The sequence below is a fragment of the Maricaulis alexandrii genome (assembly GCF_005871165.1).
GTDB classification, from domain to species: Bacteria; Pseudomonadota; Alphaproteobacteria; order Caulobacterales; family Maricaulaceae; genus Maricaulis; species Maricaulis alexandrii.
Genome location: NZ_SWKP01000006.1, coordinates 56,402 through 114,072, shown reverse-complemented (window position 1 = coordinate 114,072; position 57,671 = coordinate 56,402). Strand labels below are relative to the sequence as shown.

Sequence of the window (57,671 nt, the reverse complement as noted above, 5' to 3'; positions counted from 1 at the left end):
CCAGGTCAGCCAGGGTCAGGTGATCGCCGAGGCCGGCGATACCGGCTCCGTGGACCGTCCCCAGGTCCATTTCGAGATCCGCAATGGCGTCAATCCGGTCGATCCGATGAGCTATTTGCGCTGAGCCGCTGCGGCTTTCGAACAGTCAGGCCTTGTTGCATGACGGGGTGACCCCGATATAGTCCCGCGCAATTTCAAATTCGGCTCCGCGCATGTCAGCATGCCGCCGGGCCCAGCCATTGTGGGGAAAGACTGACATGGAAGCGATTTTCGGCCCTCAGGTTCTCATGCTCGTCCTGATGTTCGGCGTGCTCTATTTCCTGATGATCCGTCCGCAGCAAAAGCGGATGAAAGAACACAAGGAAATGGTGGAAGGCCTCAAGCGCGGCGATGAAGTCATCACCCAGGGCGGCCTGATCGGCAAGGTCTCCAAGGTCGGTGACGAGGAAGTCACGGTCGAGCTGTCCGAAGGCGTCAAGGTGCGCGTTGTGCGTCAGACGATCGCTTCGGTGAAGGGCCGGACCGAGCCCAAGCCGGCGAACGACGCCAAGGACGACTGACCCTTTCCTCGACGACCAACTGAAAAGGCCGCGCTGCCATGCTGTATTTCGGGCGCTGGAAACTGCTCACCATCTTCCTTGTAGTCCTGGCCGGTATCCTGTTCACGGTGCCGAACCTGGTCCCGGAGGAGGAGCGGTACACGATTAGTGAGATCGATGGCAGCCGCGAGCCTCGCGGCATCTGGCGCTTCATTCCCAGCGCAACCATCAATCTGGGTCTCGACCTGCAGGGCGGTTCGCACATCGTTTTTGCGGTCGACATGGACGAAGTCCGCACCGCCCAGATGGAAGGTCTGGCTGCCGATGCCCGCCAGACCCTGCGCAATGAGCAATTGCTGCCGCGCTCGGTCTCGCTGGTCGGTGATGAAGTTGTCGTCCTGATGATCCGTCCGGACGAGCGCCAGCAGGCCTTCGAGCAGTTGCAGACCCTGAATGGTCCGGTGACCACGGAGTTCGGCGGTCCCAGCCTGGCGCAGATGTACGAAATGCGCCTGGATCCTGACGATCCCAGTGCCATCCGCATCTCGGTCACCGATGAGCAGTTCGCGGCCATCAAGACCCGCACGCTCAGCCAGGCCATCACCGTTATCCGTCGTCGTATCGATGGTCTTGGGACAACCGACCCGACGATTGCCCGGGCGGGTGAGGACCGTGTCCTTGTCCAGGTGCCGGGCGCGGAAGACCCGCAGGAAATCATCGACCTCGTCGGCACCCAGGCCGCGCTGAGCTTCCACATGGTCGACAGCACGATCGATCCGGGTCCGAATGGCCAGGCGCGCACGCCGCCGGGGCGGACCATCTACCCGGTCGCCAACACCCAGCCGATCCAGTATCTCGCCGTCGAGACCCGTCAGCTCCTGACCGGTGAGAACCTGACGAATTCCAACGTCACGACCCACCCCAATTACACGGGTCCGGTCGTCGGCTTCCGCTTTGATACCCAGGGCGCGCTCGTCTTCGGGGATGTGACCACGAACAATCGTGGTCGCCAGTTCGCCATTGTGCTGGACGGCGAGATCATCTCGGCCCCGCGCATCAATGAGCCGATCCTGGGCGGGTCGGGCATCATTGGCGGCGGCTACACCTACGAGACGGCCTCCCAGCTGGTCATTCTGCTGAATGCCGGTGCCCTGCCGGCTTCGCTGACGCCGGTCGAGGAACGCACCGTTTCACCCAGCCTGGGGCACGACCAGATCGAGAGCGGCAAGCTGGCCATCATCATCGGTTTTGCCCTGGTGATCGTCTTCATGCTGGCCGCCTATGGCGTGTTCGGCGTGTTTTCCATCATGGCCCTGATGGTCAATGTGGTGCTGATCCTGGGCAGCCTGTCCGGCCTCGGCATGACCCTGACCCTGCCGGGTATTGCGGGGATCATTCTTACGATCGGTATGGCGGTGGATGCCAATGTCCTCATCTTCGAACGTATCCGCGAGGAGGGGCTGAAGGGGCGCACGCCGGCCAATGCCATCCAGGCCGGTTACGAGCAGGCCTTGGCGGCCATTCTCGACGCCAATGTGACCACATTCATTGCGGCCTCCGTCCTTTATCTGCTGGGCGCCGGTCCGGTCCGCGGCTTTGCTGTGACCCTGGGCGTCGGCATCATCACCTCGGTCTTCACGGCCTTTGTTTTCTCCCGTCTTCTCGCCGTGCTCTGGTTGCGCGGCTTCAAGCCGAAACAGCTGCCGATCTAAGGGGGCCGGATCATGAAGCTCGCACTCATCAACCTTCTTCCGACCACCGCCAAGGTGCCGTTCATCCGGGTCCGTTTCGTGGCCCTGGCCCTGTCCGCCCTGGTCCTTCTGTTCTCGCTTTTCGAGTTCGCCAATGTCGGCATCAATTTCGGCATCGACTTCCGCGGCGGTATCCAGACCGAAGTGGAAACCGGCAGCACCACGACGACCGAGGAATTGCGGGACCTGACCGCCGCCCTGGAATTGGGCGAGCCGCGGGTCCAGGAGGCCGGCAATACCGACCCGGAACGGCGCACCTTCCTCGTTGCCCTGCCGCTGCAGCCGGGTGAAGGAACGGTCGGCGAGGAAGCCAACCAGACCGCTCGCCAGACCATGGAAACGGCCCTGACCTCAGTGGAAGGGCTGGAAATCCGGGGCACGACCGTGATCGGTGGCGCCGTGTCACGCGAACTTGTCGTCACCGGCTTCGTCGCGATCGGCGTCGCGCTCTTCCTGATGCTGGTCTACATCTGGTTCCGCTTCCAGTGGCAGTATTCGCTGGGTGCGGTCCTGGCCCTGGTCCACGATGTCATCGCGACCGTCGGCATGTTCTCCGTGACCCAGATGACCTTCGACCTCGCGACCGTGGCGGCCATCCTGACGATTGTCGGTTACTCGATGAACGATACCGTCGTCGTTTACGACCGGATCCGTGAGAATTTGCGCAAGTACAAGAAAATGCCGCTGGCGGATGTGCTCAACCTGTCGATCAATGACACGCTGTCGCGCACCATCCTGACCTCGGCGACCACGCTTGTGGCCCTGGTCTCGCTCTACCTGATCGGTGGGGCCTCGCTGCAAGGCTTTGCCTTCGCGATGATCTGGGGCGTGCTGATCGGGACCTATTCCTCGATCTTCGTGGCGGCACCGCTCCTCCTGTTCACGGATGTTGAACGGGAAAGCACCCAGGGCGGCGTCTGACCGCTTCGACCACTCTTCCGGCATGACCCTGAAACACGTGCAGGGCCCGCTTCGGCGGGCCCTGCGTCATGTCAGGGGGGACATGCAGGCCAGACGGGCTCATGAACAGGGAGGGGACCCGTCTGCCTTCCTTCCACGCACGAGACCGATCAGTCCGTCGCGTCCGCTGCAGAAAAAGTCCTCCGGTCAATCAAACGCCATCGCCTGATAGGCCAGGGGGCGGACCACGGCGCTGGTACGCGGAGAAGGACGGTTCGGTCCCGGCTGGATCTGCGTGGTCGTGATGACCGCGACACCGGTCGCCGGGCTGACGAAGAAGTCCGTATCGAACATGCCGCCCCAGGAATAATCACCCGGAATGCCGCGAGCGGTTTCACCGTCGGCGGGCGGGATGACCACATCACCGCCATAGGCAAAGCGCCGCGCCTCCCAGCCATTGCCCAGCTGGTCCGGCGTGGTGTGCGGGCGCATCATCAGCGCTGCGGTTTCCGGGGCCAGGATCTGTACGTCGCCCAGCGTGCCGCCATTGGCGAGCATCATGGCGAAGCGGGCATAATCCGTCGCCGTGGACACCAGGCCGCCGCCGCCTGACGGCCAGTCTGGCATGAAGGCTTCTGAATAAAGGACCAGTTCTCCGTTCTCGTCATGGACATAGAGGGGCGCCAGGTCTTCTTCCTCAAAGTCCACGTCGTCGAAGAAGAAGCCGGTCGAGTTCATGCCCAGGGGCGTGAAGATCTCTGTTTCCAGATAGTCTTCGAAGGGCTGCCCCGACGCGACCTGGACGATCGCCCCCAGAACATCGATCGAATAGGAGTAGATCCAGCGATCACCGGGATCCGTGTAAAGCGGCAGTTCAGCCAGCTGGTCCATGCGGGCCATAAGGTCGCCATCGCCGGCATAAAGGGAATTGTCGAGATAGAGCTGGCCCAGATCTGTCTCACCCTCGAAAATATAACCGAGGCCGGAGGTGTGGGTCAGCAGATGCTCGACCGTCATCTCGGTGTCCGGGGCCCGGGTGGCGATGACACCGTCGGCGCCAGCCATCGGGGTGACGGCAACCTGCACATCGGCGAAGGCGGGCAGATACTCGCTGACCGGCGCGTCCAGCCGGACACGGCCATCCTCGACCAATTGCATGATGGCCACGGCCGTCACAGGTTTGGACATGGAGGCGATGCGCACCGGGGTATCGATCGTGAAGACGTCGCCGGTTTCGAGATTCGCGGTGCCGGCTTCGGCGACAAAGGCGACCTGTTCACCGCGCGTGATGATCACGGCATAGCCCGGGCGGGCCTGTTCGGCGGAAAGGGCTTCAATCGTGGCGTCAATGGTGGCGAGGCCGGCCGGGTCAAAGCCCAGCGCACGCGGATCCTCGACCGGATTCATGTCCTGCGCAAGGGCTGGAAACGTGCTGACGCTGATCAGGAGCGCGGCAGCGAAACTGCGGATGGGCATGAGGTTCTCCCCAAGGTTTTTTATCGACCGGGGAGAAGGGTAGGTCGGGGCCGCCGATTAGGCGACCCCAAATTCGCGTGATCAGGCGGCAGCCAGATTTTCGGCCGCGAATTCCCAATTGATCAGGTGATCCAGGAAGGTGGAGATGTAGTCCGGACGACGGTTCTGGAAGTCCAGATAATAGGCGTGCTCCCACACATCCATGGTCAGCAGCGGCGTGACGCCGGCTTCGGTCAGAGGCGTTTCCGCGTTCAGCGTCTTGCGCACTTCCAGCTTGCCGTCCTTCAGGACCAGCCAGGCCCAGCCGGAGCCGAACTGTGTGGCGCCGGCCTTGGCGAAGGCATCCTTGAAACCGTCCAGGGAACCGAAGTCGCGGTCGATCATCTCGGCCAGCTGACTAGACGGGGCACCGCCGCCATTCGGGCGCATGGACTGCCAGTAGAAGGTATGGTTCCAGATCTGGGCGGCATTGTTGAACACGCCGACCTTGTCAGCCACACCGGCCGTGGCGCGGATCACGTCTTCCAGCGACTTGGACGCCAGATCGGTGCCGTCGACCAGGCCGTTGAGATTGTTCACATAGGCGTTGTGGTGTTTCCCGTGGTGGAAATCCAGCGTCTCAGACGAGATATGAGGGGCCAGCGCATCTTTGGCGTAGGGAAGATCGGGCAGAGTGAAAGCCATGGAAACCTCTCAATGGGTTGGTGGTGGGATGTGTAGGCACCCTTACGGGCATTCTTCTGTTGTCCGACATATGGTGTGGGCTAGGTCCATGTCCACCGGTTAGGCACATGCAAGACGAAGATTTCGACATTCTGCTTCAAAAAGCAGACCCGGACCGCCGCCTCGCGGCCCTGTTCGCCACCCCGCAGGTGCGCGACCGGCTGTTTGCGCTCTACGCCTTCAATCACGAGCTCGGCAAGATCGCGGATGCGTCCAGTGAAAGCATGATCGGCGAGATGAAGCTGACCTGGTGGCGTGATGCCGTCAGCGATCTCTATGCGGAGACGCCCAAAGTGCGCCGCCATGCCATCACGGAAGGGCTCGCACCGCTTACGGACATGATCCCGCAGGCGGAATGGATGGGGCTGATCGAGGCGCGCTTCGATGACATCTCCGCGCGCCCCTTCACCTCGCTGGACGCGGTGGTGGACTATGTTGACGAGACGGCCGGGCGCCTGGTCCGGCTGGCCTCAACCCTGTGCGAGGCCGAACTCGATGCGGACCGTATCCGCGCGGCCGGCAGGGCCTGGGGACTGACCGGCCTGTTGCGGGCCTTTCCTCTGCGCGCCCGGATCGGACGGGCACCCGTGGGCGGCGATGATCTGGCCCGCGTCGAGGCGACGCCCGCCATGCTGGCCCAGGGACTGGGTGAAGCGAAAGTCGCAGAGGCCATCCGTCCGGTCCGTGAGGCCGCGGCGCGTGCCATCCGTGACTTCCGGTCCGGTGGGGCCCTGCCGCCGGAGGCCGTTCCGGCAGTGGGCTATGCGGTCCTGGTGCCAGCCTATCTCAAGGCTCTGCCAGCCTCACCCTACGCCCTGGCCCCGGAGCGCCCGCTTTTGTTGCGCCAGATGAGGCTGACCTGGTTGTCCCTGACGGGGCGGTGACTTTTGCGCCTGTACGGATAGAGTTGCAGGCAGACACGGACTGGGCCATCACGGGTGCCTGGTTTTGAATCAAAGACACAACAGACGATCCTCGGGAGACTTGGACATGCATCACGCGCTCATCACCGGTGCCAATCGCGGCCTCGGCCTGGAACACACCCGCCAATTGCTCGAGCGCGGCTGGCATGTCACGGCTGCCGTCCGCAATCCGGACGCCGCCGATGACCTGAAAGCCCTGCCGGTGGGCGAGGGCAAGCTGGACATTGTCGCCTATGACGCCACCGACCTGTCCAGCCCGGCTGAACTGGCCAAGACGGTGACGGCACCGATCGATCTGCTCTTCGCCAATGCCGGCATGGCCGCCCCTTCCACGCGCAGCTTCGGCAGTGCCGCCAATGCCGACATGCTGACCGAGTTCACCGTGAACTCGATCGCCCCGCTGGCCCTGGTGGAGGCCTTTGCCGACCAGGTCGCTGCTTCGGAAATGAAGGTCGTTGCCCTGCAATCTTCCCGCATGGGCTCGATTGCCGACAATGACAGCGGGCATGGCTATGGCTATCGCGGGTCCAAGGCCGCGCTCAACGCGATCGGCAAATCTCTCAGCCTCGACCTCAAGGACAAGGGTATCGTCGTCCTCATCCTGCATCCGGGCTGGGTCCGTACGGACATGGGCGGCCCCAATGGCCAGCTGACCGTCACCGAGAGCGTCGAAGGCCAGCTGGACCTGATCGCACGCGCCTACAAACAGCCGGCCATGTCCGGCCGCTTTTTCCACGTCTCCGGCCAGGACCTGCCCTGGTAGGTCAGTCGACGGGCAAATGCTCGCTGAGGAAGTCTTCGATCAGGGTCAGGACTTCGCGGCGGGCTTCGACCGTGTCGAAATGGTGATCGGCGCTCTCCATCCACACCATGGTGAAGGGGATGCCGGCTGCTGAGAGCGCGTCTTCCATGAATTCCGACTGTTCGACGGGGACCACGCTGTCCTCGAGACCGTGAGCGATCAGAAGCGGAATGCGGACCTGATCGGCATGGGCCATGGGTGAAATGTGGCGAGCCTCGCGGCGTGAGGATTGCTCCATTGACCCGGTCAGCATGCGGGCAAAATCGCGCGACCGGGTGGAGGTCAGGCCACAACAGGCGCCGTCATCGACGATCGTCCACAAATCGCTGACCGGTGCGATGGCCATGGCGCACTGGAACAGGTCGGGCGTGAAGGTCGCTGCCGACAAGGCGACATAGCCACCATAACTGGCTCCGAGAATGCAGGCGCTGTCCGCTCGCGCATAACCGGAGCGGACCAAGGCGGACACAGAATCGGACACATCGTGCTGCATGACCCCGCGACCCCAGCCGCCCCAGCCGGCGCGTTCCCATTCGCCACCCAATCCGGATGATCCCCGGAAGTTGGGCTGTACGACCAGATAGCCGCGGTCGGCGATAAAGTGGGCGAACATGTCATAGCCGCCAACATCCCGGCTGGCGGGGCCACCATGCGGCAGGACTACCAGCGGCCAGGGACCTTCGCCCGCGGAAAGCGTGAGATAGGCCGGAATCGCGGTGCCGTCCCGGGCCGGAAAGGTGATGGCAACACGGCTTGTCAGGCCCGAAGCCTGCAATTCCGGCAAGGCCGAGCCGAGCCGTCCGAGCGAGCCGTCGTTTGAATCGTAGAAGTAATACTCGACCGGCTGGTCCATCCGCCAGGCGGCCAGGGTGAACTCGCTCCGGTCCTGCGACCAGGATTCAAGGGTAATGCTGGCATCGGGAATGGCGGCCTCGAGCGAGGCCTGAATCGCGGCCAGGTCGGGATCGAACCATTCCGTGCGACGCAGGTCCTCCAGAATTTGGACCCCGACCACCAGATTGGTGAAAGGGTCGACTTCAACGGAGCGGAAGTCGAAGTCAGGATGCTGGTAGAGCGTGCGCAGGGGCTCGCCAGTGGTCGCCGAAATTGTGAAGAGGCGGCGGGTCCCGGAAAACGGGCGTTCCGATGCCACGATTTCGTCATCGGTCCCCGTCAGTAGGCCATAGACGGCCTGTCGAATGACCGACTCCTCACGGTCAATCACGGTCTCCCAGTATTCATCCGTTCTCACTTCAAGCCAGTAGCGCCGTTCGAACTGCGAGTAGTTGGCCCGCGTCAGGGCCTGCCCGTCCGGACCCAGCGTGTAGCTGAAGACCGGCTGCATGGTCCGGTCCATGGACCGGTAGCGGCCATTGTTCGGGTCAATGGAGTAAAGTCGGTCGGCCATCTGGACCGCCAGGCGGCCGGTTTCCGGATCGCGTCCCCGAACATTGGCGGCATTGCCGTTGGACCGTGGCGCATCCGCTCCCAGATCGAAGAGTTCGCGCAACTCGCCATTCTGCAGGTCGAAGGCGAACATTGTGGTCTCTGTAAAAAAGTCGTCGTCGTAATTCCGGTCCCGCTCCATGCTCGCGCGGATGACCAGAACATCATCATTGGCCCAGAACAGGGATTCCGGATTGACGGCATCGGCGTTGACAGCGCGGGGCGCTTCGCCATCGCGCGAGAGAACCAGAACGATGCGCAAACCGTCCGCTTCCGACACCATCGCGATACGTCGTCCATTCGGGCTGACGACCGGCGTGTCGACCTTGTTGTAGCGGACAAAATGCTCGATGGGGGTCGGCTGGGCCTGGGCCGCACCAAGAACCACCAGTGCGCCAAGAGCGCACAGGGCCAAAGACAAGAAACGCAACAGAACCCCCCAATGAAAACGGAGGCATTGAAGCTAAGTCTGCCCGCGGTTGCAATACGGCCCGGCCGTCAGCCTGTGTCTTAAGCCTTTGCCAGCACCATGACGCGGCTTTTGGAGACGTGCTCGGCCTCCAGGTGCGGACCTTCCTCGCTGAATTCCAACGTGATGTCCGGACGGGCCACCACCTGGTCCAGCGTGTCCATATAGGCCTTGTCCTTCAGCGTCAGCGCGTTGAACGACACGGCCAGGCGGCCACCGGAGGGCAGGCCGTCCAAAATGGCGGGCAGGCATTCTGGTGGCGCGGCGCCCACGGACACGGCGCCCACAGCGGTCACAACGTCATAATCGGAAAACATGGACGGATCCGGCACGCCCAGCGGCGTGGTGAAGAGCTTGTTGTAGAGCTTCTTCTCGCGCGCATGCACCAGCATGCCTTCGGAAATGTCGCAGCCGTCCATCCGGGTGAAGCCGGCTTCGCTCAATGCGGCCCCGGACAGGCCGGTCCCGCAGGCCCAGTCCAGAATGCGCGGATTGGCCTGATCGCTCGGCAGGCATTGTTTCAACGCTTCGGCGATGCGGCCGGGCGTCTTGTAGGAATTCGCGTCCAGATCATCATCATAGCTGTCCGCCCAGTCATCATAGGCGTCGCGCTGACCATCCTGATCCGTGACGGTGTAGATCTTGTCGAGGTAGGTCTCGCTCATGATTGCCCTCTTTGTTGCGCTACAGCATAAGGCAAGCACATTCCCCGGACAGGAGTCCAGCCAGCTCGAAAAATATTCGCTATCCCTTTGAAAGTTGATGAATTTGCGAGCACCAATTTTCGAGCATGCAATTTCTTGCGACCGTTTCGTGAAATTGAAGTTCATATTTCATCAAAGGGCAATCAATGCTTTTATTGTTCTGGCTTCAATTTCTGTATCTCAGAATTGGCCTGGCTTTACACTGAGGCGCGTAAGCTCAGGCATGCGCACATGTGGCGTGTCCGGACTGCGCTTGAGCTGTCCGGTTTCCAGAGCTGGAAATTGAGGCCGGCGGTGGGCTTCAGCCGGCCCATCTGGCCAGGTCTTCCAGGGCCCGGGCGCTCATCAGCTTTTTCTTGGCGACGCTCTTGGCCTTGCCGCGGATGCGGTTGCCCTCTTCATCGCGGGATGGGGCCTGCATCATCGGGAAGAGGCCGAAATTGACATTCATCGGCTGGAAACTGCCCTTGCCGGCATCCAGATGACCGCCAGTGACATGGGCGATCAGGGCGCCCAAAGCCGTGGTCGGCGGCGGGGCAGAGATCGGCTGTCCCAGGCGCTCAGCGGCGGCATAGCGGCCGGCCAGAAGCCCCATGGATGCGCTTTCCACGTAACCCTCAACGCCGATCAGCTGGCCGGCAAAGCGCAGGCGTGGCTGGGATTTCAGGCGCAACTGGTCGTCCAGCAGGCGCGGCGAGTTGAGGAAGGTGTTGCGGTGAATGCCGCCCAGGCGGGCAAACTGCGCGTCCTCCAGGCCCGGGATCATGCGGAAAATATCGGTCTGCGCGCCGTATTTCATCTTGGTCTGGAAGCCGACCATGTTGAACAGCGTGCCCAGCGCATTGTCCTGGCGCAGCTGGACAATCGCCCAGGGCTTCACGGTCGGATTGTGCGGATTGGTCAGGCCCACCGGCTTCATCGGGCCGTGACGCAGGGTTTCGCGGCCCCGTTCCGCCATCACTTCAATCGGCAGGCAGCCGTCGAAATAGGGCGTGTTCTCTTCCCATTCCTTGAATTCGGTCTTGGGCGCAGCCAGCAGAGCGTCGATGAACGCTTCATACTGGTCCTTGTCCATCGGACAGTTGAGATAGGCCTTCTGTTCGGCCTCCGTCTCGCCCTTGTCATAGCGCGACTGGAACCAGGCCTTGTCCAGATTGATGCTCTCGCGATGGATCACCGGGGCGATGGCGTCGAAGAAGGCCAACTCGCCTTCGCCGGTCGCGTCCAGGATCGCCTTGGACAGGCTTTCCGAGGTCAGCGGACCGGTGGCGATGATGACACTGTCCCAGTCTTCCGGCGGCAGGGCCGGGATCTCGCCGCGCTCGATCGTGACCAGCGGATGCTCGCTCAGGCGCTTCGTGACGGCATCGGAAAACGCGTCCCGGTCCACGGCCAGCGCACCGCCGGCCGGCAGGCGGTGATTATCGCCTTCCTGCATGATGATCGAGTTCAGGCGCCGCATTTCCTCGTGCAGCAGGCCCACTGCATTGGTCTGGTGGTCGTCCGAACGGAAGGAGTTGGAGCAGACCAGCTCGGCCAGCCCGTCCGTCTTGTGGGCATCGGTGCCCACGACGCCGCGCATCTCGTGGAGGATAACGGGCACGCCTCGGGAAACGAGCTGCCAGGTGGCCTCGGAGCCGGCCATGCCGCCGCCGATGACGTGTACGGGTTTCATCGCTTGATCAGTCATGCGCGGCATATCGAGCCGCAGCCGATTGAAGTCAAGCGAGCGGGGTCAGTGCGCCCAGGAGGTTCAGGGCTGTTCCGGTTCGGAGGCGGGCTGAATCCCGGCCTCAATGGCCTCGTCCAGCCGGTTCTGCACGGCTTCGATCTCCTCCGGTGACCGGGTGTCGGCCACTTCCGGGGCGATGATCGTGTCAGGATCGTTGACCGCTTCGGCCTGCGTCCCGACCTCGGCGCCATCTTCGCTCTTGTTGGACGCGCTCAGCACATCCGCAATCCGGTCGGCCGCCCGTTCCATCGCCGTGTCATTGGTGCGGACGCCGGTCTCGCAGACCACACCGAGCGCAGCCCAGTCCTCATCGTTCAGGGCCGGTGTGCCGGACCAGTCCAGACCGGCTGCGGCCGCCCGGGACTCTTCAGCGCGGCGTGTCGTGTCCGGGTGAGTGCGCAGCGTGGAGCGCAGCCAGGCTTCCGCCCGTTCCTGCCGGGTTTCAGAACGTTCAGTCCCGTCCTCGGCTTCCGCCGCCTCGATGTCTGCCTCCATGTCCTCGAATACGGACTGCATCCGGTCGAAGAAGTCGGCGAGAGCCTCCGGGTTCATGTCGGCCGCGTCCAGATAGGCCAGCGCGTATTCGTCCGCTTCAGCTTCGGCGGCACGGGAATGGCGCAGGCTTTCCAGCGTGGCTCCCGTCCGGGCGATCTCCTGTCCGGCCCCGGTCCCGCCACCGATCAGGAATTCCAGCAGCACTCCGAAGCCCATTTCCCGCAATTGCGCGGCCATGACATGGCGCTGCGCGACATGGGCGGCCTCGTGGGCCAGGACACCGGCCAGCTCATCGGGGCTTTCCATTTCGTCGATCAGCTCATCCGTGATCACGATCCAGCCGCCGGGCAGGGCAAAGGCATTGGGGAAGGGCGCATCGACAATGCGCAATTTCAGCTCGAATGGGCTCTGCGATACGGTTTCCAGTCGGTCCCCCAGACCGTCCAAGACCGCCTGTGTGGCCTCCGGCGTTTCGCATTCATCCGTGAACCAGGCCACGAACTGGTTGGACCGCTCGCCCAGCCGGGATTCCACATCCAGCGGAACGGTCTGGGCCAGCGGCGTGGCCAGGAGCGGCAGGCCATAGACCATGAAAGCCGCCAGGCTGGCCGCGGTGGCGGTCAGCGCGCCGCCCAGCATCCAGGTGCCGCGGCGCACCTTGCGATCATCGAGCAGTTTGGGAAGCAGGGGGCGCAGGCGTGCGGCATTCTCCGGTGTCAGGCTGAGCCGGGCATCGGATTCGGCCTCGCTCAGCACCACGGACCCGTCCGGCCGGTCAGGCAGGCGGCGCAGGCGCTTGATCCGCCAGAAAAGGCGCAGACTGTCGCCGGTCAGCGACAGGCGCTCCCCTTCGACCGCGACAACAACCTGATGGATGCGGGCACTGTCGCCATCGGCAAACTCGCCGGTGATCGGGCGGGGATCAGATGACATTGCCAATATCGAAGGCATCGGCGAGACCCTCGCCGGACTTCGGTCCCTTGTCGGCATTCTGGCGGATGCTGGCGATGTCGATCTCGCCCTCCGCCTCCAGACGCTTGAAGATATACCGCCACAGCCGCATCTGCGCGATGGGCAGGCCAAGGCCGAGGGTGAAGGCGATGATCAGGAAGTTCACCGCATACACCCAACCCAGGCTGAACGTGTTGGCCTTGATGGAGAAGGTCACGCCTTCAAAGCTGACGATCTGGGCCTTGCGGCGCAGCAGGGCGGCCGCGTAGGGCAGGCTGAAAATGCCTACGACGATCATGTAGACCAGCAGGGCGGCATAGGTCTTGATGATCAGGACGATGTCGAAATTGGGTTGCCCGCCTGCTTCGATCGTATCCCAGGTCAGGGCCATATAGGCCGCGATGAAAGCGAAATAGCCCAACAGACCGGCAATCCAGGCCAGGGCGAAGGCACCATAGGTCGGTCCGGCCAGGCCTTCATCGCTCTGCGGCACATTGAAACGGCGATCCCCGTAATAGGTGTCGGCCCACAGCATGCGGGTCAGGCGCATTTCGGCTGCCGGCGCAAACCAGCCCAGCGTGATCGAGGTGAGGATGGAATAGCCGATCGTGGCCCAGGCAAAGCGGTTGGCCGAACCGGACTGGCCCAGCCGGATGCCGCGCCAGGTGGTCCGCGACAGGCGATAGCGCCGCGCGACCCAGACCGCCATTCCCAGCAGCCAGTAGAAAAAGAGGATGACCGGGATATAGGCCAGCCCGAAATAGAGCATGAACTTGTCCGGCGGCAGCAAAAGCTGGCCGGCGAACATCACGGCGTAGATCGGCAGGAAGATGACCAGCATCACGATGACGAAGGAGCGGAACAGCTCCCAGCCCGACCCGGTATATTCCAGCGGCGTCCCGTTCACCGTGGTCGTTGACCAGAGATAACGGCGCACGCGCGTTCGCCCCCAGAAGCGCCACAGGGTCAGGGTGATGATGTTCAACAGGGCGTTGAGCAGGGTGATCGGAAAGATCCCGCCCCAGGTCGCGGTCTGGTTGAAGACGAGACCCTCGCGGGGCTCTGCCGGTCCTTGATCCGGTTCGGCGGGCGGGTTGGCAGGCGGTGGTGTGGCCGCATCTCCTGCGCCGGTATCCGGGACGGAGGCCGCGCGGTCACCCTCGGCCGGCGCCCCGCCAGCCGTCGGCTTTTGATCATCATCCATGGAACGCCCCCACACACACTCAACCCGTTCACGTTAGTGCGGCACGCCGCGCGGTCAACGCGAAACAGGGGTTAAGTCCGGAATGCGTTCTTTGGCCGGTCCGCGAACAGAGACATGAGCCGGTTCAGGACCGGTTTGCGTTCGACCGCGACCGCGCGTCACGCTTGATCCCGCGACAGGGCCGGGTATGTCTGACGCACATCCAGCGGAGAGCCTGATGACCCCGACCGCCGTTCCCATCCTGCGCAGCGTCCTGGCCGCCTATGCCTTCTTCATCGCGCACTGGCGCCCGATCCTGATTGCGGGCCTGCCCTATACCGTCGCTTACGCCCTCTATCTGGCGCTGACCCAGATGCTGGCGACCGGGGCGATCAGTCCGAGTGTGGCACCGCTGGTTCCGATCCTGTCGATCGGCACCATGATTGGCAGCGTTGCGCTGTCCGCCGCCGCACTGCGCATGGCCGTTCGCGGCGACTTCTCCGGTTGGATGGGGCTGCAACTGGGCCGTGACGAGTTCCGGGTCTTCGTGGTCTCAATCCTCATCGCCCTGCTGACGGCCATCATCTTCGTGCTGGTCTTCCTTTTCTGGGGAACTGTGTTCGGCACGGTCGCCGGCATGGCACTGGAGCGCGCCGGGCTGGATCCGGAAGAGACCGGTTTCGATCTCCTCGAGGCGATCGGCTATATGGGCACCGCCGACTGGATCGCGGTGATCGCCCTCGGCCTGGGTGGCGCGGCGATCGTGACCTGGCTGTCCGCGCGCCTGGTCCTGTCCCTGCCCGCCACGATCGCGCAGGGCGCCATCCGGGTCATGAAGGTCTGGCCGCTCAGCGACAAGAATGGCTGGCAGATTGCGGCCACGCTGATACTGGCGGGTCTGCCGATCATCATTCTGGAGCTCGGCCTTTATGAAGTGATCAGCGCTGGTCTCGGGCACCGGATCCTGGAAGTGGCGCACCTTCTGGGCGAGGACAATGCGGCGGCGCCGGGCATGGCCCGCATGCGCGAATACTCGCTCTGGATGGGCCTGTTCTCCGCCGTGAACATCCCCGTGTTTTCTGGCCTCTACGCCTATATCTACCAGAACCGGATGCGGGCCCTGGCGCCGCAATAGCCGGGGCGGGACACGCTGGGCGCGCATCCCTCTGGCCTCAAAGCGCGAACGGCGCATGATAGGCTTTCAACCATGAACGGCGTGGAGGGAGCCATCATGACCGCGAAGCCTTTTGATCTCGGCGCAGCCATCCTGCATTTCTTCAATTGCCTCGGGCGCAATCCGCGCGGGGCGATCTGGATCGGCATTTGCCAACTTGTCCTGATTGGCGTTCTCTCGGCGGTCAGCCTTTACATCCTGTGGCCCGCCTTTGTCGGCGTGTTCGAGCTTGTCGCGGCGGATGCCAATGGCACGCTCGACGATGATGAGGTGCTGGGCCGGCTGCTGGGCATTTTCGGCCCCTTCTTCGGCTTCTTCATGCTGTCCATTCCGGTCGGTATCATGGCGTCGCTGAGTATTCAGGCTGCTTGGCTTCGCTATCTCACCAAGGGCGAGGTCAAACCGCTGATCCCCTTCCGCTTCGGTGGGGATGAAGTGCGCCTGCTGGGCGTGAATGTCATGTATGTCGTGATGGCGGTAGTGGGGTATGCCGGGATCATCGTGGTCGCCCTTGTGGCCGGTGTCGGCGGTGCTGTGGCCGGCGAGGCCAGTGGCAATGCCGGGGTGACCGGCGGGGCCGTCTTCCTGGCCGTGATGCTGGTCCTGATCACCCTGGGCGCCGTTCTCGTCCTGGCCGTCAAACTGGCCAGTGCGCCGGCCATGACCATCCGCGAAGGTGAATTCCGCTTCTTCGAAAGCTGGACCGCCACCAAAGGTGTGTTCTGGAAAATGCTCGTCGCCTATCTGGCAGTCTGGGTCATGATGATGGTCGTCTCTTCCGTGGTGGGGGTCGTGACGCAGATGATCCTGCTGGGCCTGTTCATGCCGCTCATCGAGATGCTGGAACCCATGACCGGGACCGAGGATCCGCAAATCGTGTTCGACGCCTTCCTGGCTGCGGTGTCCACACCGGGTGCCATCATCGGCCTGGTGGTCGCCTTCCTGGTCAGCTATGCCGGCCAGATCATGATGGAGGCCATGTGGCACTCGGTCGGCGCCTATAACGCCATCCGCAATGATGACGACGCCAGTGCCGAGACGGATGCGTCCCATCTGGACAAGGACCATCCGCTGGGTGCCAGCCCGAGCGAAGGGTAGGGGGCAAGCCCGGAAGGCGTGCAACTGGTGCGCCTTCTGGCCCTGATTGTGGCCGTGTGCTAGCGCTTGTGCGGGGTAATTGGGGGCTGACATGACCCGTGAAATCAATCCGATGAATGCGGTCGCATTCGCGTTTCTGGTCGCGCGGATTCGGTCGCGTGCCTTTTGGATTCTTCTGGGCTGGACCTTCGTCTGGATGGTATTGGGATTTGCGCTTCAATTGCGCATCATGCCCGTGCCCACGATGGACGGGTCCGGAATGCCGGCCGACATGTCCGGCTATATGCTTCAGCAACTCTTGGCCCTCGGCGTCAGCGCCGTGGTCTGGATACTGCCCTTTGTGGCCTGGATGCGCTTGCTGACCCTGGGACAGGATGGCGGACCGGTTCCGCTGCGCTTCGGCGCATCGGAATTGTGGGGCCTGATCACCGTTGTTGCTCTGACCCTGGCCGTCATGGGGGTGCCTGTTTTTGCGATACTGCTGATCACCGCGCTGGCATCAGTCCACCCGGCCTTTATTGCGCTCACCCTGTTGATGCTGCCGCTCGGGGTTTTCATCATTTATGTCGCCCTGCGTCTGACACCGGCCGTCGCCCTCAGCGCCATGACGCATGAATTCGCCGTCGGCCGGGCCTGGGCGGGGATGAAGGGCCATGTCACGAAAGCCCTGCTCGCCTATCTCATTCTGTTTGTGGCGTCCTTCGTCGTCGGCATTGCGTCAGCCGTGATCTCGGCCATAGCACCCGGCCTGTCCATGCAGGACGAGATGATGACGGCGATGTTGAGCGGGGAGGTGATCGACTGGTCGGCGATCTGGCCGGCCGCAGCCTTTTCGGCCCTGATCTACATGCCGCTGACGCTCATGAGCTACGGGCTGAATGCCTATTTCGCCCTGGCGATCAGTGGCCGGCAGGATGACTGGATCCGGGAAATCGAAGCGGCCGAGGCGTCTGACACTTGAGCCGTAGTGGAGAAGGCGGGGGCTAGCCCGCCTTCTTTTTCAGCTCTTTCGCCCGCTCCAGCATCGGGGCGAGATAGCGGCCGGTCCAGCTTTCCTCGACCTTGGCGACTTGTTCCGGCGTGCCTTCGGCGACGATCCGGCCACCGCCATCACCCCCTTCCGGACCCAGATCGATCAGCCAGTCGGCCGTCTTGATGACGTCCAGATTGTGCTCGATGACGACGACGGAATTGCCTGCCTCAACCAGTTCGTGGAGGACTTCCAGCAGTTTGCGAACATCCTCGAAATGCAGGCCCGTTGTCGGCTCGTCGAGAATGTAGAGCGTCTTGCCAGTGGCGCGTTTGGACAGCTCCTTGGAGAGTTTCACGCGCTGCGCCTCACCGCCGGAGAGCTGGGTCGCCGGCTGGCCGATTTTCACATAGCCCAGGCCGACGCGTTTGAGCGTTTCCATCTTGTCGCGCACGGCGGGCACGGCCTTGAAGAAGTCGGCGCCTTCCTCGACCGTCATGTCCAGCACATCGGCGATGGACTTGCCCTTGAACTGGATCTCCAGCGTCTCGCGGTTGAAGCGTTTGCCATGACAGACATCGCAGGGCACGAACACGTCCGGCAGGAAGTGCATCTCGATTTTCACAACGCCATCGCCCTGGCAGGCCTCGCAGCGTCCACCCTTCACATTGAAGGAGAAGCGGCCCGGCTTGTAGCCGCGCGTCTTGGCTTCGGGCAGTTGGGCGAACCATTCGCGGATCGGGGTGAAGGCCCCGGTATAGGTTGCCGGATTGGAGCGCGGCGTGCGTCCGATCGGCGACTGGTCGATGTCGATCACCTTGTCGAGCTGGTCCAACCCCTCGATCGTGTCGTGCGGAGCCGGGACCTGTTGCGCCTTGGCCAACTTGCGGGCCGCGGCCTTGTAGAAGGTCTCGATGGTCAGGGTCGACTTGCCGCCACCGGACACACCGGTGACGCAGGTCATCACGCCCAGCGGGAAGGCGGCATCAACGCTCTTGAGATTGTTTCCGGTCGCACCGACGACTTTTACCATGCGCTTCTTGTCGACCTTGCGGCGCTCTTCCGGCACTTCGATCCGGCGCGTGCCACAGAGATATTGCCCGGTCAGACTGTCCGGATTGGCCATGATTTCCTTGGGCGTGCCCTCGGCGACGATTTCGCCGCCATGCACGCCGGCGGCCGGGCCCAGATCGACGACATAGTCCGCCGTCAGAATGGCATCCTCGTCATGCTCGACCACGATCACCGTATTGCCCAGATCGCGCAGACCCTGCAGACTTTCCAGCAGGCGGGTATTGTCGCGCTGGTGGAGGCCGATGGACGGTTCGTCGAGCACGTAGAGCACGCCGGTCAGGCCGGAACCGATCTGGCTGGCCAGGCGGATGCGCTGGCTCTCCCCGCCGGACAGCGTGCCGGACGCCCGGTCCAGGGTGAGATAGTCCAGGCCGACATCGACCAGGAATTTCAGCCGCTCGCGGATTTCCTTGAGGATCCGCTCGGCGATCTGCATCTGCTTGGCTGTCAGATGCTCGGGCAGGGCGGTGAACCAGGCCTCGGCATGGCGGATGGAGAGTTCGGAGGCGTGGGAAATGTCCTGCCCGTCGATCTTAACGCTCAGCGCTTCGGGACGAAGGCGGCGGCCGCCACAGGTCTCGCAGGACTGGGAGGACTGGAAGCGCGCGAGGTCCTCGCGTACCCAACTTGAGTCCGTCTCGCGCCAGCGCCGTTCCAAGTTCGGGATCACGCCCTCGAAGGGTTTCTGCGTCTCGAATTTCCGCAGCCCGTCCTCATAGACGAAGGTCACCTTCTCCTTGGTGCCCCAGAGCACGATCTTGCGGAAATCCTCCGGCAGGGTGCGCCAGGGCTGGAACATGTCGCCGCCAAAATGCTCGGCCAGGGCTTGCAGGGTCTGCTGGTAGAGTTTCGAGGTCGCCCGGCTCCACGGCGCAATCGCCCCGTCGGACAATGGTTTGTCGCGATCCGGGATGACCAGGTCTTCGTCGAACTTCAGCGACTGGCCCAGACCGTCACAGGTCGGGCAGGCGCCAACCGGATTGTTGAAGGAGAACAGGCGCGGCTCGACTTCCTCAATGGTGAAACCGGAGACCGGGCAGGCAAACTTCTCGGAGAAGACAATGCGCTCCGGATTACCCTTTTCGTCGGTCTTGCCGGCGAATTCGGCCACTGCGATCCCGTCGGCCAGGCGCAGCGCTGTTTCCAGACTGTCGGCCAGTCGGCTTTCCAGCCCTTCCTTGATGACGACCCGGTCCACCACGACATCGATGTCGTGCTTGAACTTCTTGTCGAGCGTGGGGGCGTCTTCCAGCGTGTAGAATTCGCCATTCACTTTCACCCGCTGGAAGCCGGATTTCAGCCATTCGGCGAATTCCTTGCGGTATTCGCCCTTGCGGCCGCGCACGACCGGGGCCAGCAGGTAAAGCCGCGAACCCTCTTCCAGGGCCATCAGCCGGTCGACCATCTGGCTGACCGTCTGGCTCTCGATCGGCAGGCCCGTGGCCGGCGAATAGGGCACGCCGACGCGCGCCCAGAGCAGACGCATATAGTCATAGATCTCGGTGACCGTGCCGACCGTGGAACGCGGGTTTTTCGAGGTCGTCTTCTGTTCGATGGAGATCGCCGGGGACAGGCCTTCGATACTGTCCATGTCCGGCTTGGCCATCAGTTCCAGGAACTGGCGCGCATAGGCGGAGAGGCTCTCCACATAGCGCCGCTGGCCTTCCGCATAGATCGTGTCAAAGGCGAGGGAAGACTTGCCCGAGCCCGACAGACCGGTGAACACGATCAGACTGTCGCGCGGCAGCTCGACAGACACGTTTTTCAGATTGTGCTCGCGCGCACCCTGTACGCGGATTTTTTCAAGCGCCATGCGGTGGTCGTGTCCCCGAAGAATGGAATTGCGTCCGGAACAATACGAGAACGTCGACGTTTCGTCCAGACAAGCCTCAGGCGCCCACAGATAGGGTGGGCCACAGGCTACGTCCAGCGTACCGCGGCTTATCCTGACAGTATGCTGGCAGGAAGACCGGCCCAGCCGCACATGCGATCAACGCATGGACAGCGGCTGGGCGGCATCAAGTGAGACAGCCCGCCGGCTCGGATATGTCCGGTCGGTCAGTCCGCGATTGTGCATTGGGTGAAGAAAATGTCCGCCCGTGTGCCATTGGTATCGTTGGCGACATAGTTTGCGGATCGGCCTTCAAAGACCAGTTGGCCCGTATCTGCGAAAGCGAAACGCGACAGCACGGTGTTATTGGTCACACGCTCGCCGTCAAAGGCCGTCGAGACGGGCGTCAGCGTGTCGAGGGTCCGGTCATAGAGATAGGTCTGGAAGCCGCGATCACGTGAATTGGCGCGGGCATTTCCGCCCCCCGTTGTCAGCGCTACATAGCGCCCATTGGCGGACAGGCTGGCCGTTCCGACACCATTGTCGACGGCTTCACCGAGGCTGGTCTCGGAAACCCTTTCGACATTGCCGGTGTGGAGGTCCTTCACGAAAGCATGCAAGTCGCCGTCGCCAGCGAGGTCATCGGCGAGGAACAACAGGTAACGTCCATCATTGGAAAACACAGGACTGCGCTTCGTTGTATAAACGTCTTCGATCGCTTCAGTGAGAACTTCAGTTTGGCCGGTATCGAGGTCGTGCAGAATGACCTGCCCGTTCGGCTGACCGTTAACAAAGTAGATGAGGTAAGCGATCTGGTATCCGTTATCGAGATAATAGGGTTCCCGGATCGCATGCGGCGTTGGGTCGTCACGGCCTTCAATCTCTTCCGGTTCAATCAGTTCCAGCGTGCCGTTGATCAGATCAGCCCGGAACAGATTGGGGCGTTGCTCATAGGGCGTCGACAGAAGATTGTCGGCCAGGCTGACGAAGAGCAGTTCGGTGCCGTCGGGCGAGAAGGCCAGCTCCAGATCAGCAGCATGATTGCCGGGCTGACCGCTAGGGGAGGCTGAAACAAGAGTCGTATCCCCGGTAGCGTGATCATACACAAATACGTTCCGCGCGCCGGCGTTCCCATCAGGTAAACCGGAATAAGGCGTGACATAAGCAACCCTGCGGCCGTCTGCCGAAACGATCGGATCGTAACTGTTAAAGGTTCCTGGGGCTCCATTGGAGCCGGTCGTGACCTGGGTCAGCGTGCCGGTGACGAGGTCCTTGAGATAGATTTGCTCTTCAGGATAGCTCTCTTCGCCAGCAAAAAAGCGGGAGTCACTGCGAAACACCACCCATCGGCCATCGGCTGAAATGGAAGCTTGCCGCGAATGCCGGCTGGGCGCCTGCTGGCCCATGGAATTGGTCGAGACAATCTCGAGCCCTGGATAGAGGCATTCCGTTTGCGTCTGGGGATCGCAATAACAGGTTTGAGCGGAGGAAGGGGTGCCCCAAAAAACAAGGCAGATGGCGGCGATCAGTGATGTGCGAAACATGCGCGTTCCTTCTTCATGGCAGATTGTGAATCAAGGGTTGCACATAATTGTGTCGCTATTTTAAGGGATGGCAATGCAGCTTCTGGCTCTGACAATGACGCGGGCGCTTTGAGAGGGGAGCTGCTTTGCCGGCACTGACATCCTTCGTGGATTGCCTGACCGCGCGCACTGGACTCTGCTGGGCCCCTCCGCTCAAACTCCGTGCGACTCGCCGACCTTGATTGGCGGAACAGAATGTGAACAAATATCGGCGGCTCCTGAAGGGCTACCGCAGATAAATGGAGATGTGGGCGATGGCGGGAAGCGTCAACAAGGTAATCCTGGTGGGCAATCTGGGCCGTGACCCGGAGATCCGCCGTATGAACAGTGGCGATCCGGTCGTCAATCTCTCCGTCGCGACGTCCGAGAGCTGGCGTGACAAGAATTCCGGCGAGCGCCGGGAAAAGACCGAATGGCACCGGGTCGTGATCTTCAACGACCAGCTGGCCAAGGTCGCCGAGAACTACCTGAAAAAGGGCATGAAGGTTTACATTGAGGGCCAGCTGCAGACCCGCAAATGGACCGACCAGAACGGCCAGGAGAAATACTCCACCGAAGTCGTGCTCCAGCGTTTCCGTGGCGAGCTGCAAATGCTCGACGGGCGCGGTGAGGGCGGTGGCTCCTTCCAGAGCTCCGATAGCGGCGGCTATGACAGCTTTGGTGGCGGCGGTTCCGGCGGTGGCGGTGGCCAGCGCTCCATGGACGGCCCGAAGGAAGACTTCAGCCGCAATGACCTGGATGACGAGATCCCGTTCTAGACCTCTCTCCCGGTACGAAGCCTTCGAAAACCCCGGTCGTCCGACCGGGGTTTTCTTTTGCCGTGCGGCTTAACAAGCCGGGCTCATCCCGGCATGGTGCCGGCAGAACATGGCGAGGGGGGATATCATGCGGATCATTGCGATCATCGTGGCCGTGCTGGCGGTCATCCTGGGGCTGGCGCTCTACGGGCCAGGCTCGATTGCGGCCATGCGGCTGGAGCTCGAGCCGACACAGGACGCGCTGCTGGCCCGCATGGGAGAGGTCACCGAACCGCTGCGCGAGGAGCGCACCGATCTGCACGGCGCGGAAGATGTCGAGCCGGGTCCGGACGGGAATCTCTACACCTCGCTGGCCGATGGCCGGATCATGATGCGAACGCCGCAGGGCGCCTGGCTGGATGTGGCCAATACGGGCGGGCGTCCGCTCGGACTCGCTTTCGGTCCTGAGGGGGACCTCTTCGTCGCCGATGCCTTGCGCGGTCTTTTGCGTTGGGACGGCCAGGACTGGGAGGTCTGGCTGGCCGACCGGTCCGAGGGTGGCCCGCTGGTCTTCACCGATGATCTCACCGTTCTGGAGGATGGCCGTATCATCCTCACTGACGCCTCCCTGCGCCATGGTTATGGCGACCACATGATGTCCTTCCTCGAGGCGGACCAGACCGGCCGTATCCTTTCCGTCACGGCTCCGGGTGAGTACAGTGTGCTGGCCGAGGGGCTCGCCTTCATCAATGGCGTCGACCACGATCCGGAGACCGGCACTGTCTATGTCAACGAGACCTGGGCCGGGCGTATCTGGACGCTGAATCCGGACAGCGGCGCGATGAGCGTGCTGGTCGATGGTCTTCCCGGTTATCCGGACAATCTGGATTTCGATCCGGCCTCGGGCCTGATCTGGTCGGCCCTGCCATCCCTGCGCTCGGCCGAGCTGGATGCGCTGCATGGCAAGCCCCTGCTCAAGCGCCTGGTCTGGCGCCTGTTGCAGATCAATGGCCTGCCTGACCTGCCGGACCGCCCGCCGCTCGCGGTGGCCGTGACCCCTCAGAGTGAGGTCCGTCACATCGTCCAAGGACCCGTGTCACCGGCCGATGGTGTCACCGGCGTCACCGTCTGGAATGACGAACTCTGGATGAGTGGTCTGGATCGCGACGGCTTCACGATCTTTGCGATACCGAACTCTGCGGGACCTGGGGACGGCTAGTCCCCATATTCAAATCTCACTGAATTATAACGGGAAAATGGACATCCGCCCGTCGCACTGCCAAAACTACTAATTTGTTAGTTGAATTATTTTCGCCGCTGTGCAGGCTGAGGCTGTCAACTAAGGAATTCGTAGATGGCCCGTTCTGCCTCACCACAACTCACTGAAGCTGAAAACAGGATCATGACCGTCCTCTGGGACCGGGGTGAAGCCAGCGTCCGGGACGTCACGGACGCGCTCGCCGTCGAGCATGGCCTGGCTTACACCACCGTGCTGACAACAATCCGCATCATGGCGGACAAGGGGTATGTCGGCTTCCACAAGGATGGCCGGGCACACATCTATCGCCCCTTGCTCAGCCGGGAAGGGGCGCAGAACCGCGCGCTGGGCTCGCTGGTCAAATCACTGTTCGGCGGCTCGCCCCAGAGGCTGGCCCAGCACCTGGTTCAGGAAGAACAGCTGACACTCGAGGATATCGAGGCCCTGCGGGCCGAACTGCTCAAAGGGCAGGACGACCGGGGAGACGCGTCATGATGATGTCCGTGCTCCAGGCGGCCGGCCTCACCCTGATCGGTGCCACGCTGCTGGCCGGTCTGGTGAAGGCGTTCGACCGCTGGGCGCCACGCCGCATGGTGCGGGAGCGCCATGACCTGGCCCTGGCGGCCTTCCTGACTGTTCCGCTCATCTTTGTCGCGGCCGTTCTGCCATCGCCCGCACGGGATGCGGTGACCGTGCCGGTCTATCAGGTCCAGGGGGCGGCGGACGCCACGGCCAGCGAACCGGCCAAGGACGAGCATTTGCGGGAATTGCCCGAATTGCCGGTCTTCGGGGCGGAGCCGGGGGCTGCGGGCTTGCCGGTCGACCCGGTCCTGATCGCCCAGGGCGCGCTCGCCCTGTGGGGCGGGATCAGCCTCTTCCTGGTCCTTCGCCTGATCCTGGACCTGATGGCCTTGCGGGGCTTCATCCGCCGTGCCCATCCGGTTGAGCGGCCGGATGCGCTGGCCCTGTCACGGGATTTGCCGCTGGTCCGCAGCCGGGAAGTGGCCGGTCCGATGCTGGCCGGCTTCCTGCGGCCCGTCATTCTGGTGCCCGAAGGTTTTGCGCTGGATGCCAAGGCTCGCCCCATCCTGGAGCATGAAATCGCCCACGCCCGTCGTGGAGATACCTGGACCGCACTGGGGCTGCGCCTGCTCGATGTGGCGTTCTGGTGGGTTCTGCCCCTGCGTGTCCTGCCGCCGGTTCTCGACACGGCCCGGGAGACGCTGTGCGACCGGGAAGCGGTTCGCCTGACCGGGCAGCCGCGGCTTCTGGCCGGGGCGCTGCTGGACACGGCAGCCGCCGCGATCCGGACGCCTTCCCTGGCTCTGGCCGCAGCGCCGACCCGCTCCGGATTGGCCCGCCGCATCCATCATCTCACCTCCCCCGACCTGCAATCCCGAAAGGATAGTGTCATGCGTTTCGCCCTGATCTTGCCCGCTCTCGCGGCCGGAAGCCTGGTTCTCACTCCGAATGTCGGAGCCGTGGTCGATGTGTCACCCGCGCCGTCGCGCGCCCTGGATGATGCGCTGGACCTGGATGTCCGGCTCTTCCACGCGGCGCGTCGCGGGCGGGACCGGCAGGTGGAGCAATTGCTGGAAGAGGGCGCCAATCCGAACGTGGCCTTCCGGGGTGACGGGACCGCCCTGACTGCGGCGGTCAGCCGGGGACATTCAGAAATTGTGGCGCGTCTCCTGGAAGCCGGTGCCGATCCGGATTTGGGTGTTCGCGGCGATGGCAGTCCCTTGATCAAGGCGGCGGCGCGCGGCGACCGGGCCATGGCCGAGCGCCTGATCGCTTTCGGGGCCGATGTGGACTCAGCCTGGTCCGGTGACGGCAATGCGCTGATTGCAGCTGCACGTCGCGGCCAGACGGATATGGCCAGCCTGCTGCTGGAAGCCGGAGCGGACCCCAATGCCTATGTGCGGGGGGATGAGACCCCGCTGATCAATGCAGCCCAGCAGGGCCGGCGTGAGGTTGCTGAACTCCTCGTCGAAGCGGGGGCGGATGTCTCCCTGACCGTCCTCGCAAACCGCCGCGAAGGCGCCAATGAATACCGTTCGCCGATCAGCGAAGCCCGGCGCAACGGGCATCGCGACATGGTGCGCTGGCTGGAGTCGCTTGGCGCCACCCACAATCCCCCGTCCGAATAGGATGGCCGGGCGCGCCGGGATGTTTGAGCCCCTGACGCGTCCACCCCAACCCCTCTGAAATCTGGAGTCTGTGATGTTTCAGTCTGCTTTCGCCCCGGTGGCGAAACCCATTGTCGTGCTCGCGAGTCTGGCGGCTTGTTTCGCCGCCACACCGGCCGGGGCCCATTCGCCCGGTGATTTCACCGACCATCTCCGCCCGCGGATCCAGCAGGCCGAGGTCCCGATCGTCTGGACGCTCGAGGAGCGTATGGAGCATTACGGGGTCCCCGGTGTCGCTGTGGCCATCATCGGGGATGGCGAGATCATTCATGCCGCCGGTTATGGCGTCCTGCAGGCTGGCGGTGACACGCCCGTTGACGCCGACACGGTGTTTTCTGCCGGTTCCGTCAGCAAGGTGGCTTCGGCAACACTGGCCCTGCGCCTGGTTGAGGCGGGGCATCTCGATCTGGATGAGGATGTGCTGGCGCGCCTGTCATCCTGGACCCTTCCGGCGGAGCGGGATGTGGCCTCCGGCACGGCCGTGCCGCTGCGTGCCATCCTGTCCCATACGGCAGGCTTCAACCTGCACGGCTTTACCGACTTCCAGCCCGGTGATCGCCTGCCGGACGTGATCGACACGTTGAATGGTACCGCACCGACTGGCGATGATCCGCTGGCGCGCGAAGCGCCGTCCGGGCTGGCCTATCGCTATTCCGGTGGCGGGTACACGCTGGCGCAATTGCTGATGACGGATGTGATGCAGCAGACCTATCCTGATCTGGCGGCCCGTCACTTGTTCCAGCCCCTGGGGCTGAGCCGGTCCAGCTTTGCCAATCCCCTGCCGGACAATTTCGACAATATCGCCCGGGCTCACAATGCGCAGGGCGAGGCTGTCGCCTTGCCGCGCGGGTATGAGGCCATGCCGGAAATGGCAGCGTCCGGATTGTGGGTCAGCGCTCGCGACCTGGGCACGCTGGTGGCCGAGCTGATCAACAGCTATCGCGGGGAGGGGCAGGCCCTGTCCCAACCGATGGCGGTCTCGATGATGACCCGTATTGCCCCCAGCGAGCACGGCCTGGGACCGCGTCTGGACGGTAGCGGGGCAGGCTTCATCTTCCATCATGGCGGTGCCAACAACTCCTACCGGGCCTGGATTGAAGGGCATTTGGCAAGCGGTGACGGCCTCGTCATTCTCACCAATGGGACCCAGGGGCGTGCGCTGATCGACGAGATCCGCAATGCTGTCACCGATACGATGGACTGGGAAATGAACCGTCCGGTCCTGGCGCCGCAAATCGCGCTGGATCCGGTTGAGCTGGACGCATTCGCCGGTGTCTACGCCGTCGACCCGGCCTTCCCGGCCAGTGTCCGTCAGCAAATGCGCGGCTGGATTTTCGAAAGCGATCTGGAAATCCGCGTGGTGGACGGCCAATTGCAGGCCGGACGGGCCGGGGGTGACCGGTTCAGCCCGCTGATTCCTCTCGCGCCCAACCGTTTCGCCATGCCGGATTTCCGGCAGACGGTGGGGCATGCCGAGTTTGAATTCCATCGCAATGCGCTGGGCGAGACCCTCGGCTTCACCTTCCATTTGTCCAACGCCCAGTCCCACTATCTGCGGCAATAAGCCCTTGGGCCGAAACGCCTCTTCCGCTGCGCAGCCGGGTCTGTAAACTGGGCGCCTTGCGCAGCGGGAGGGGCGGGGATGCGAATACTGGTTGCCGGGGCGTCGGGCTTTATCGGCTCGCATATCGCCGCCCATCTCCAGTCCCTCGGGCATGACGTGCTGGCCGCCGCACGCGGCGTCGACAAGGCCGCCCGCCGGCTGCCCTATCTGGACTGGGTGGCCTGCGATTTCCGGACGGACCGGGTCGAGGAATGGTGCGCCCGGCTGGAGGGTGTCGATGCCGTCGTCAACTGCGTCGGCGTGCTGCAAGACGGTCTGGGCGATGACAGCCGTGCCGTTCATGTCGACGGGGCCGCCGCCCTGTTCCAGGCCTGCGAGGAGAAGAGCGTCCGCCGTGTCGTCCATATTTCCGCCGTCGGCGTCGCGGATGCCTCAGGCTCCGCCTATGCCCGCGACAGGCTGGCCGGGGAGGCCGCGCTCAAGGCGCGTGATCTGGACTGGCTCATCCTGCGCCCTTCGCTCGTCATCGCCAAGAATGTCTATGGTGGTACGGCGCTGATCCGTTCGCTGTGCGGTCTGCCTTTCATCACGCCGGTGGTCGGGGGCGAGCAGGTCTTCCGGCCCATCGCCATGGAGGATGTCTGCGCTGCCGTCGCGCAATTGGTTGAGCCGGGTGCCCCGTCGCAGCAGAGCTTCGATCTGGCCGGTCCTGAACCGGTCCGCTTCGACGAGCTCGTCCGGGGCTATCGGCGCTGGCTGGGGTTTGGCGAGAGCCGGATCTGGTCCGTACCGCGCTGGCTGGCGCGTCCTGCCTTCGCCGTCGGTGACCTTCTGGGCTGGCTGGGCGTGCGTACTTCGATGCGGACGAATTCACTCAAACAGCTCGATTTCGATGTCGAGGGTGATCCGGGACCCTGGCTTGATGCCACCGGTGCGAAACCTGCCGGATTTCACGACTGGCTTGCCGCCCATCCATCCGGCGTCCAGGACCGTTGGCAGGCCCGTCTCGGTTTTGCCCGTCCGCTGGCGCGTTGGGTGCTGGGCCTCTACTGGCTGATGACCGGCGTGCTCGCCCTGACGGTCGCCAGGGACCATGCCCACGAGGTGCTCACCGAGGCCGGGTTTGAGGCCGCTGCCAGACCACCCTTGCTATGGATCGGATCCCTTTTTGATATCGCTGTGGGGCTGGCCATGGTGGCCAAATGGCGCGTTCGCAGTATCGCCACGATCATGATCCTGGGTACTTTTGGTTATATTGCGACGCTGTCCTGGACCTATCCTGTGCTCTGGGCGGACGCGCTGGGGCCGATCCTGAAAGTCTTCCCGATGATGGCGCTCGCCCTGGTGATCGCCGCGACCGAGGATGAACGTTGATCGAGCTTTATCCGCTTCTCCGGCTGGTTCACATCCTCTCGGCCAGCGTCCTGTTTGGCACCGGGATGGGTATTGCCTTTTTCATGCTGATGGCCTGGCGGTCCGGGGACCGGGCGGCCTTCGCCCTGACCGCCCGTCAGGTCGTGCTGGCTGATTGGGTCTTCACCGCCACCGCCGTGATCATCCAGCCCCTGTCTGGTCTCGTTCTCGCGCATTTGGCCGGCTGGCCTATTGGTACGCCCTGGCTGCTCACGACCTATGCGCTGTACGCTTTCATCGGCGCCTGCTGGCTGCCGGTCGTGTGGATCCAGTACCGGGTTAAAACCCTTCTGGAACAACAAGGTGACGCGGCCTCAATCAACCGCCTCATGCGGATATGGTTCATCCTCGGCTGGCCGGCCTTTGCCGCCCTGATCGGCATTTTCTGGCTGATGATCACCAAGCCGGGCGCCTGATCGCTACATTCCCGGCCGCGGTTTGGGCAGGCGGATCCAGAGCGGCATATGGTCTGAAAAATCATGCTCGAACTTGGCAAAGAACCGGCTGCGCTGGGTCCGGCTCAGCGTGTTGATCGTGGCGTCGGTCCCGTGCAGGGCGTCCAGGAAGAGCCGCACGAAATCAAACATGCCGTAGTCGAATCCGCCCTCGACTTCGCCCGCCCTGGCATTGGCCGTGTGGTTGGGCAGGCGCTTGTCATGCACGAAGAGGCCGATCTGGTCATAGGTCTGGTCCAGCCGGGCATTGGTGCGGAAGGGCCCGGGCGTGCCATCGTCCAACAGCCAGTCGGCGCCGCGCACCGGATGCGCATCAAAGAAGGGGAAATTCACGCGGGCGGCGCGTTTCGACTTCAGGAATTCCTGGTCGATCAGCTTGATGAAGCCCTCGATTTCCTTGCGGTCCTCGATCGGGTCATCAAAGTCCAGATTGAGATCGCCCAGCAGGATGAAATTGAGGTGATAGGTGCGGTCCTGCTTTTTCACCCGCGTATAGATCCAGTCCAGCAGGGCAAAGAACTCAGCCCGTCTTTCCTCCTTCTGGGCCGAGGCATCGCCATAGAGAAGATGCGCGTTCACGGCCAGGAATTCATAGGGTTCGGCGGGGCCCAGCGGTTTGACCCGGAAGGAGCAGCAATAGGGTGAACGGATGAAGGTCAGAAAGTGCGGCAGTTTGAACGCCGGCATCTCCGGCCGGGAGGGGACCTCAACATCTTCGCCCCGCTTCCTTGCGGCCCGGGCCGCATCATAGGCGGCCTTCTCGGCGTCGAAGGCGGCGACCTCGGCGGCGCGGGTTTTCAGCGCCTCGCCGAAATCCAGCCGGTGGGTGAGCAGATTGTCCTGCACCGCCGAGCGGTCATAGGAGATGTCCGAGGCGACCTCGGTGCGTTCGATCGTATCCCAGCGGAAGAGATAGCCCAGCCGTTCGATCAGCCCGTCGCGGCCGGGAATGGCTCCGGTCACGTCCGATACGGCCAGTCCGTAGCGGTCGCCCGAGAGGTCTTTCAGAAAGCCCAACGCTTCCAGATTGTCCTGGATCTCCTGGATGGCGAGCAGGTCTGTCGCCTTCACATAGCGCGCCAGTAGGCGGAAAGCGCCGTCCGACTTGGTCTTCAGTGTGCCCAGTTTGCGGATGTTGAAGGAGGACAGGATGACGCTGTCATCCCGCCGCGCCGGAAAGCCATAGCGCCCTGGATCGGCATCCAGCAAGGCATTGATCCGCGTCCATTCCGCCGGTGTGAATTCCCCCATCACGCCCTCCCGCTGAAATTGTCGAGGCGAGTTTACTCGCTTTGAGGGGGAGGGGCGAGGGTGGATCAGGTTCGGGGGGTGAAGCTTTCCACCGTGCCGGTCGTCTGCCGCCCGGAAGCCTGCAACGCGCCGCCGATAGAGTAGATCGTGTTGCCGATGGCCACACCGCCCAGACCATGGCGCGGGCTGCGCATGTCCGGTCCGGCGCTCCAGGCATCGGTTTGCGGATCATAGACCCAACACTGCGGATAGACCCCGCCGCCATCGTCGAACCATTCCCCGCCGAAGGCGTAGATTTTTCCGCCCGACACGGCCGCGGCCAGACCGCCTTGGGCCTGTGGCATCGGAGCCAGGCTTTCCCAGCTGTCGCTCGCCGGATCATAGGCTTCATGGAAGGCCTGGTTGCCCTCGGCCACGGTCCGGCCGGCAACGACGTGGAAACGCCCGTTGAGCACCACACCGGCCGCCGAATTGCGCGGATTGGGATTGGGCGCTGCGGTGTGCCAGCGATCGGCCGTGGCGTCATAGACGAAATGCGCGCCACTATCGGTATGGTCGGTCCATTGAACATTCGCATCGCCCGCCGGCTGCCGGCCGGTGGCGACATGGATCATCCCGTTCAGCGACACCGCACAGGTCTCCGCAAAGGGCTCCGGCAGGGACGCCATTTCGGTCCAGCTGTCGGCCTCTGGATCATAGCGCGTATTCGTCGCCAGCATCCCCCAGATTCCGCCCTCGACGGCATGGAAGCCGCCAATGGCGTAAACCGCCCCGGCATGGCCGACGAGATTGGGGTGGTGACGCGGTTCGGGGAGGGACGTGCGGGCGCCCCATGCAAAGTCGCAGATCATGTAGGGGATGCCGCCCGCAGCGATCTCCTCGCCCTGATCGTGGACGGTTCGCATGACGTGCAGCGCATCACTGATGCTGTCCACATCGTCGCCGTCCGCAGCTTGAAGGCCACCGGCGACATAAATCCGTCCGTCCAGAACAGCGGGATAGATCTCCTGGATTTTCACGGGGAGCGGCGTGCGGGCGCGCCAGCCATCGGTCGGCGGAACGGTGCATCGTTTCATCGCCATCGCCGGATGCGTCCCGACAAGGACGGCCCCGGCTCCCAGAAGCGCGCTGCGTCGTGAAATCCTGATCATGCCTGTCTCCCCGGCCTGTCTCTCTGTCCCAATGATTACAGCAAGATAATCCTGTCCGGACAGGTTTTTCCTCGCTTCGGGACGCCAGTTTTGTTCCAATCGGCATCTCAAACACGCCAGCTGGATACCGGGTCCTGTTGGCCCGGCCGATGAGTTGTAACACCCGATGACACGCCGCGAAAAACAATCTGAATCACTCGAGATCCGCCTGGGCTATTCCGCCAAGCAGGCCTTCATGGAGGCCTGCCGCGAGAAAGGGCTGACCGCGAGTGAAGTGGTGCGCGATTTCGTGGAAGCCTATCCGGTGGACCGCAAGGCCGACCCGGGACCCCGTTTCTTCAACAAGCTGACGGAGTTCCCCATGAGCATGGCTGCTTCCACCCTTTTGATGTTCACCCTGGGCGCCTCGGCGCTGCTGCCGGCCCAGACTGCCAATGCCAATAATCACGATCCCGAGGCCAGCTTTGCCTCCATCGACACGGACGGTGATGGGGGCTTCGACCTGCTCGATCTCTACCGTGAGGCGGGGCTGACCGCGGATGGTCGGCTTGGCCCGGAATTGCGGGCTCAAGCGGAAGCCTCCATGCAGGAGGCCCTCTCCGAGTTCGGCCCTCGCTTCCAGGAAGAATTCCTCAATCCCGACTATGTCGAGCGCATTCTGGCCGATGCCGAGGAAAGTGCCCGCACATCGGTCGGCGAAGCCTTCGACGACATCGATACCAATGCCGATGGCCGTGTCGAGTGGAGCGAATTCCTCGATGCCTGGGACTATGACGGGACCGGTGCCCGTCAGCTGGTCCCGTCCAACGACGGCTAGTTTGCCGGGCAGTTGCCGCCGGTGATCCGTTCCACAACGGCCGGATCACCGTCGGTCTCGGCCGGCTCCAGGCCCAGGGCGCAGGCGATCACGCCATAGACATTCACATTCTCGAACGCATCCGGACGTGTGCCCTGCGGGAAGATCGGACCGGCCCCGATGAAGGTCGCGCCCATCTGTTCGGCATGGTTGTCATAGCCGTGCTGGCCGCGAAGACCCGACAGGTAGGGATTGCTCAGATCCGCATCGGTGCGGGTGATCAGCCATTCAGGATCGGCCAGGATGAACAGGTCCGGACCACGACCGGGATAATCGAAATGCCAGTGCGAAGGCATGTCTTGGCGGCGATAGGCGGTCAGGTGTGGATGCACATTCTGAAGCTCGGCATAGGCGCGTTCGACGGCGTCGTCAGCGCCATAAGCCATCAGGAAGGGTTCCAGGCCCGGTCCGTAATTGCCGGAGAATTCTTCGACGAACAGCCCGTCCAGATCACTGTGCTCGTCGATCATGATCAAACGGTCCAGCGAGACCGGCGCCATGCCATGGTCGGACACGATGATGATATTGGTGCGCTCCAGCAGGCCGCGCGCTTCCAGGCCGGCGACCAGGTTGCCGACCAGCCGGTCTACTTCTGCCACAGCCTCACCCTCTTCCGGTGTAAACGGTCCTGCGCGGTGTTCAACCGTGTCGACATGGTCGAAATAGACAGCGCCGAAGCGTGGCCGCTCGTCTTCGGGGGCATCGAACCAGGACAGGACTTCGGTGACCCGGTCATCATAGGGCATGTCGTGCTGATAGGGATGCCAGACCGAGGCGTAATCGCCGTCGAACGGCGCTTCCGATCCGAGCCAGAACATGATGTGGCTGCGCACATCCTGGCGCTCCGCCGTGATCCAGATCGGCTCGCCATCCCACCAGAACGGGTCCTGGGGACTGCCTTCGCGGGCGGAGAAATGACGGTGGTGATGCTGGTCCCAAGGTGAATTGGACACCATGCCGTGGTGTTCCGGGTAAAGGCCCGTCGCCAGGGAGTAGAAGTTCACGAAAGTCTTGGAGGGCATGACGGGATGCATGCGCTCGGCCCGAACACCGCGATCGGCGAGGGCTTGCAGGTTCGGTGCGTTCCACCGGTCCAGCGCGTCATAGCGCAGTCCGTCCAGTCCGATCATCAGCACGATGGCGTCTTCGTCATCGTTCTGCCCTGCCGGCAACGGCAGGTGCGAGCAGGCGGCCAGGAGCAGGGCGAAACAGGCAGGCAGGACACGACGGATCATGGTTATCCCCAACAAGGTTCAATCAGGTTTTCGTGTAAGCGCAGGAGATGACGAATGAAAGACAGTACGCGTCATTTTCTGTAGCCGGCCCAACCGCCCCCGCCGTTTGCGCGCCTTGCCCCTGATTGTTAAGACTTGGCGACAGGCCTGCCGCCTGATTCACGCGCTGATTCCATGGAAACAGTCCGGTGTGTGGAGGGGCGGCGTTTTTCGTGGCTTTGGCGCGGTTTGGCGCGCTGCCCGGAAACCAGAGAAAAGAGGACCGCCTTGAGCGATCACGATGACGATCTGAACCCGGCCGGTGGGGATTCCGGTCTCCCGGACGGTATCGGCAATATTGCCATCGAAGACGAGATGCGTTCGTCCTATCTGGACTACGCGATGAGCGTCATCGTCTCGCGCGCCATCCCGGATGCGCGTGACGGTCTGAAACCGGTGCACCGCCGCATTCTCTACACGATGCACGAGAACGGGCAGACGCACGAAAAAGCCTACCGCAAATGTGCCACCGCCGTCGGTGACGTGATGGGTCGCTATCACCCGCACGGTGACCAGGCCGTCTATGACGCGCTGGTGCGTCTGGCCCAGTCCTGGTCCATGCGCGTGCCGCTGATCGATGGTCAGGGCAATTTCGGCTCGATCGACGGCGATCCGCCCGCTGCCTATCGTTACACCGAAGCCCGGATGGAAAAGGTCGCCCAGTCCCTGCTCGCGGATATCGACAAGGACACGGTCAATTTCGTCGACAACTATTCTGCCGAACGCCAGGAACCCGTCGTCCTGCCGGCACGCTATCCCAATCTTCTGGTGAATGGCGCCAACGGCATCGCCGTCGGCATGGCCACGAACATCCCGCCGCACAATCTGGGTGAGGTGATCGATGGCACGCTGGCGCTGATGGACAATCCGCAGCTGACGGACACCGAGTTGCTGGACTATCTGCCGGGACCGGATTTCCCGACCGGCGGTCTCCTTCTGGGCCGTTCCGGTGCCCGCGACGCCATCGCCACCGGCCGCGGTTCCATCGTCATGCGCTCGCGCACCACGGTCGAGGAAGTGCGCAATGGCCGTCAGGCCATCATCGTCCACGAAATTCCCTACCAGGTGAACAAGGCCTCGATGATCGAGAAGATCGCCGACCTGGTTCGCGAGAAGAAGATCGAGGGCATTGCCGACCTGCGCGACGAGTCGGACCGCAATGGTCTGCGCGTTGTCATCGAGCTGAAGCGCGATGCCAATGCCGATGTCATCCTCAACCAGCTTTATCGCTGGTCGCCCATGCAGACGAGCTTCGGCGCCAACATGCTGTCCCTGGTCGGCGGCCGTCCGCAGCTGCTTGGTGCGCTGGATATCCTCAAGGAATTCCTGCGCTTCCGAGAGGAAGTCGTCGCACGCCGCGCCAAGTTCGAGCTGAACAAGGCCCGCGACCGTGCCCATGTCATCATCGGCCTGGCGCTCGCTGTGGCCAATATCGACGAGGTCATCGCCCTGATCCGCCGTGCGCCGAACCCGGCGGCCGCGCGGGAAGAGCTGATGTCGCGCGACTGGCCGGCCGCTGATGTGGCGCCGCTGGTGGAACTCGTGGCCGATCCGCGCTCGGTCTTGCGTGACGGCAATGTCCTGCGTCTCACCGAGGAACAGGCCCGCGCCATCCTGGAACTGCGCCTGAACCGTCTGACCGGTCTGGGTCGCGAGGAATTGGGCAATGAAGCCGCGACGCTTGCCGAACAGATCGAGGATCTGCTCGACATCCTGCGCTCGCGTCAGCGCGTGCTCGACATCATTCGGTCCGAACTGGTCGAGGTGAAAGAGAATTACGCGACGCCGCGCCGGTCCGAATTCATCGATGCCGGCTTCGACTTCGAGGATGAGGATCTCATCCCGCGGGAAGACATGGTCGTCACCGTGACCCATGGCGGCTACGCCAAGCGTACGGCGCTGTCCGATTACCGGGCCCAGCGCCGGGGCGGCAAGGGCCGCTCGGGCATGTCGATGAAGGAAGAGGACTTCGTGTCCACACTCTTCGTCGCCTCGACCCACGCACCGCTGCTCTTCTTCTCCAATCGCGGCATGGTCTACAAGACCAAGACCTGGCGTCTGCCGCTGGGCGCGCCGAACACGCGTGGCAAGGCGCTCGTCAACATGCTCCCGCTGGAGCAAGGCGAGACCATCACCTCCATCATGGCGCTGCCAGAAGATGAGAGCGTGTGGGCGGAAATGGACGTCATGTTCGCCACGAACAAAGGCACGGTCCGCCGCAACAAGCTGTCCGACTTCGTCCAGGTCAATCGCAACGGCAAGATTGCGATGAAGCTGGAGAGCGAGGACGACCGGATTATCAATGTCGCCCTGTGTACCGAGAATGACGATGTTTTCCTGGTCTCCGAAACCGGTCGCGCGATCCGCTTCCGGGTTTCCGATGTCCGGGTCTTCGCCGGCCGCAATTCGGTCGGTGTGCGCGGTATCCGCATGGCTGAGGACAATACGGTCATCTCGATGACCATCCTGCGTCATGTCGATATCGAACCGTCCGAAGCCACCGCCTATCTCAAGCACGCGGCGGCCATGCGGGCTGCGGCGACCGGGGAAGAGGAAGAGGCGGTCACGGCCGATTCCGAAGAGGACACGATCGAGGATGCCGCCCTGTCGGCCGAACGCATCGCCGAGCTCGGCGCGGCAGAGGAATTCCTCCTCGTCGTCGGCAATGACGGCTTCGGCAAACGGTCTTCGGCCTATGGCTTCCGCGTCATGAATCGCGGCGGTCAGGGTGTCTGGGCGCATGACCACAAGCGTGGCACCGCCCTGTCGGCCAGCTTCCCGGTGGATGACAGCGACCAGATCATGGCTGTCACCGATGCCGGTCAGCTGATCCGCTTCCCGGTCGACACGGTCCGGATCGCCTCGCGCGGATCGCGCGGTGTCCGCCTGATCCGCCTCAATGAGAGCGAGAATGTCGTCGCCGTCGTCCGCATCCAGGATGCCCAGGATGATGAGGATGTGGTGGAAGACGGTGAGGGACAGGTGATCGAGGGCGAGGGCGGTGAAGCTCCGTCCGATCCGCCCGCCGCTTCCGATGACACACCGGACGGGGACACGCCGGAAACCTAAACGCGGATTTGGCCTCCGGAGGTTTTGATCCCGGAGGCCAATCCCGCTACAAGCGCTTCAGGCTGGCCAGAAAGGCACCGCATGACCCGCATCGCCCTTTATCCGGGAACCTTCGATCCGATCACCAATGGTCATATCGACATCATTGGCCGGGCCGTGAAAATGGTCGACAAACTGGTCATCGGCGTGGCCATCAACGAGGCCAAGAAGCCGCTCTTCTCGCTGGAGGAACGGGTTGAGATGGTCCGCTCCCAGGTGGAGCAATTCTCGAGCGTCGCGGATATCGAGGTCCGCCCCTTCGATGGCCTGCTCATGCATTTTGCCGAAGAGGTCGGGGCCCAGTCCATTGTGCGGGGCCTGCGCGCCGTGTCCGACTTCGAATACGAATTCCAGATGGTCGCGATGAACCAGCGTCTCAATGACGATATCGAGACCGTCTTCCTGATGGCCGATCCGCGCCACCAGGCCATTGCCTCGCGGCTGGTCAAGGAAATCTGCTCGCTGGGCGGACGGGTTTCCGACTTCGTGCCGCCCGCGATTGAAGCCCGTCTCAAGGAGCGACTTGCGTGATCATGCGTTTTACAGTTTCCGCCTCTCTCGCCCTGGCCCTGACGGCTGCGGCCTGTGCCCGTGAAACCGCCAGTGATGTGGAGGCCGAAGCGGCTGCGGCTTCGGCGGCGTCCAGCACGGCAACGGCCCAGACCGAAACGGTCGAAACCGCGCCGGACTGGAATCTGCCGGATGAGGCCTGGCGCACCGTCGACCAGGACCGTCTCCTGTATCTGGAGACCGATCATGGCCGCGTCATCATCGAGCTGGCTCCGGAATTCGCGCCCAATCACGTCGCCCGCATGCGCGAGCTGATCGATGAGCGCTTCTACGACTTCCTGGTCTTTCACCGGGTGATCGAGGGCTTCATGGCCCAGGCCGGGGGCTCCCGCGCCAATCCGGGCCATGCGGCGGACAAGGAACCGCTCGAGGCCGAATTCACCACCCGCCGCATTCCGGGGGAAATGCCGATGACGGAAATCCAGGACCGGGTTGTCAATCCGGGCCTGAACCTGATGGGTCGCGCCGGTTTCTGGAACGGCTTTGCGGCCGGCACCCAGCCGTCCGCCCAGGCCATGATCTCCATGGATGGCGCGGTTGAGAGCTGGCTCCTGCACTGCCGCGGCGCGGCCGCGATGGCGCGCACCAATGACCCCAACTCTGCCCGCAGCCAGTGGTACATCACCACCGGCAATGCCGAGCACCTCAACGCGACCTACACGGTTTGGGGCCGGGTTCGCTCGGGCATGGATGCCGTTGACCAGATCGCCGTCGGTACCGCGATGGAAGATCCCGATTTCCGCCCAGACGTGATCCGCTCCCTGCGCGTCGGCAGTGATGTGCCGGCCGAAGAGCAGATCGAGGTCCAGGTGGCCGACACCGACAGCGAGGCCTTTGCGGCCTATCTTGAAACCCTGCGCGACGATGCGGGCGCCCTGCCTGACATTTGCGAAATTCCCGTGCCGACCCGGATTGAGGAGTAAGACCCATGGCCGAAGAACAACTCGTATTCACCCTCGAAGGCGGCGACGTCACCATCAAGCTGCGCCCGGACCTGGCGCCGAAGCATGTCGAGCAGATCACCAAACTGGTGAAGGACGGCTTTTATGACGGTCTGACCTTCCACCGCGTGATCGACGGTTTTGTCGCCCAGGGCGGTTGTCCGAACGGCAATGGCATGGGTGGTTCCGGCACGAACATCCCGGCCGAGTTCAATTCGGAACCCCATGTCCGCGGCACCATGTCCATGGCCCGTGCCGCCGATCCGGACAGTGCCTCCAGCCAGTTCTTCATCTGCCTGGACGACGTGCCCTACCTGAACAACCAGTACACGGTCTGGGGTGAAGTCATCTCGGGCATGGAACATGTCGATGCCCTGCCGAAAGGCGAGCCGCCGGCCAATCCGGGCAAGATCGTCAAGGCAAGCATCGTCGAAGCCTGATCCGGTTCCTGGAACCCGAAACGAGAAAGCCGCGGGCACCCGGTCCCTGCGGCTTTTTCTTTGGAGTATTCACTCCGTCAGGATCAACGACCCGACCAGCGGACGATGATCCGATCCGGTCGTTGGGCCGACCCGGATGTGCTCGGTCACCCAATCCCCGCTGGCATAGATATGGTCGATCCCGATCAGCATCGGATCGGAGACCAGGCCGGCCCAGCCGGATTCGCCCAGCAAGGACTGTGACGGAAAGGTCGCCAGTCCGCGCGACCGGCGCTGCAGCCCGTAGGCCTCGTCCATGTGCGCCAGGGCCAGGGATGGCGCTGCGGCGTTGAAATCGCCCATCAGCACCATGGGGTCACCGGCCAGGCCGGCCAGGGCCGCGGCCAGGCCATCGCGTTGGCAGGACTGCGTGTCGCCGGGGATCGGCCAGGTCAGGTGTGTCGAGATGAAGACCGCCCGGCGTCCCGAAGGCAGTTGTACACGGGCCCAGACCCCCGGCGGGACTTCCCAGTCGCAGGGAATGGCCGTGCTCATGTCAATCGGCGCAGGACGCGCCAGGCAACCGCTTTCCAGGATTTGATACCGGCTCAGCACCCGGGTGGACCGGCAACGGGCGGCATGGGGATAGGCATCTGCGAGTGTGAATCCCACATCCGTGGCCTTGCCATTGGATTCCTGAAGCGCCAGCACGTCCGCGTCGAATGCCGTGAGGATATTCAATGTCAGCTCGGGGTCGGTATTCTGGACCCACATATTGTGCGTGGCGACGCGGACAGTGTCGCCCTCCAGATAAGATGGCGGAGCTTCCATTCGCGCCAGCGTCTCCGGCACGCCCGGTGCAGCAATCGCGGCCCAAACGCCCAGCATCCCCCATTTGGCCCATTTCAACCGGCTGGGCAGGGTCAGGATGACGCCCAGGCCGGCGACCACCACCCACAATCCCCAGAACTGGCGGAACACGTCCAGCCAGGGCGACAGGCCCCCGATCCACAGGATCACGGCCAGTCCGGCGCACACCGCCAGGGCGGCCAGGGCAAGAAGGGGATGACGCACGATGAAGGGACCCGCTGCTAGAAACTCGAACCCATTGCACACCAATGATTGCGATTGCGTGTGGCGAAAGCTAGACCCCTGCGCCATGCGCGTATCCGATTTTGATTTCGAGCTCCCTGAGGAGCGCATTGCCCTGCGTCCGGCGCGACCGCGCGACGCAGCACGTCTCCTTCACGTCAATGCCCAGGGCGAGTTGGCGGATCGCGGTGTCCGTGATCTGCCGTCGATCCTGCGACCCGGCGATCTCATGGTGTTCAATGATACGCGTGTGATCCCGGCCGCCCTGGATGGTACGCGTCCGGCCCGTGCGGTCGGCGGGGGCGGGGATGTCGCTGTCGAGGTCAATCTTCACAAGCGGGTCGATGCCTCCACCTGGCGGGCCTTCGTCCGTCCGGCCAAGCGCCTGCGCGTTGGCGACGTGATCTCCTTCGGCGAGCTGGAGGCGGAAATCACCGGCAAGTCCGAAGGCGGAGATACGCGTCTTCGTTTCAACCGGACCGGTACCGCGCTTGACGAAGCCATTGCCGCCACCGGCGCGCCGCCCCTGCCGCCCTATATCGCCCGTAAGCGCGGTGTCGATGAGCAGGACAATGAAGACTACCAGACAATGTTTGCGCGAGAGGACGGCTCCGTCGCCGCGCCGACGGCCGGCCTCCACTTCACCGAGCGTCTGCTGGAAGACCTCAAGACGCGTGGCGTCGAGTTTGTTCATGTCACCCTGCATGTCGGGGCCGGGACCTTCCTGCCTGTGAAGGCAGAAGATACCGAGGACCACCGCATGCACGCGGAATGGTGCACCGTCTCCGCCGAGGCCGCCCGTACCATCAATGCGGCCAAGGCCGAAGGCCGGCGCGTCATCCCGGTTGGCACGACGGCCCTGCGCACGATTGAAAGTCTGGCCTCTGCCCCGGGTCTGATCGAAGCCGGCAGCCGGGATACCGACATCTTCATCACGCCGGGCAGCGAGTTCGCCATCACCGATGCGCTGATGACGAATTTCCACCTGCCGCGCTCAACCCTCTTCATGCTGGTCAGCGCCCTGTCGGGGCTTGATGTCATGAAGAAGGCCTATGCCCATGCCATCCGTTCGGAATACCGTTTCTACTCCTACGGCGATGCCTGCCTTCTGGAGCGGAGCGCATGACGAGTTTTCCCTATGAAATCCACGCCACGGATGGCGCGGCCCGCACCGGTGTCTTGAAAACCCCGCGCGGCGAGATCCGCACGCCCGCCTTCATGCCGGTCGGCACGGCCGGCACGGTCAAGGCGCTCTACATGGATCAGGTGAAGGGGACCGGGGCCGATATCATCCTGGGCAATACCTATCACCTCATGCTGCGCCCGGGCGCTGAACGGGTGAAACGCCTGGGCGGTCTGCACAAATTCTCCACCTGGCAGGGCCCCATCCTCACGGACAGTGGCGGTTTCCAGGTCTGGTCCTTGTCCAAGCTTCGCCAGATGACCGAGAAGGGGGTGAAATTTCGCTCCCATATCGACGGGTCCGAACACAATCTCACTCCGGAACGCTCCATCGAGATCCAGGCCGATCTTCTGGGCGCCGACATCTCCATGCAGCTTGACGAGTGCACGCCCTTTGGCTGTTCCGAAAAGGAAGCGCGCCAGTCGATGGAACTCTCCATCCGCTGGGGCCAGCGCTCCAAGACCGCCTTCGGCTCCCGCGAAAGCCAGGCCCTGTTCGGCATCGTCCAGGGCTCGGTCTTCGAGAATCTCCGCCGCGAGAGCGCCGAGAAACTGATCGAGACCGGCTATGACGGCTATGCCATCGGCGGCCTGGCCGTGGGCGAGGGGTTCGAGGTGATGTGCGAAGTGCTCGACTTCACCACACCGCACCTGCCCACCGAGCGTCCGCGCTATCTGATGGGCGTCGGCAAGCCGATCGATCTCGTCGAGGCGGTCGCCCGCGGTGTCGACATGTTCGATTGCGTCCTGCCGACCCGTTCCGGCCGGCATGGCCAGGCCTGGTCCGATTATGGTCCGATCAATATCAAGCGCGCCGAGTTCGCCGAGGATGAGCGTCCGCTCAACCCGGACATCAACTGCCCGGCCAGCACGGATTATTCCCGCGCCTATCTCCATCATCTCTTTCGGGCCGGGGAATATCTCTCGGCCATGCTTCTCTCCTGGCACAATATCGCCTATTTCGAAGACCTGACCGCTCGCATGCGCGCCGCGATCATGGCCGGCGAATTCGAGACCTTCCGGCGGGACTTCCGGGCGAAATGGGAAGAGGGCCAGGCCGAAGCAGCGGAACGGGCGGGCTGACCATGACCGTGATGTTCCGCCAGTTGGGTCACGCCGCCTTGCGGGCCGAGCTCACCGGTTTTTCCCAACTCCTGACCGCCTGCGTCGAGGCGGGCGCCTCGATCGGCTTCATGGCTCCGTTCACTTTGGAACAAGCCCAGACCTTCTGGTCGGGCATTGCCAACAAGGTCGAGGCGGGCGAGCGCTTGATCTGGGCTGCGCAGGATGAAACGACCGGCGAACTCCTGGGCACGGTCCAGCTCATCATCGGTCTGCCGGACAATCAGCCCCATCGCGGGGATGTCGCCAAACTCATGGTTTCGCCTGCCGCGCGCCGTCGCGGTGTCGCACGGCTTTTGATGCAGGCGCTGGAAGCCGAAGCACGGTCCCGCAAGCTGCGCACTTTGGTGCTTGATACGGTGACCGGATCCCCCGCCGACAGTCTCTACCGCCAGCTCGGCTGGGTCGAGGCCGGACCGGTCCCCGACTACGCGCTCTTCCCGGACGGGACACCCTGTTCGACGACCTTCTTTTATCGGGCGCTGGGGTAACCGGAATGCTTATCCTCCCCCAAACCCAAAAACGGCGCCCCTGTTTCCAGGGGCGCCGCGGGGACGCTTCAGTCTAAGGGGAGGGTGCTGAAGCGAGGGGATGCGTTACGAGCCGGACGGCGTGTCATCCAGTTCCTGCTCGTTTTCATTGTCCCCATAGTCCCGGTCCGACAGCGGAAACTCGCTGGCCGCATCCTCGTTGAAGCGCGGCAGGGCTTCGAACTCGACCCGGGTATGGGCGATGATCGCGGTCTCCGAATCCTCGGTGAAGCTTACTTCATCGCGCGGGATCAGGACCTCGCGGCCACCAATATCCATCCAGCCGCCGGCTTCCACGACGATGGCTTCAACCTCGCCGGTTTCGGACAGGCGGACCCGTTCGATCTCGCCCAGACGGCCGCCGGCTTCACCCTGGACCTGATGGCCCACCCAGGCGTGGTCGTCGGTATAGGGGGCGCGGTCGAGGTCGGAATTGTCCCAGGCCTCGGCAGCAGCCCGCAGCAGGTCATTGTCCTGAACGAACTCGCTCGAACGCGGCGTATTGGCCTGGCCTTCAACAGTCATGGTTTCGTCAGGCTCACCATCCTGCGCCAGTGCGGCGGCGCCGGTGAGAGAAACGGCCGCACCGGTCAGGGCAGCAGTGGCCGTGGCACGCATCAGGATCGAAATGGGTTTCATGACAACCTCCTTGTTTCTTTCCGTGAACCGGATCGGACAACAGGTCCGGACCGGGAAGGCGTGTGCATCGCCATTCGGGACAAAAACGAGGAGGGGTCAGCTTCGGTTGCAGAAATGACCGAATTTTAATCCTGGGATGCGGCGTCGCCGTCTTCTTCCACAAGGCCATAGGCCTCGAAGGCCCGGCGCATCTGGGCCGGTGGGCAGCCAAAACCGTCATACAGGCCACGCAAATAGGCGCGTCTGCGTTGGGCCATTTCGCGCTGCTCGCGGGCCTCGCTCTCGATCTGGCCGGCGCGGCCGATGAAGCGGATGATCGGACGGACCGGGTTCAGCCCGACAATGGAGGAACGATAGAGACTGCGAGCCCCGTCGGCCGCGGCATCCGGTGCCTGGGCGGCGATATGTGCGCCCTGACCCATCCAGGTGTCGTGGTCATGATCTTCTTCTTCGGCCAGGCGCTGTTCTTCTTCGATGTCCGGACCCAGAACAGCGGTCAGGCGGGCGACATCCCGGGCGACTGTCGAACAGCGCCGCCGCGATCCGTCGCCGCCATACGGGGTGGGGACGGTGTCGTCGCCCTCATCAACCATGATGGTGCCGGGCCGTTGGCGTGGCAGGCCGACAGCATCCTCCAGCGCGTCCGCGGTTTCACTGCGCGCCATGCTGGCCGTGTTGCGCGTGGACGAGCAGGCAGAGGCCGCCAGAGCCGCCGCACAACACACTGCGATACTCAAAATTCCCCTCATGTCGTTATGCTTAATCCAAGCGCGCGCTGAAATCTCATCAAAAATGCTGAAATCGTGTGGCAAAGCCACATTGACCCTCCGGAATCGCGCGTATAGGTTCCGCGCTCCTCGTGAGGGGAGCCTGTAGCTCAGCTGGTAGAGCAACTGACTTTTAATCAGTAGGTCCAGGGTTCGAATCCCTGCGGGCTCACCATCCCCGCGCCGCCTTCAGGGCCGCGAATGGGAACCGGATTTTCGTCCTGACAAGCTTGACGCCCGGGTGATACCGCCCCAGCCTCCTGACCGGCTCGGGGAGGGGCGACATGTCTATCCGTAAACTGGTCCTTGGACTGATGGGGTTTGTGCTGGCCGCTTGTTCGGGTGGCGAGGAGGCCGGTTTTGTCCCCGTAGTGGCTGACGATCTGGTTCGGCCCACGGAACAGGGTGAAATCGCGGGTTTTGAAACCGAGACCGGCGCAGCGGCCTGGATGGCTGTGCCCTATGCTGCGCCACCCATCGGTGAGTTGCGCTGGCGGGCCCCACGTCCGCCGCAGGTTCGGACCGCGCGCCTCGACGCGATCACGGCCGGGCCGGTTTGTCCGCAGGTCACCAATACGCTGTCTACAAGTGGTGGTGCGGAAGTCGGCCAGCTGATCGGCTCGGAAGATTGCCTCACTCTCGACATCTATGCGCCCCGCGATGTCCGGCCGGACGAGGCCCTGCCGGTCATGATGTGGATTCATGGCGGCGGCAATGTCTGGGGCTCGTCCTCGGCCTATGACGGATCCAGCCTGGCCAGCCAGCAGGGCGTCATCATTGTCAGCGTGCAATACCGGCTCGGCCCGCTCGGCTTCCTGGCGCATCCCGCCCTGCGGGAGGACGCGGCCATGCCGGAAGATGCAGCCGCGAATTTTGCGCTGCTGGACCTGGTCGCAGCGCTGGAGTGGATCCAGGACAATATCCAGGCCTTCGGCGGCGATGCCGGCCGCGTCACCGTGTTTGGCGAAAGTGCCGGCGCCTATAATATCGCCGGTCTGATGGCGATGCCCCAGGCGCGCGGCCTGTTCCACCGGGCCATCATGCAAAGCGGCGGCACCGCATCTGTTCCGCTCGCGGTCGCCGAACAGGGGGGCGGAGCCGATGCCGTGGCCGGTCTGGCTGCTGCCGCAGCGATGGCGGGGCCTGACGCGGACGGGGACGTTCTGCGTGCCGTGCCGTTGGAGTCGGTGTTTGCGCCCTATCGGGATGAGGCAGGCGAGCTGACCTCACTGCCACGCATGATCGAGGATGGCGTCACCCTGCGAGAGGGCGGGATTCTCGCCGCCGCCGAGGACCCCGACGGGTTCGCACAGGTTCCGCTGATCACCGGCACCAATCGCGACGAGATGAAGCTCTATCTGGCTTTCGATCCGCAATTGACGCGTCGCCTGGGACCGCTGGTCTGGCTGCGCGACCGGGACGTCTATGAGGCGGCCGTCGAATATCCCAGCCGCAATTGGCGCTATAATGCCGTCGACGGTTTGTTGAACCGGCTGGCGGCCAATGGGCGCCAGGATTTGTGGTCCTACCGGTTTGACTGGGATGAGGGCGGTTCTTTTCTGGTCACGGATACCGGCGCCTTGCTCGGGGCTTCGCACGCCATGGAGATTCCCTTCGTCTTCAACCATTTCGAGCTGTTCGGATCCTATGACCGGGTCCTGTTCACCGACCGCAACGAAGCGGCGCGTATCGAGCTCGCGGATACGATGGGTGCCTATTGGGCCTATTTTGCGGCTCATGGAGAGCCAGGCGACGGGATCGGCATGGGGCCGGTGTGGCCGCAATGGACCGATACGGGCGCGGCCCTGCGTTTCGATACGCGGGCGGATGGCGGACCGGAGGTTTTCTCGCGCACGGAGAGCCCGCTCGGCATCGCGACGGATCTCGCCGCTGATGATCGAATCGACGGTGTGCAACGCTGTCGGATTCGCGATCTGATCGTATCCGGCCAGCCCGCTCTGGCCAGCGTCTTCGATCCGGTTCTGGCCTGTCAGGCTGACTAGCACGCCCGATCGTTCCGGTTGCGGCCGGTCGTGTGACGGATTTCAAAGGAATGCGCGGGAAAAGTGCGGTCTTTTTCCGAAACACGCTGGTGAAGCGGCGAGGGCGCTGCTAGGTCTGGGGTCTACCAGCAAATCAAGCGCGGGGCGGCGGCTTTGAACGACCTTCTGATCCAGGCGGCGATCTATTTGGGTGCGGGTGTCATCTCTGTCCCGATTGCCCATCGTCTCGGTCTTGGGTCCGTTCTGGGCTATCTCCTGGCGGGTGTTGCCATCGCGCCGCTGCTGGACTGGGTCGGATCCAATCCCGAAAACGTCCAGCATTTCGCCGAATTCGGCGTCGTCATGATGCTGTTCCTGGTCGGACTGGAATTGCAGCCGCGTCTGCTCTGGGATTTGCGATTGCGCCTGTTCGGGCTCGGCGGTCTGCAAGTGGTCGCCACGGCTGTCATCGTTGCGTTGCTGTGCATGCTCGCCCAGATCGAGTGGCGGCTTTCCATCGCCCTGGGCTTGATCTTCGCCCTGTCCTCCACGGCAATCGTCCTGCAGACCCTGGGCGAAAAAGGATGGTTGCGGACCGAAGGCGGCCAGTCCGCTTTCTCCGTTCTTCTGTTTCAGGACATGGCCGTCATTCCCATGCTCGCCATCCTGCCTTTCCTGGCCATGCCCGGTGCCGAGTCGGTTGCCGGTGCTGTGGCGGACGGGCAAGGAGCCGGCGACACGCCCCTGTCCCATTTGCCCGCCTGGGCTCAGGGCCTCGCGACTCTGGCGGCTGTGGCTGTTGTGATTGTCGGGGGGCGCTATCTCACCCGTCCGGCCTTCCGCATCATTGCGCGCACCGGCCTGCACGAGCTCTTCCTGGCGGCGGCCCTTCTCCTCATTATCGGTATTGCCGTTCTGATGAGCCTCGTCGGACTGTCGCCGGCGCTGGGAACCTTCCTCGCCGGTGTCCTCCTGGCCGAAAGTGAATACCGCCACGAACTCGTTTCCGACCTGGAGCCCTTCAAGGGCCTGCTTCTGGGCGTATTTTTCGTAACGGTTGGCGCGAACATGGAGTTCGCCCTGCTGTTCTCCGAGGCGGGTCTCGTCTTCGGTCTGACCCTCGGGCTGATCGCTCTCAAAGGACTGATCCTGCTGGCCCTGGCTGTGCTCTTCCGGTTGAAAGGGAGAGCCCGATGGCTGTTCACCTTCGCCCTCGCGCAAAGTGGTGAGTTCGGCTTCGTTCTCTTGGCCTTCGGCACGGGTGTGCACGTCCTGCCCGATCCGGTTGCCGACATCGCCGCCCTCGTCGTGGCCCTGTCCATGATGGCGACACCTTTGATCATGACCCTGTTCGAGCGGGTGGTTTCACCACGCGTTGCCCGGCGGGCCGCCGAACCGATGGAGGACGAGATCGACGAGGAGGCACCGGTCATCATCGCCGGCATGGGCCGTTTCGGTCAGATCGTGCATCGCCTCCTGGTCATGGACGGCATCCGGCCCATCGTCCTGGACAATTCCGCCGAGCACATTGACGGGCTCCGCAAGTTCGGGATCCAGGTCTACTACGGCAATGTGTTGCGCCCCGGCCTGCTTGAAGCCGCTGGTATTGCCCGTGCCAAACTCCTGATCGTCTGTACCGACAATCGCGAGCGGGCCGTGGAATTGGTGCATCACGTCAAGCAGCGACATCCGCATGTTCATGTGATCGCACGCGCGGCCAGCCGGGAGCATGTTTACCAGCTGCGCGCTGCCGGAGCGGATAGCGCGATCCGCGAAATGTTCGGATCCTCGCTGGAGGCGGGCACCCAGTCCCTGCAAGTGCTCGGGCAGACTCGCCAGCGCGCTGAAAAGAAGGCCGCCGCCTTTGCGCGTCATGATGAGGAAAGCCTCCAGCAATTGTTCGAGGTCTGGGATTCCGAAATCGATGTCTTCGACAATGAAGCCTATATCGAGCGCGCCCGGTCACGGGTGATGTCGCTGGCCGAAATCATGGCGGAAGATGTCGGTGAGCCGGACCCGTCCGAGTCCGATCGCGACTGATCACCCGACACGCGGAAGGTGGCCGGTTTGTGGCTTTCAACCGACCGGAAACAAGGTTAACCTTTTGGCAAGCTTCCGGCGCAAGGGCCGGGTTGGGGGCGCTGGAGGGGGTGTGTCGAAGTTTCTGCTGATTTTGCTGACGCTTTGCGGATTGGGCGCAGGGCCTGTCATGGCTCGGCAGGACCCGGCTGAAAGCGGGCAGGAAGTTGTTGATTCGACTGCGGTCCCTGTTCGACCCGACTATGTCCGGCTGGACAGCTGGGCTGGTCGGCTGAACGGCTGGACGCCGCATATCCTGTCCGATCTGGCAGCCATTCTCGCGGAGGCGCCCAGTCACGGCCTGCCCGGCCAGGAACGCCTGGCAGAGGCTCTGCTGGATCCGGCCATTCCGTTCGCGCAGCGGGCCGAATTGGCGGGACTGGCAGCGCTGCGTTTTGCGGGATGGCTGGAATACGGGCTGATGGAGGCGGAAACGCATGGCGTGCGCGGGCTATATGCCAGCGAAGCAGGCTATCTTGTTTCCCGATTGCAGGACGGGCTTGATGCCGGTGATCTCTGGCCCGTCTTTGCCGAACGTCTGCCGCAGGTCAGGGACTATGACATCCTGCGCGCGGAAATGCTGCGGGTTCTGGCGCTTCGGCCCATCTGGCCCGAAATCACGCCCGGCGGATCGCTGCGCGTCGGGGATTCCGGCCCGCGGGTGGATCAATTGCGGGCCCGGCTTACGGCAGAGGGGCTGCTTCTCGCCGACTGGCAAACCGGTGCGCCCTACGACACACGCCTGGAAACGGCGGTCCGGCGCTATCAGGGGCGGGTCAACCTCTCGCCGACCGGCCGGCTGGACCAGCCGACCCTGCGCCAACTCAATGTGTCACCGGAACAGCGCATCGCCCAGTTGCGGGCAAATCTGGAACAGCGTCGCTGGCGGACCCGCGATCTGGGTGATCGCCATATCTGGGTCAATCTGGCGGACTTCCGGCTGGAGGCCTGGGAAAATGGCCGCCTCGCCCGGGAGCATGAGGTGATGATCGGTGGACAGGCCTCGTCGACGCCGGAATTCACCGAAGAGATGCAGTATATCGTGCTGAACCCCTGGTGGGGACTGCCGGCCGGATCGGCACGGTCGCGCTTCCAGTCGATGCGGCGCAATCCCTCAATCGTCGATCAGTACGGTTTCCGGATTTTCAACGCATCCGGTGACGCGATCTCGGTCTATGAGATCGACTGGAGCCGCTGGGGGAACAACTGGCCCTATCGGATGTCGCAGCCGCCCGGTCCGACTAATCCGATGGGGGAGGTGAAGTTCATTTTTCCCAACCGGCACAATGTCTACATCCACGACACGGTGGAGCGGGACCGTTTCATCCGCACACGGCGGGACTTCTCGGCCGGTTGCATTCGGGTGCAAGACCCGCTGGCCCTCGCGGAATGGGTCCTGAACGGACAGGATGGATGGTCACGCGCCCGGATCGATGATGTTGTGGCCGGATCGAGCCCGACCGTGGTCTGGCTGGATCAGCGCATACCGGTCCATATCGCCTATTGGACCGTGGTTGGGGATGTTGATGGCCGCGTTCGCTATCTGCACGATCTCTACCGACGGGATGGTCGGGTCATCGCGGATTATGCCGCCTTGCACGACGCGTTTTCAGGGCAGGGCTTGCCGTTTCCCTCTGGTCTTGCGCGCGCCGGCAATACCGTTCGGCGCTGAGCGCTTCCGGCTTGGTCGCACAACCCTTCCGCGAGGTCGACCCAGGGGGTCACCTGTGCGGTGTGCCGTCAGAGCCCCGGATTGAGCCACTTATATAGTGAGCTGATTTCGTTCATGGATTGGGCCGAATTTTGATCAAAAGCGAATACGCCTGTCACTTCGTTGCAACGCAGCGATTTTTTTGCACCTGAGGGGGCGTAACGCCGTCATCGCTATAGCGCTCGCTGAGTAATTGTAGTAGGGAAATGAGGAGGAAACGCCCGCGAGGGGTGATTCCTCGTGGTCGACATTCGGTCGATTGCGATCAGTCACACCAAGGAGGCCTCCGCCTCCGGAGGGGGAATGATGAAAAAACGGCTTTTTACGGCGGCCGCCGTCGGGGCCTTGTTGGCAGCGGGTCCCGCGTTCGCTGACGAAGGCTGGTATGTGCGTGGTTCCGTCGGTTACGGCGGCCCGGGCGACACCGACGTCTCTGGCTCGCTCAATGGCGAAATCAATGGTGCTTCCAACTGGCGTGAAGCCGTGGCCCTCGGTTACGAGTGGGCTGACGGTTTCCGTCTCGAAGGTGAACTGGCCCACCGCTACAATGATACCGGTGCGATCGGCTCTTTCGAGAACAGCCTGAGTGACTTCCAGATCTGGTCGGTGATGGCGAACGCTATCTTCGATTTCAATCCGGATGGTTGGTATCACCCGTATGTCGGTGCTGGTATCGGTCTGAGCGAAGTGTCGGGCACCCTCGCGGGTTGGTCCGCTGGCACGATGCCGCCGTCCCCGACTCCGGCTGACTATGTTCTGGTCCAAGACAGCGACAACCCGTTTGTCTGGCAGCTTCTGGCCGGTGTGGGCTGGGAACTGACCGAGCGTCTGACCCTGGACACGGAATATCGTTATTTCTCGGCGTCCTCTCAGGATTACGTGTCGAACGTGAGCGTTGATTCGCTGGCGGGTCACGAGGCCTGGGTTGGTCTGCGGTACTCCTTCGCGGCTCCGCCGCCCCCGCCGCCGCCCCCGCCGCCGCCGCCCCCGCCGCCGCCTCCGCCGCCTCCGCCTCCGCCGCCGCCGCCGCCTCCGCCGGCTTGCGACGATGTGAGCTTCCCGGTCTACTTCGAGTGGGATCGTGCGGATCTGACGGATCAGGCTCGTGCCGTGATCTCCCAGGCTGCCAGCCAGCGTGGTAGCTGTGGCGTGACCCGTGTCACCGTCGCCGGCTTCACCGACCGTTCGGGCGCTGCGTCCTACAATGTCGGCCTGTCCGAGCGTCGTGCTCGCGTCGTCCGCGACGAACTGGTCCGCCTCGGCGTTCCGGCCTCCACGATCTCGATGGAAGCGTATGGTGAGACCCGTAACGCGGTCCAGACCGCTGACGGTGTCCGCGAGCCGCTCAACCGTCGTACGGAAGTGGTCATCGTTCTCGACTAAGGTCGAAACGATTGCGAACCCAAAAGATGCGGCCCGGCTTTTGCCGGGCCGCATTTCTTTTGCGCGGTGTTCAGACAAGTGGAAGCGCAGTTTTGGAATATCCGTGCGCGCTTTCCGGTGTCCGGCAGACGAAATGGTCGCATTTGCCCCGGTGCTGAGGGCAAGCTTGACCCGCGCGGATGGCGGGTACACACCGGCATGAGAGCAACAAGACCGGGCGCTGAGCGCGCCCTTCAGCCGGGAGAGAAGCATGAGCAAGCCGGACAAGCCGTATCGCAAGCGTGAAGTGGCGGGCCACACGCTGAGCCCCGAAACCCAGATGATGAGCTATGGCTATGACCCCAAGCTCTCTGAAATGTCGATCAAGCCGCCGGTCTTCCTGACCTCAACCTTCGCCTTCGAGAGCGCCGAAGCCGGCGCGGCCTTTTTCCGTGTGACGCTGGGTCAAGCCGAAGAAGGTGACCCGGAAGTCGCCGGACTGATGTACTCGCGCTTCAACAATCCCAACATGGAAGTGCTGGAAGACCGCCTGGCCCTGTATGACGGTGCCGATGAGTGTTGTGTCTTCTCGTCCGGCATGGCCGCAATCTCGACCACGCTGATGGGGCTCGCCCATACGGGTTCCGTCATCCTTCAGTCGACCCCGCTTTATGGCGGTACTGAGAGCCTGATCCGCAAATTCCTGCCGCACTATGGAATCGAGTCCGTCGACTTTTTTGCCGGTGCCGGTGAAGCCGAGATCGAACGCGCCGCCGATGAGGCCCTGGCGAAGGGCGAGGTGTCGGTCATTTATACCGAGACCCCGACCAATCCGACGAATGACCTGGTCGACCTCAAATTCTGTCGCGACCTGGCCGACCGTATTGCCGAGAAGCAGGGCAAGCGTCCCTTCCTCGTTGTCGACAACACTTTCCTGGGACCGGTCGGCCAGAAGCCGATGGAATTGGGCGCCGATGTCGTCGTCTATTCGCTGACCAAGTATATCGGCGGTCATTCCGACCTGATTGCCGGTTCCGCCTCGGGCACGGCGGAAGCCATGGCGCAAGTGCGTAGCCTGCGCGGCTATCTCGGGACCAATCTCGACCCGCACACCTGCTGGATGCTGCTGCGGTCGCTGGAGACGGTGAAGATCCGCATGGAAGCGGCTGCGCTAGGCGCCCGCAAGGTCGCCGAATTCCTGCGCGACCATCCCAAGGTCAATCGTGTGCGCTATCTGGGCTTCCTGGAGAAGGGCACGCGCGATGGCGACATCTTCCATGCCCAATCCAGTTCGGCTGGCTCGACATTCGCCTTCGACCTCGCCGATGAGGGCGCGGCGTTCCGCATGCTCAATGCCTTGCAGGTGATGAAGCTGGCCGTCAGCCTGGGTGGAACGGAAACCCTGATCTGCCACCCGGGCTCCACGACCCACCGGGGTGTCGATCCCGAACTGCGCAAGCGCCAGGGTTTCTCGGACGGTTTGGTGCGGATTTCCGTCGGGATCGAAAACCCTGACGACCTTATCGCTGATCTCAAACAGGCGCTGGAACACGCCTGATCCGGAAAAACGGACCCACCCCTGCAGGCCGGGTGCCGGCAGGGGTGGACCGGTTGTTTTAAAGGTCTATCACTGAACCATGCAGGACAGACTGGATATCAATTCCGAAGAACAGGCCGTGCTCGACTGGATCGACAGCCGGTCCGACCACATGATCGAAACCGTCAAGGCATGGTCCGCGATCAATTCCGGCAGCCGGAACCCGGATGGGTTGGAACAGATGCGCGGCGTTGTTGCCGAGGCGTTCGAGGAGCTGGGCGGAGAAATTTCGTCCGTCGACCTGCCGCCGACCACGATCGTCGATCCCGATGGCACGGTTCGCCAGCAGGACTTCACACCGTCCTTCCATTGCCGTCTGCGTCCGCAGGCGCCGATCCGTATCGTCATGACCGGGCACCATGACACAGTGTTTCCGGCCGACAGTCATTTCCAGTCCACGGAAATGTGGGATGATGACACGCTCAATGGTCCCGGCGTTGCGGACATGAAGGGCGGTATCCTCGTCATGCTGCATAGCCTGCTCGGCCTGGAGCGCTCGCCCTGGAAAGACGAAATCGGTGTGGATGTACTCATCTCGCCTGACGAGGAAATCGGCTCGCTGGGTTCAGGACCGATCCTGGCTGAACTCGGGGCCGGGGCCGACCTGGGCATGACCTACGAACCCGCCCTGGCAGACGGGTCCCTGGCCGGTGCGCGCAAGGGGTCGGGCAATTGGTCGCTGAAACTCTCCGGCCGTGCGGCGCATGCCGGACGGGAGCATCATCTTGGACGCAATGCCTTGGCTGCCGCCTGCCAGTTCGGTCTGGGGCTGGATGAGCTCAATGGCCGCCGTGAGGGCGTCACCTTCAATCTGGCTCGCATTGATGGCGGTGGTCCGCCCAATGTCGTGCCCGACAATGCCGTGGCCCGTTTCAATGTCCGGGTCCAGACCGAGAATGACCGTATCTGGGTCGAGGCGGAACTGGAACGACTGCTGGACGAAGTCCGCGTGCGCGACGGGATCGAAGCGGAATTGCATGGTGGTTTCACCCGTCCGCCCAAGCCGATGAGCCCGGCCAACGCCAAGATGTTCGAATGGACCCGCGCGGCCGGAACGGCCCTTGGCCTCGATATTCGCTGGCAGGACACGGGCGGGGTTTGCGAAGGCAATAATCTGTGGGCCGCCGGCTGTCCGAATGTCGATACGCTGGGCGTGCGCGGGGCGGATATCCACTCCGACCGTGAAATCGTGAAGCTGTCCAGCTTTGCCGAGCGCGCCAAACTGTCGGCCATTCTGCTGATGAAATTTGCCCGGGGCGAGTTCGATGCGCGTGAAGCGCGGGCGCTCGCACGCTCGGGATAACAACAAGATTGAACACGATCGGGGAGGGCAAATGCTGATCGTACGTGCAGCCCGGACATCGGACATCGATGATCTGGTGCGTCTGGCCGGTGAAGCCGGAACCGGATTTACATCCCTGGCGGTGCCGGCGGATGTGCTGGCCGAGCGTCTGGAAAAGTCCGAGGCCGCATTCCGCGCCCCGGATCCGGGGCAGACCGAGGATACCTACCAGCTGATGCTGGAAGATACCGAAACCGGCCGGATCGTGGGGTGTTCCGCGATCAAGGCCATGGTCGGTGTCTCCAAACCCTATTGGGACTTCAAGATCATCACCCTGGCCCAGCACTCCTCGGAGGCGGATCGCCGCTTCGACATGGATGCCATGCTCCTGGTGAATGATTTTGCCGGTTCCTCCGAAGTCGGCACGCTTTTCGTGTCCGAGGCCGGGCGCGGGACCGGGGCCGGGCGCTTGGTCGCACAGTCGCGCTATCTGATGATCGCGGCGGATCGCAGCCGGTTCGGCGACCGTGTGCTGGCCGAATTGCGCGGTGTGGTAAAGGAAGACGGTTCCTCGCCCTTCTTCGACGCTGTGTCGCGGCCCTTTTTCCGGATGGATTTCGACGATGCCGACCGGCTGTCAGCTGCCACGGACAACCAGTTCATTCTGGACCTGGGGCCCCAGCATCTCATCTATCTCGATCTCCTGCCGCAGGAGGTCCGCGATGTGATCGGCAAGCCGCACGAGCAAGGGGAAGGGGCCTATAACCTTCTGCTCTGGGAGGGGTTCCACTATGACCGTTATGTCGACATTTTCGACGGCGGGCCGCTGGTCTCCACCTGGACAGAGAATGTCCGGACGCTGCGTGAGAGCCGCGAAGTGACCGTGAAAGCGGCCTCCGGTCCCGGCAATGCGGAGGGGATCCTGTCGACGGATCGATTCCCGGATTTCCGGACCTGCCAGGTCAGCGCCATCGGTGATGGCGATGTGCTTGGTGTTTCCAATGATATCATGCAGGCACTCGACCTGCGCGAGGGCGACAAGGCCCGCTTCTGGCGACGCAAGAGGTAACCCCATGCTGTTCATCAATGGTGCGTGGCGCGAGGGCGCCGGCGCGGAATTCAAATCGGAAAACCCGGCCAATCAGGACGTGGTCTGGTCCGGCAAGGCGGCCGCTCCGGCCGATGTCGATGCCGCTTTCCAGGCAGCCCGCGCCGCATTTCCGGCCTGGGGCCGGGCACCGCTGGCCGATCGCATCGCCATTGTCGAGCGCTTCAAATCCATCCTGGAAGAGCGCAAGCCCGAACTGGCCGAGCTGATTTCCCGGGAAACCGGCAAGCCGCGCTGGGAAGGCCTGGCCGAGGCGGGCGCTATGATCGGCAAGGTCGATATCTCGATCAAATCCTACACGGAACGCACCGGCGGCCATGTCAGCGATACCGCGTTCGGCCATGCCCGCCTGGCCCACAAGCCGCTGGGCGTGATGTTCGTCCTCGGCCCGTACAATTTCCCGGGCCATTTGCCCAATGGTCACATCATCCCGGCCCTGATCGCCGGCAACACATTGGTCTTCAAACCATCGGAAATCACGCCGGGCGTCGGCGAAGCCATGGTGAAGGCCTGGGAAGCCGCCGGTCTGCCGGCCGGTGTGCTCAACCTGGTCCAGGGCGCCCGGGAAACCGGGGCCGCCGCGCTGGATCATGGCGAGCTGGACGGGGTCCTGTTTACCGGGTCCTGGACGACGGGACGTTTCATCCACGAAAAGTTCGCCGGCCGGACCGGTATCCAGCTGGCGCTGGAAATGGGCGGCAACAACCCGCTGGTCGTCTGGGATGCCGAGGACGCCGAGGCTGTGGCCCGGATCGCGGTTCATTCCGCCTATATCACGGCTGGCCAACGCTGTTCCTGCGCCCGTCGCCTGATCCTGCCGGAGGGCGAAGCCGGGACGGCGGTGGTCGAGGCCATCATCCGCATTGCCAATCAGCTGACCCTGGATCGCTGGGATGCCGAGGAAGAGCCGTTCATCGGTCCCCTCGTATCGGCCCGAGCCGCGCAGGGCGTGCTCGATGCCCAGACCGATCTGGTGAAGCGCGGTGCGCAGCCGCTGCTGGAAGCCGCGCGCGTTCCGGAGCTCGGCGAAGCCTTCATTCGTCCGGGCCTGCTGGACGTGACCGGCGTGGAGGTCCCTGACGAGGAAGTCTTTGGTCCCATGCTGCAAGTCACGCGCGTCGCCAGTTTCGATGACGCGATCGCGGCAGCCAACAACACCGCCTACGGCTTGTCGGCCGGCCTGGTCAGCGATGACGAGGCCCTGTGGGAGCGTTTCTGGGTGGAATCGCGTGCCGGGATCGTGAACTGGAACCGGCCGACCTGTGGTGCCGCGTCCAACATGCCGTTCGGTGGACCGGGCCAGTCCGGCAATCTGCGTCCGAGCGCCTATTACGCCGCGGACTACTGCGCCTATCCGGTCGCCACCCAGGCCGCACCGAAGCCGGAACGCATGGCGGTGAAGGGAGTGGATTGATGGCGCGCGAGGCCAATTTCGACGGGCTGGTCGGTCCGACGCACAATTATGGCGGCCTGTCGGACGGCAATCTGGCCAGCGCCCGCAATGAAGGCCTGGTCTCGTCGCCGCGCGCTGGTGTGCTGGAAGGTCTCGCCAAGATGAAGCGCTTGGCCGACAGCGGACTGGTACAGGGCCTGCTGCCGCCGCATGAGCGCCCCTATCTGCCGCTGCTGCGCCGTGCGGGTTTCTCCGGCTCGGATTCGGCCGTGATCGAGGCGGCTTGGAGATCTGCGCCCGGTTTGTTGCGCAAGGCCTGCTCGGCTTCTCCGATGTGGGCCGCCAATGCCGCGACCGTGTCACCATCTGCGGATACCAAGGATGGCCGTCTTCACTTCACCCCGGCCAATCTTCTGACGACGCTGCACCGCTCCATCGAGGGCGAGCAGACCAAGCGCGCCCTGGACTGGGCGTTCGCGGACACCGGACGGTTCGCTGTCCATGATGTCCTGCCCATGCAGCCGGACTTCGCCGATGAGGGCGCCGCCAACCATGTCCGCCTGTGCGCCGAGCAGGGCGGGGAGGGCGTCGAGATCTTCGTGTATGGCCGGACGGCTGACGAAGCCTGGAGCGGCAAGTTTCCGGCCCGTCAGACCTTGGAAGCCTGTCAGGCCGTGGCTCGGTCGCACAGGCTGGATCCCAAGCGGACGGTCTTTCTGCGCCAGTCGCCCGAGGCGATTGATGCCGGTGCCTTCCACAATGATGTCGTCTGTGTGGGCACCCGGACCACGCTCTTCTTCCATGAACTGGCCTTT

Annotated in this window: 48 protein-coding genes and 1 tRNA gene (2 of these 49 running past the window's edge); 34 read left to right on the top strand and 15 right to left on the bottom strand. The window is 63.3% G+C overall.

Annotated features, from left to right (window positions below):
* The 4 genes from FCS99_RS06850 to secF all read left to right on the top strand — a co-directional run.
* Window positions 1–124 carry the 3' portion of a M23 family metallopeptidase gene (locus tag FCS99_RS06850; protein WP_171036275.1) on the top strand. Its footprint begins 800 nt before the window's first position, so only the last 124 of its 924 coding nucleotides appear in the window; its start codon lies beyond the left edge, outside the window; its stop codon occupies window positions 122–124.
* A 133-nt stretch (window positions 125–257) separates the two neighbouring features.
* On the top strand, window positions 258–560 hold the full coding sequence (gene yajC / locus FCS99_RS06845) for a preprotein translocase subunit YajC (RefSeq protein ID WP_138511344.1): 303 nt from the start codon (window positions 258–260) through the stop codon (window positions 558–560).
* Window positions 561–598: 38 nt separating this feature from the next.
* On the top strand, window positions 599–2,251 hold the full coding sequence (gene secD, locus FCS99_RS06840; protein ID WP_138511343.1) for a protein translocase subunit SecD: 1,653 nt from the start codon (window positions 599–601) through the stop codon (window positions 2,249–2,251).
* A 12-nt stretch (window positions 2,252–2,263) separates the two neighbouring features.
* Window positions 2,264–3,211: a protein translocase subunit SecF gene (gene secF / locus FCS99_RS06835; protein WP_138511342.1), complete on the top strand. Its 948-nt coding sequence runs from the start codon at window positions 2,264–2,266 to the stop codon at window positions 3,209–3,211.
* 186 nt (window positions 3,212–3,397) lie between these two features.
* Here the strand turns inward: secF and FCS99_RS06830 are convergent, their stop codons facing one another.
* Both FCS99_RS06830 and FCS99_RS06825 read right to left on the bottom strand, forming a co-directional pair.
* Window positions 3,398–4,666 carry a serine hydrolase domain-containing protein gene (locus FCS99_RS06830; protein WP_138511341.1) on the bottom strand — a complete coding sequence of 423 codons (1,269 nt, stop codon included), beginning with the start codon at window positions 4,664–4,666 and terminating at the stop codon, window positions 3,398–3,400.
* Between the two features lie 81 nt (window positions 4,667–4,747).
* Window positions 4,748–5,350: a superoxide dismutase gene (locus tag FCS99_RS06825; RefSeq protein ID WP_138511340.1), complete on the bottom strand. Its 603-nt coding sequence runs from the start codon at window positions 5,348–5,350 to the stop codon at window positions 4,748–4,750.
* Window positions 5,351–5,457: 107 nt separating this feature from the next.
* Between FCS99_RS06825 and FCS99_RS06820 the strand changes: the two genes are divergently transcribed.
* Window positions 5,458–6,273: a squalene/phytoene synthase family protein gene (locus tag FCS99_RS06820; protein ID WP_138511339.1), complete on the top strand. Its 816-nt coding sequence runs from the start codon at window positions 5,458–5,460 to the stop codon at window positions 6,271–6,273.
* A gap of 106 nt (window positions 6,274–6,379) precedes the next feature.
* The gene (locus FCS99_RS06815; RefSeq protein ID WP_138511338.1) at window positions 6,380–7,075 is read left to right on the top strand and encodes an SDR family oxidoreductase; all 696 of its coding nucleotides are present in this window, start codon (window positions 6,380–6,382) and stop codon (window positions 7,073–7,075) included.
* Window position 7,076: 1 nt separating this feature from the next.
* On the opposite strand, the gene FCS99_RS06810 is transcribed toward FCS99_RS06815, so the two are convergent.
* From FCS99_RS06810 to FCS99_RS06790, 5 genes are all read right to left on the bottom strand, one after another.
* Window positions 7,077–8,990 (bottom strand): S9 family peptidase, encoded by a 1,914-nt coding sequence (locus FCS99_RS06810; protein ID WP_138511337.1) that lies wholly within the window; start codon window positions 8,988–8,990, stop codon window positions 7,077–7,079.
* A gap of 80 nt (window positions 8,991–9,070) precedes the next feature.
* The gene (locus tag FCS99_RS06805; protein ID WP_171036274.1) at window positions 9,071–9,694 is read right to left on the bottom strand and encodes a class I SAM-dependent DNA methyltransferase; all 624 of its coding nucleotides are present in this window, start codon (window positions 9,692–9,694) and stop codon (window positions 9,071–9,073) included.
* Between the two features lie 340 nt (window positions 9,695–10,034).
* Window positions 10,035–11,408: a methylenetetrahydrofolate--tRNA-(uracil(54)-C(5))-methyltransferase (FADH(2)-oxidizing) TrmFO gene (gene trmFO, locus FCS99_RS06800; RefSeq protein WP_233352691.1), complete on the bottom strand. Its 1,374-nt coding sequence runs from the start codon at window positions 11,406–11,408 to the stop codon at window positions 10,035–10,037.
* Window positions 11,409–11,486: 78 nt separating this feature from the next.
* On the bottom strand, window positions 11,487–12,893 hold the full coding sequence (locus FCS99_RS06795; protein WP_171036273.1) for a M48 family metallopeptidase: 1,407 nt from the start codon (window positions 12,891–12,893) through the stop codon (window positions 11,487–11,489).
* Window positions 12,883–14,115, bottom strand: coding sequence for a YjgN family protein (locus tag FCS99_RS06790; protein WP_138511333.1), 1,233 nt, complete (start codon window positions 14,113–14,115; stop codon window positions 12,883–12,885). The genes FCS99_RS06795 and FCS99_RS06790 overlap by 11 nt, the downstream gene beginning before the upstream one ends.
* Window positions 14,116–14,332: 217 nt before the next feature.
* Between FCS99_RS06790 and FCS99_RS06785 the strand changes: the two genes are divergently transcribed.
* The 3 genes from FCS99_RS06785 (at window position 14,333) to FCS99_RS06775 (ending at window position 17,327) form a co-directional block, all read left to right on the top strand.
* Window positions 14,333–15,229 (top strand): hypothetical protein, encoded by an 897-nt coding sequence (locus FCS99_RS06785; RefSeq protein WP_138511332.1) that lies wholly within the window; start codon window positions 14,333–14,335, stop codon window positions 15,227–15,229.
* Between the two features lie 96 nt (window positions 15,230–15,325).
* The gene (locus FCS99_RS06780) at window positions 15,326–16,366 is read left to right on the top strand and encodes a hypothetical protein (protein ID WP_138511331.1); all 1,041 of its coding nucleotides are present in this window, start codon (window positions 15,326–15,328) and stop codon (window positions 16,364–16,366) included.
* Between the two features lie 91 nt (window positions 16,367–16,457).
* Window positions 16,458–17,327 carry a hypothetical protein gene (locus tag FCS99_RS06775; protein WP_138511330.1) on the top strand — a complete coding sequence of 290 codons (870 nt, stop codon included), beginning with the start codon at window positions 16,458–16,460 and terminating at the stop codon, window positions 17,325–17,327.
* A 22-nt stretch (window positions 17,328–17,349) separates the two neighbouring features.
* Here the strand turns inward: FCS99_RS06775 and uvrA are convergent, their stop codons facing one another.
* Both uvrA and FCS99_RS06765 read right to left on the bottom strand, forming a co-directional pair.
* The gene (uvrA, locus tag FCS99_RS06770; RefSeq protein WP_138511329.1) at window positions 17,350–20,223 is read right to left on the bottom strand and encodes an excinuclease ABC subunit UvrA; all 2,874 of its coding nucleotides are present in this window, start codon (window positions 20,221–20,223) and stop codon (window positions 17,350–17,352) included.
* A 245-nt stretch (window positions 20,224–20,468) separates the two neighbouring features.
* Window positions 20,469–21,785, bottom strand: a complete 1,317-nt coding sequence (locus FCS99_RS06765) for a TolB family protein (protein ID WP_138511328.1) — start codon at window positions 21,783–21,785, stop codon at window positions 20,469–20,471.
* Between the two features lie 293 nt (window positions 21,786–22,078).
* Between FCS99_RS06765 and FCS99_RS06760 the strand changes: the two genes are divergently transcribed.
* The 7 genes from FCS99_RS06760 to FCS99_RS06730 all read left to right on the top strand — a co-directional run bounded on the left by FCS99_RS06760 (window position 22,079) and on the right by FCS99_RS06730 (window position 29,401).
* The gene (locus tag FCS99_RS06760) at window positions 22,079–22,582 is read left to right on the top strand and encodes a single-stranded DNA-binding protein (RefSeq protein ID WP_138511327.1); all 504 of its coding nucleotides are present in this window, start codon (window positions 22,079–22,081) and stop codon (window positions 22,580–22,582) included.
* A 127-nt stretch (window positions 22,583–22,709) separates the two neighbouring features.
* The gene (locus FCS99_RS06755) at window positions 22,710–23,780 is read left to right on the top strand and encodes an SMP-30/gluconolactonase/LRE family protein (protein ID WP_138511326.1); all 1,071 of its coding nucleotides are present in this window, start codon (window positions 22,710–22,712) and stop codon (window positions 23,778–23,780) included.
* A 135-nt stretch (window positions 23,781–23,915) separates the two neighbouring features.
* Window positions 23,916–24,314 carry a BlaI/MecI/CopY family transcriptional regulator gene (locus FCS99_RS06750; RefSeq protein ID WP_138511325.1) on the top strand — a complete coding sequence of 133 codons (399 nt, stop codon included), beginning with the start codon at window positions 23,916–23,918 and terminating at the stop codon, window positions 24,312–24,314.
* Window positions 24,311–25,969, top strand: coding sequence for a M56 family metallopeptidase (locus FCS99_RS06745; RefSeq protein WP_138511324.1), 1,659 nt, complete (start codon window positions 24,311–24,313; stop codon window positions 25,967–25,969). The genes FCS99_RS06750 and FCS99_RS06745 overlap by 4 nt, the downstream gene beginning before the upstream one ends.
* Before the next feature lie 73 nt (window positions 25,970–26,042).
* On the top strand, window positions 26,043–27,572 hold the full coding sequence (locus tag FCS99_RS06740) for a serine hydrolase domain-containing protein (protein WP_138511323.1): 1,530 nt from the start codon (window positions 26,043–26,045) through the stop codon (window positions 27,570–27,572).
* Window positions 27,573–27,650: 78 nt separating this feature from the next.
* A complete protein-coding gene (locus FCS99_RS06735; RefSeq protein WP_138511322.1) occupies window positions 27,651–28,946 on the top strand; it encodes an NAD(P)H-binding protein in 1,296 nt (431 codons plus the stop codon).
* Window positions 28,946–29,401 carry a DUF2269 family protein gene (locus FCS99_RS06730; protein ID WP_138511746.1) on the top strand — a complete coding sequence of 152 codons (456 nt, stop codon included), beginning with the start codon at window positions 28,946–28,948 and terminating at the stop codon, window positions 29,399–29,401. Before FCS99_RS06735 ends, FCS99_RS06730 begins: the two co-directional genes overlap by 1 nt.
* 3 nt (window positions 29,402–29,404) lie before the next feature.
* On the opposite strand, the gene FCS99_RS06725 is transcribed toward FCS99_RS06730, so the two are convergent.
* Window positions 29,405–30,691, bottom strand: a complete 1,287-nt coding sequence (locus tag FCS99_RS06725; protein WP_138511321.1) for an exonuclease/endonuclease/phosphatase family protein — start codon at window positions 30,689–30,691, stop codon at window positions 29,405–29,407.
* A gap of 65 nt (window positions 30,692–30,756) precedes the next feature.
* A complete protein-coding gene (locus tag FCS99_RS06720; RefSeq protein WP_138511320.1) occupies window positions 30,757–31,842 on the bottom strand; it encodes a Kelch repeat-containing protein in 1,086 nt (361 codons plus the stop codon).
* A gap of 166 nt (window positions 31,843–32,008) precedes the next feature.
* On the opposite strand from FCS99_RS06720, the gene FCS99_RS06715 reads away from it, so the two are divergent.
* Complete coding sequence (locus FCS99_RS06715; protein WP_138511319.1) at window positions 32,009–32,659, top strand: EF-hand domain-containing protein; 651 nt, start codon at window positions 32,009–32,011, stop codon at window positions 32,657–32,659.
* Here FCS99_RS06715 and FCS99_RS06710 read toward each other — a convergent pair.
* Window positions 32,656–33,933, bottom strand: coding sequence for an alkaline phosphatase family protein (locus tag FCS99_RS06710; RefSeq protein ID WP_138511318.1), 1,278 nt, complete (start codon window positions 33,931–33,933; stop codon window positions 32,656–32,658). The two genes, FCS99_RS06715 and FCS99_RS06710, sit on opposite strands and share 4 nt — an antisense overlap.
* 267 nt (window positions 33,934–34,200) lie before the next feature.
* On the opposite strand from FCS99_RS06710, the gene gyrA reads away from it, so the two are divergent.
* From gyrA to FCS99_RS06690, 4 genes are all read left to right on the top strand, one after another.
* Window positions 34,201–37,041, top strand: coding sequence for a DNA gyrase subunit A (gene gyrA / locus FCS99_RS06705; RefSeq protein ID WP_233352688.1), 2,841 nt, complete (start codon window positions 34,201–34,203; stop codon window positions 37,039–37,041).
* A gap of 81 nt (window positions 37,042–37,122) precedes the next feature.
* Window positions 37,123–37,611 carry a pantetheine-phosphate adenylyltransferase gene (gene coaD, locus FCS99_RS06700; RefSeq protein WP_138511316.1) on the top strand — a complete coding sequence of 163 codons (489 nt, stop codon included), beginning with the start codon at window positions 37,123–37,125 and terminating at the stop codon, window positions 37,609–37,611.
* 2 nt (window positions 37,612–37,613) lie between these two features.
* Entirely contained in the window at window positions 37,614–38,573 is a 960-nt protein-coding gene (locus FCS99_RS06695) for a peptidylprolyl isomerase (protein ID WP_138511315.1), read from the top strand.
* Window positions 38,574–38,578: 5 nt separating this feature from the next.
* Window positions 38,579–39,031, top strand: coding sequence for a peptidylprolyl isomerase (locus tag FCS99_RS06690; RefSeq protein ID WP_138511314.1), 453 nt, complete (start codon window positions 38,579–38,581; stop codon window positions 39,029–39,031).
* A 69-nt stretch (window positions 39,032–39,100) separates the two neighbouring features.
* On the opposite strand, the gene FCS99_RS06685 is transcribed toward FCS99_RS06690, so the two are convergent.
* On the bottom strand, window positions 39,101–40,084 hold the full coding sequence (locus FCS99_RS06685; RefSeq protein ID WP_171036272.1) for an endonuclease/exonuclease/phosphatase family protein: 984 nt from the start codon (window positions 40,082–40,084) through the stop codon (window positions 39,101–39,103).
* Between the two features lie 85 nt (window positions 40,085–40,169).
* Here FCS99_RS06685 and queA point away from each other — a divergent pair, with 85 nt between their 5' ends.
* The 3 genes from queA to FCS99_RS06670 are packed head-to-tail and all read left to right on the top strand — an operon-like array spanning window position 40,170 to window position 42,897.
* Window positions 40,170–41,228, top strand: a complete 1,059-nt coding sequence (gene queA, locus FCS99_RS06680; RefSeq protein WP_138511312.1) for a tRNA preQ1(34) S-adenosylmethionine ribosyltransferase-isomerase QueA — start codon at window positions 40,170–40,172, stop codon at window positions 41,226–41,228.
* Window positions 41,225–42,367, top strand: a complete 1,143-nt coding sequence (gene tgt, locus FCS99_RS06675) for a tRNA guanosine(34) transglycosylase Tgt (RefSeq protein ID WP_138511311.1) — start codon at window positions 41,225–41,227, stop codon at window positions 42,365–42,367. The genes queA and tgt overlap by 4 nt, the downstream gene beginning before the upstream one ends.
* A gap of 2 nt (window positions 42,368–42,369) precedes the next feature.
* Entirely contained in the window at window positions 42,370–42,897 is a 528-nt protein-coding gene (locus FCS99_RS06670) for a GNAT family N-acetyltransferase (protein WP_138511310.1), read from the top strand.
* Window positions 42,898–43,002: 105 nt separating this feature from the next.
* Here FCS99_RS06670 and FCS99_RS06665 read toward each other — a convergent pair whose 3' ends face one another.
* Together FCS99_RS06665 and FCS99_RS06660 are read right to left on the bottom strand one after the other, a co-directional pair.
* A complete protein-coding gene (locus FCS99_RS06665; protein WP_138511309.1) occupies window positions 43,003–43,575 on the bottom strand; it encodes a PRC-barrel domain-containing protein in 573 nt (190 codons plus the stop codon).
* Window positions 43,576–43,700: 125 nt separating this feature from the next.
* Window positions 43,701–44,324 carry a hypothetical protein gene (locus tag FCS99_RS06660; RefSeq protein WP_138511308.1) on the bottom strand — a complete coding sequence of 208 codons (624 nt, stop codon included), beginning with the start codon at window positions 44,322–44,324 and terminating at the stop codon, window positions 43,701–43,703.
* Between the two features lie 117 nt (window positions 44,325–44,441).
* Here FCS99_RS06660 and FCS99_RS06655 point away from each other — a divergent pair.
* The 10 genes from FCS99_RS06655 to astB all read left to right on the top strand — a co-directional run.
* Window positions 44,442–44,517, top strand: a tRNA-Lys gene (locus tag FCS99_RS06655).
* 109 nt (window positions 44,518–44,626) lie between these two features.
* The gene (locus FCS99_RS06650) at window positions 44,627–46,345 is read left to right on the top strand and encodes a carboxylesterase/lipase family protein (protein WP_138511307.1); all 1,719 of its coding nucleotides are present in this window, start codon (window positions 44,627–44,629) and stop codon (window positions 46,343–46,345) included.
* Between the two features lie 153 nt (window positions 46,346–46,498).
* The gene (locus tag FCS99_RS06645) at window positions 46,499–48,364 is read left to right on the top strand and encodes a monovalent cation:proton antiporter-2 (CPA2) family protein (RefSeq protein WP_138511306.1); all 1,866 of its coding nucleotides are present in this window, start codon (window positions 46,499–46,501) and stop codon (window positions 48,362–48,364) included.
* A 169-nt stretch (window positions 48,365–48,533) separates the two neighbouring features.
* Complete coding sequence (locus FCS99_RS06640) at window positions 48,534–50,075, top strand: L,D-transpeptidase family protein (RefSeq protein WP_171036271.1); 1,542 nt, start codon at window positions 48,534–48,536, stop codon at window positions 50,073–50,075.
* Window positions 50,076–50,420: 345 nt separating this feature from the next.
* Complete coding sequence (locus tag FCS99_RS06635; protein ID WP_138511304.1) at window positions 50,421–51,497, top strand: OmpA family protein; 1,077 nt, start codon at window positions 50,421–50,423, stop codon at window positions 51,495–51,497.
* 250 nt (window positions 51,498–51,747) lie between these two features.
* Window positions 51,748–53,034, top strand: a complete 1,287-nt coding sequence (locus FCS99_RS06630; RefSeq protein WP_138511303.1) for a cystathionine gamma-synthase family protein — start codon at window positions 51,748–51,750, stop codon at window positions 53,032–53,034.
* 79 nt (window positions 53,035–53,113) lie between these two features.
* The gene (locus tag FCS99_RS06625; protein ID WP_138511302.1) at window positions 53,114–54,376 is read left to right on the top strand and encodes a hydrolase; all 1,263 of its coding nucleotides are present in this window, start codon (window positions 53,114–53,116) and stop codon (window positions 54,374–54,376) included.
* A 31-nt stretch (window positions 54,377–54,407) separates the two neighbouring features.
* Window positions 54,408–55,424, top strand: a complete 1,017-nt coding sequence (locus FCS99_RS06620) for an arginine N-succinyltransferase (RefSeq protein ID WP_138511301.1) — start codon at window positions 54,408–54,410, stop codon at window positions 55,422–55,424.
* Between the two features lie 4 nt (window positions 55,425–55,428).
* Window positions 55,429–56,877: a succinylglutamate-semialdehyde dehydrogenase gene (astD, locus tag FCS99_RS06615; protein WP_138511300.1), complete on the top strand. Its 1,449-nt coding sequence runs from the start codon at window positions 55,429–55,431 to the stop codon at window positions 56,875–56,877.
* Window positions 56,877–57,671: the 5' portion of an N-succinylarginine dihydrolase gene (gene astB, locus FCS99_RS06610; protein WP_171036270.1), read on the top strand. 543 nt of this gene lie beyond the right edge of the window; 795 of the gene's 1,338 nt are visible here — the first part of the coding sequence; the start codon lies at window positions 56,877–56,879; its stop codon lies beyond the right edge, outside the window. The genes astD and astB overlap by 1 nt, the downstream gene beginning before the upstream one ends.

Bases quoted from the DNA above. Each gene is read 5' to 3' on its own strand.
- yajC (WP_138511344.1), top strand. From the start codon at position 258: ATGGAAGCGATTTTCGGCCCTCAGGTTCTCATGCTCGTCCTGATGTTC.
- secD (WP_138511343.1), top strand. From the start codon at position 599: ATGCTGTATTTCGGGCGCTGGAAACTGCTCACCATCTTCCTTGTAGTC.
- secF (WP_138511342.1), top strand. From the start codon at position 2,264: ATGAAGCTCGCACTCATCAACCTTCTTCCGACCACCGCCAAGGTGCCG.
- FCS99_RS06830 (WP_138511341.1), bottom strand. From the start codon at position 4,666: ATGCCCATCCGCAGTTTCGCTGCCGCGCTCCTGATCAGCGTCAGCACG.
- FCS99_RS06825 (WP_138511340.1), bottom strand. From the start codon at position 5,350: ATGGCTTTCACTCTGCCCGATCTTCCCTACGCCAAAGATGCGCTGGCC.
- FCS99_RS06820 (WP_138511339.1), top strand. From the start codon at position 5,458: ATGCAAGACGAAGATTTCGACATTCTGCTTCAAAAAGCAGACCCGGAC.
- FCS99_RS06815 (WP_138511338.1), top strand. From the start codon at position 6,380: ATGCATCACGCGCTCATCACCGGTGCCAATCGCGGCCTCGGCCTGGAA.
- FCS99_RS06805 (WP_171036274.1), bottom strand. From the start codon at position 9,694: ATGAGCGAGACCTACCTCGACAAGATCTACACCGTCACGGATCAGGAT.
- trmFO (WP_233352691.1), bottom strand. From the start codon at position 11,408: ATGAAACCCGTACACGTCATCGGCGGCGGCATGGCCGGCTCCGAGGCC.
- FCS99_RS06795 (WP_171036273.1), bottom strand. From the start codon at position 12,893: ATGTCATCTGATCCCCGCCCGATCACCGGCGAGTTTGCCGATGGCGAC.
- FCS99_RS06790 (WP_138511333.1), bottom strand. From the start codon at position 14,115: ATGGATGATGATCAAAAGCCGACGGCTGGCGGGGCGCCGGCCGAGGGT.
- FCS99_RS06785 (WP_138511332.1), top strand. From the start codon at position 14,333: ATGACCCCGACCGCCGTTCCCATCCTGCGCAGCGTCCTGGCCGCCTAT.
- FCS99_RS06780 (WP_138511331.1), top strand. From the start codon at position 15,326: ATGACCGCGAAGCCTTTTGATCTCGGCGCAGCCATCCTGCATTTCTTC.
- FCS99_RS06775 (WP_138511330.1), top strand. From the start codon at position 16,458: ATGACCCGTGAAATCAATCCGATGAATGCGGTCGCATTCGCGTTTCTG.
- uvrA (WP_138511329.1), bottom strand. From the start codon at position 20,223: ATGGCGCTTGAAAAAATCCGCGTACAGGGTGCGCGCGAGCACAATCTG.
- FCS99_RS06765 (WP_138511328.1), bottom strand. From the start codon at position 21,785: ATGTTTCGCACATCACTGATCGCCGCCATCTGCCTTGTTTTTTGGGGC.
- FCS99_RS06760 (WP_138511327.1), top strand. From the start codon at position 22,079: ATGGCGGGAAGCGTCAACAAGGTAATCCTGGTGGGCAATCTGGGCCGT.
- FCS99_RS06755 (WP_138511326.1), top strand. From the start codon at position 22,710: ATGCGGATCATTGCGATCATCGTGGCCGTGCTGGCGGTCATCCTGGGG.
- FCS99_RS06750 (WP_138511325.1), top strand. From the start codon at position 23,916: ATGGCCCGTTCTGCCTCACCACAACTCACTGAAGCTGAAAACAGGATC.
- FCS99_RS06745 (WP_138511324.1), top strand. From the start codon at position 24,311: ATGATGATGTCCGTGCTCCAGGCGGCCGGCCTCACCCTGATCGGTGCC.
- FCS99_RS06740 (WP_138511323.1), top strand. From the start codon at position 26,043: ATGTTTCAGTCTGCTTTCGCCCCGGTGGCGAAACCCATTGTCGTGCTC.
- FCS99_RS06735 (WP_138511322.1), top strand. From the start codon at position 27,651: ATGCGAATACTGGTTGCCGGGGCGTCGGGCTTTATCGGCTCGCATATC.
- FCS99_RS06725 (WP_138511321.1), bottom strand. From the start codon at position 30,691: ATGGGGGAATTCACACCGGCGGAATGGACGCGGATCAATGCCTTGCTG.
- FCS99_RS06720 (WP_138511320.1), bottom strand. From the start codon at position 31,842: ATGATCAGGATTTCACGACGCAGCGCGCTTCTGGGAGCCGGGGCCGTC.
- FCS99_RS06715 (WP_138511319.1), top strand. From the start codon at position 32,009: ATGACACGCCGCGAAAAACAATCTGAATCACTCGAGATCCGCCTGGGC.
- FCS99_RS06710 (WP_138511318.1), bottom strand. From the start codon at position 33,933: ATGATCCGTCGTGTCCTGCCTGCCTGTTTCGCCCTGCTCCTGGCCGCC.
- coaD (WP_138511316.1), top strand. From the start codon at position 37,123: ATGACCCGCATCGCCCTTTATCCGGGAACCTTCGATCCGATCACCAAT.
- FCS99_RS06695 (WP_138511315.1), top strand. From the start codon at position 37,614: ATGCGTTTTACAGTTTCCGCCTCTCTCGCCCTGGCCCTGACGGCTGCG.
- FCS99_RS06690 (WP_138511314.1), top strand. From the start codon at position 38,579: ATGGCCGAAGAACAACTCGTATTCACCCTCGAAGGCGGCGACGTCACC.
- queA (WP_138511312.1), top strand. From the start codon at position 40,170: ATGCGCGTATCCGATTTTGATTTCGAGCTCCCTGAGGAGCGCATTGCC.
- tgt (WP_138511311.1), top strand. From the start codon at position 41,225: ATGACGAGTTTTCCCTATGAAATCCACGCCACGGATGGCGCGGCCCGC.
- FCS99_RS06670 (WP_138511310.1), top strand. From the start codon at position 42,370: ATGACCGTGATGTTCCGCCAGTTGGGTCACGCCGCCTTGCGGGCCGAG.
- FCS99_RS06665 (WP_138511309.1), bottom strand. From the start codon at position 43,575: ATGAAACCCATTTCGATCCTGATGCGTGCCACGGCCACTGCTGCCCTG.
- FCS99_RS06660 (WP_138511308.1), bottom strand. From the start codon at position 44,324: ATGAGGGGAATTTTGAGTATCGCAGTGTGTTGTGCGGCGGCTCTGGCG.
- FCS99_RS06650 (WP_138511307.1), top strand. From the start codon at position 44,627: ATGTCTATCCGTAAACTGGTCCTTGGACTGATGGGGTTTGTGCTGGCC.
- FCS99_RS06640 (WP_171036271.1), top strand. From the start codon at position 48,534: ATGGCTCGGCAGGACCCGGCTGAAAGCGGGCAGGAAGTTGTTGATTCG.
- FCS99_RS06635 (WP_138511304.1), top strand. From the start codon at position 50,421: ATGAAAAAACGGCTTTTTACGGCGGCCGCCGTCGGGGCCTTGTTGGCA.
- FCS99_RS06630 (WP_138511303.1), top strand. From the start codon at position 51,748: ATGAGCAAGCCGGACAAGCCGTATCGCAAGCGTGAAGTGGCGGGCCAC.
- FCS99_RS06625 (WP_138511302.1), top strand. From the start codon at position 53,114: ATGCAGGACAGACTGGATATCAATTCCGAAGAACAGGCCGTGCTCGAC.
- FCS99_RS06620 (WP_138511301.1), top strand. From the start codon at position 54,408: ATGCTGATCGTACGTGCAGCCCGGACATCGGACATCGATGATCTGGTG.
- astD (WP_138511300.1), top strand. From the start codon at position 55,429: ATGCTGTTCATCAATGGTGCGTGGCGCGAGGGCGCCGGCGCGGAATTC.